The 48,422-nt window shown below is 34.5% G+C and carries 33 protein-coding genes and 1 tRNA gene; 23 read left to right on the forward strand and 11 right to left on the reverse strand.

Annotated features, from left to right (window positions below; all coding sequences use genetic code 11):
• The 10 genes from ABJF52_RS02695 to ABJF52_RS02740 form a co-directional block, all read left to right on the forward strand.
• Nucleotides 1-830 (forward strand): family 43 glycosylhydrolase (locus ABJF52_RS02695; protein WP_348145922.1); only part of this gene is annotated, 830 nt, incomplete at its 5' end.
• A 38-nt stretch (nt 831-868) separates the two neighbouring features.
• Complete coding sequence (locus ABJF52_RS02700; protein ID WP_348146012.1) at nt 869-1,633, forward strand: SDR family NAD(P)-dependent oxidoreductase; 765 nt, start codon at nt 869-871, stop codon at nt 1,631-1,633.
• 75 nt (nt 1,634-1,708) lie between these two features.
• Nucleotides 1,709-3,163 (forward strand): aldehyde dehydrogenase, encoded by a 1,455-nt coding sequence (aldA, locus tag ABJF52_RS02705; protein WP_348145925.1) that lies wholly within the window; start codon nt 1,709-1,711, stop codon nt 3,161-3,163.
• Nucleotides 3,164-4,258, forward strand: a complete 1,095-nt coding sequence (locus ABJF52_RS02710) for a mandelate racemase/muconate lactonizing enzyme family protein (RefSeq protein WP_348145928.1) — start codon at nt 3,164-3,166, stop codon at nt 4,256-4,258. It begins immediately after the preceding gene.
• A gap of 5 nt (nt 4,259-4,263) precedes the next feature.
• The gene (locus ABJF52_RS02715; RefSeq protein ID WP_348145931.1) at nt 4,264-5,307 is read left to right on the forward strand and encodes an aldose epimerase family protein; all 1,044 of its coding nucleotides are present in this window, start codon (nt 4,264-4,266) and stop codon (nt 5,305-5,307) included.
• 63 nt (nt 5,308-5,370) lie between these two features.
• Nucleotides 5,371-6,393: an L-rhamnose/proton symporter RhaT gene (locus tag ABJF52_RS02720; RefSeq protein WP_348145933.1), complete on the forward strand. Its 1,023-nt coding sequence runs from the start codon at nt 5,371-5,373 to the stop codon at nt 6,391-6,393.
• Between the two features lie 8 nt (nt 6,394-6,401).
• Nucleotides 6,402-7,115, forward strand: coding sequence for an SDR family NAD(P)-dependent oxidoreductase (locus ABJF52_RS02725; RefSeq protein WP_348145936.1), 714 nt, complete (start codon nt 6,402-6,404; stop codon nt 7,113-7,115).
• Between the two features lie 113 nt (nt 7,116-7,228).
• Complete coding sequence (locus ABJF52_RS02730) at nt 7,229-9,037, forward strand: DUF5060 domain-containing protein (RefSeq protein ID WP_348145939.1); 1,809 nt, start codon at nt 7,229-7,231, stop codon at nt 9,035-9,037.
• Between the two features lies 1 nt (nt 9,038).
• Nucleotides 9,039-10,349 (forward strand): MFS transporter, encoded by a 1,311-nt coding sequence (locus ABJF52_RS02735; protein ID WP_348145942.1) that lies wholly within the window; start codon nt 9,039-9,041, stop codon nt 10,347-10,349.
• Nucleotides 10,336-11,499 (forward strand): mandelate racemase/muconate lactonizing enzyme family protein, encoded by a 1,164-nt coding sequence (locus tag ABJF52_RS02740; protein ID WP_348145945.1) that lies wholly within the window; start codon nt 10,336-10,338, stop codon nt 11,497-11,499. The genes ABJF52_RS02735 and ABJF52_RS02740 overlap by 14 nt, the downstream gene beginning before the upstream one ends.
• Nucleotides 11,500-11,510: 11 nt before the next feature.
• Here ABJF52_RS02740 and ABJF52_RS02745 read toward each other — a convergent pair whose 3' ends face one another.
• The 5 genes from ABJF52_RS02745 to ABJF52_RS02765 form a co-directional block, all read right to left on the reverse strand.
• A complete protein-coding gene (locus tag ABJF52_RS02745; RefSeq protein ID WP_348145948.1) occupies nt 11,511-12,284 on the reverse strand; it encodes a carbohydrate-binding family 9-like protein in 774 nt (257 codons plus the stop codon).
• Nucleotides 12,285-12,288: 4 nt separating this feature from the next.
• On the reverse strand, nt 12,289-15,600 hold the full coding sequence (locus ABJF52_RS02750) for a DUF5107 domain-containing protein (protein ID WP_348145950.1): 3,312 nt from the start codon (nt 15,598-15,600) through the stop codon (nt 12,289-12,291).
• Between the two features lie 226 nt (nt 15,601-15,826).
• On the reverse strand, nt 15,827-16,759 hold the full coding sequence (locus tag ABJF52_RS02755; RefSeq protein ID WP_348145953.1) for a type IX secretion system membrane protein PorP/SprF: 933 nt from the start codon (nt 16,757-16,759) through the stop codon (nt 15,827-15,829).
• Nucleotides 16,760-16,765: 6 nt separating this feature from the next.
• Complete coding sequence (locus tag ABJF52_RS02760) at nt 16,766-22,840, reverse strand: gliding motility-associated C-terminal domain-containing protein (protein ID WP_348145955.1); 6,075 nt, start codon at nt 22,838-22,840, stop codon at nt 16,766-16,768.
• A 549-nt stretch (nt 22,841-23,389) separates the two neighbouring features.
• Nucleotides 23,390-23,848 (reverse strand): AsnC family transcriptional regulator, encoded by a 459-nt coding sequence (locus ABJF52_RS02765; protein ID WP_348145958.1) that lies wholly within the window; start codon nt 23,846-23,848, stop codon nt 23,390-23,392.
• 553 nt (nt 23,849-24,401) lie between these two features.
• Between ABJF52_RS02765 and ABJF52_RS02770 the strand changes: the two genes are divergently transcribed.
• The 5 genes from ABJF52_RS02770 (at nt 24,402) to ald (ending at nt 31,545) form a co-directional block, all read left to right on the forward strand.
• Entirely contained in the window at nt 24,402-27,350 is a 2,949-nt protein-coding gene (locus ABJF52_RS02770) for a TonB-dependent receptor (RefSeq protein ID WP_348145960.1), read from the forward strand.
• A 29-nt stretch (nt 27,351-27,379) separates the two neighbouring features.
• The gene (locus ABJF52_RS02775; RefSeq protein ID WP_348145963.1) at nt 27,380-27,874 is read left to right on the forward strand and encodes a hypothetical protein; all 495 of its coding nucleotides are present in this window, start codon (nt 27,380-27,382) and stop codon (nt 27,872-27,874) included.
• Between the two features lie 25 nt (nt 27,875-27,899).
• A complete protein-coding gene (locus tag ABJF52_RS02780) occupies nt 27,900-29,093 on the forward strand; it encodes an aminotransferase class I/II-fold pyridoxal phosphate-dependent enzyme (protein WP_348145966.1) in 1,194 nt (397 codons plus the stop codon).
• 113 nt (nt 29,094-29,206) lie between these two features.
• Entirely contained in the window at nt 29,207-30,358 is a 1,152-nt protein-coding gene (locus ABJF52_RS02785; protein ID WP_348145969.1) for a permease, read from the forward strand.
• A gap of 83 nt (nt 30,359-30,441) precedes the next feature.
• Nucleotides 30,442-31,545: an alanine dehydrogenase gene (gene ald / locus ABJF52_RS02790; RefSeq protein ID WP_348145972.1), complete on the forward strand. Its 1,104-nt coding sequence runs from the start codon at nt 30,442-30,444 to the stop codon at nt 31,543-31,545.
• 78 nt (nt 31,546-31,623) lie between these two features.
• Here ald and ABJF52_RS02795 read toward each other — a convergent pair whose 3' ends face one another.
• A complete protein-coding gene (locus ABJF52_RS02795) occupies nt 31,624-31,962 on the reverse strand; it encodes a hypothetical protein (protein ID WP_348145975.1) in 339 nt (112 codons plus the stop codon).
• 351 nt (nt 31,963-32,313) lie between these two features.
• Here ABJF52_RS02795 and ABJF52_RS02800 point away from each other — a divergent pair, with 351 nt between their 5' ends.
• The 3 genes from ABJF52_RS02800 (at nt 32,314) to ABJF52_RS02810 (ending at nt 37,764) form a co-directional block, all read left to right on the forward strand.
• Nucleotides 32,314-33,012, forward strand: a complete 699-nt coding sequence (locus ABJF52_RS02800; protein ID WP_348145978.1) for a DUF2064 domain-containing protein — start codon at nt 32,314-32,316, stop codon at nt 33,010-33,012.
• 83 nt (nt 33,013-33,095) lie between these two features.
• Nucleotides 33,096-36,314, forward strand: a complete 3,219-nt coding sequence (locus ABJF52_RS02805) for a SusC/RagA family TonB-linked outer membrane protein (protein WP_348145981.1) — start codon at nt 33,096-33,098, stop codon at nt 36,312-36,314.
• Nucleotides 36,315-36,318: 4 nt separating this feature from the next.
• The gene (locus ABJF52_RS02810; protein WP_348145984.1) at nt 36,319-37,764 is read left to right on the forward strand and encodes a SusD/RagB family nutrient-binding outer membrane lipoprotein; all 1,446 of its coding nucleotides are present in this window, start codon (nt 36,319-36,321) and stop codon (nt 37,762-37,764) included.
• A 1,054-nt stretch (nt 37,765-38,818) separates the two neighbouring features.
• Here the strand turns inward: ABJF52_RS02810 and ABJF52_RS02815 are convergent.
• From ABJF52_RS02815 to ABJF52_RS02825, 3 genes are all read right to left on the reverse strand, one after another.
• Nucleotides 38,819-39,499, reverse strand: a complete 681-nt coding sequence (locus ABJF52_RS02815; protein WP_348145987.1) for a VOC family protein — start codon at nt 39,497-39,499, stop codon at nt 38,819-38,821.
• Between the two features lie 259 nt (nt 39,500-39,758).
• A complete protein-coding gene (locus ABJF52_RS02820; protein WP_348145990.1) occupies nt 39,759-40,445 on the reverse strand; it encodes a CPBP family intramembrane glutamic endopeptidase in 687 nt (228 codons plus the stop codon).
• 5 nt (nt 40,446-40,450) lie between these two features.
• On the reverse strand, nt 40,451-41,632 hold the full coding sequence (locus ABJF52_RS02825; RefSeq protein WP_348145994.1) for a metallophosphoesterase: 1,182 nt from the start codon (nt 41,630-41,632) through the stop codon (nt 40,451-40,453).
• A gap of 265 nt (nt 41,633-41,897) precedes the next feature.
• On the opposite strand from ABJF52_RS02825, the gene ABJF52_RS02830 reads away from it, so the two are divergent.
• Entirely contained in the window at nt 41,898-42,647 is a 750-nt protein-coding gene (locus ABJF52_RS02830; RefSeq protein ID WP_348145997.1) for a histidine kinase, read from the forward strand.
• On the forward strand, nt 42,644-43,342 hold the full coding sequence (locus ABJF52_RS02835; protein ID WP_348146000.1) for a response regulator transcription factor: 699 nt from the start codon (nt 42,644-42,646) through the stop codon (nt 43,340-43,342). Before ABJF52_RS02830 ends, ABJF52_RS02835 begins: the two co-directional genes overlap by 4 nt.
• A 234-nt stretch (nt 43,343-43,576) precedes the next feature.
• Here the strand turns inward: ABJF52_RS02835 and ABJF52_RS02840 are convergent, their stop codons facing one another.
• Nucleotides 43,577-44,683, reverse strand: coding sequence for a DUF418 domain-containing protein (locus ABJF52_RS02840; protein ID WP_348146002.1), 1,107 nt, complete (start codon nt 44,681-44,683; stop codon nt 43,577-43,579).
• Nucleotides 44,684-44,996: 313 nt separating this feature from the next.
• On the opposite strand from ABJF52_RS02840, the gene ABJF52_RS02845 reads away from it, so the two are divergent.
• The gene (locus ABJF52_RS02845) at nt 44,997-45,128 is read left to right on the forward strand and encodes a hypothetical protein (protein WP_348146005.1); all 132 of its coding nucleotides are present in this window, start codon (nt 44,997-44,999) and stop codon (nt 45,126-45,128) included.
• A gap of 336 nt (nt 45,129-45,464) precedes the next feature.
• Here ABJF52_RS02845 and ABJF52_RS02850 read toward each other — a convergent pair.
• Nucleotides 45,465-45,538: transfer RNA gene (locus tag ABJF52_RS02850), tRNA-Pro, on the reverse strand.
• Between the two features lie 401 nt (nt 45,539-45,939).
• Between ABJF52_RS02850 and ABJF52_RS02855 the strand changes: the two genes are divergently transcribed.
• Together ABJF52_RS02855 and ABJF52_RS02860 are read left to right on the forward strand one after the other, a co-directional pair.
• Nucleotides 45,940-47,277, forward strand: a complete 1,338-nt coding sequence (locus ABJF52_RS02855) for a Gfo/Idh/MocA family oxidoreductase (RefSeq protein ID WP_348146007.1) — start codon at nt 45,940-45,942, stop codon at nt 47,275-47,277.
• A 13-nt stretch (nt 47,278-47,290) separates the two neighbouring features.
• Nucleotides 47,291-48,422: sulfatase-like hydrolase/transferase (locus ABJF52_RS02860; RefSeq protein WP_348146009.1), on the forward strand; the 1,132-nt coding region annotated here is incomplete at its 3' end.

The raw sequence follows: 48,422 nt of genomic DNA on the forward strand, positions 1-48,422 counted from the left end.
ACCCTGAAAAGAAAGTTTTTCCTTGGGATAAATCAGAAGTATGGTGCGCGAGTTCTAAAGACGGATTAACTTGGAAAGATGAAGGCTTAGCTGTCGGACGAGGTCCAACAGGTGCTTATGATGATCGCTCAGTTTTTACACCAGAAGTTTTAGCCCATGAGGGAAAATATTACCTCGTTTATCAAACAGTAAAAGCTCCATATGTTAATCGTGTTAAAAACCAGGTGGGGATGGCAATTGCTGATTCGCCTCTTGGACCTTGGGAAAAATTAAAGGAGCCAATTCTATCTCCTACAGATAATGGAAGATGGCTTGGCGATGAAGACAGCCGTTTTAAGGTAGAAGAAAAAGGTGATTTTGATAGCCAGAAAGTACATGACCCTTGTTTAATGTATTATAAAAATAAGTTCTACCTGTATTATAAAGGTGAGCGCATGGGAGAAGAACATTATTTAGGTGGTAGAGAAATTAAATGGGGCGTGGCAATAGCTGATAAAATTGAAGGTCCATATAAAAAATCAGCTTACAATCCTATTAGTAATAGCGGACATGAAATTTGTGTTTGGCCTTATCAAGGAGGAATGGCTGCTATGTTGACCTCTGATGGACCGGAGAATAATACAATCCAATGGTCACCAGATGGTATTAATTTTGAAATTAAATCGCATATTGGAGGTCGAACAAAACCACCACATGCTGCCGGTATTGTTCGTACGATAGATTCAGATAAAAGCCCATTGGCTGCACTGGAGTGGGGTATATGTTTTGACGCAAAAGAGGGTTGGAATTATATTACTGGCTTTAAAACCTATGTGCAAAAAGCAGAATAAAAAGAATATCAAACTAGAAAATAAAAGAAGTAATGAGCATATTAAATAATTTTAGTCTTAAAGGAAAAACAGCTTTAGTTACAGGTTGTAAACGTGGAATTGGTAAGGCCATGGCTATTGGATTAGCGGAGGCTGGTGCAGATATTATTGGGGTTAGCGCAACTTTAGAAGAATATGGTAGTATGGTTGAGCAGGAAGTTGAAGGATTAGGACGAAAATTCAAAGCATACACATGCGATTTTAGTAATCGCGAATCGCTATATGAGTTTATAAAAAATGTAAAAGATGATTTTCCTAAAATAGACATTTTAGTAAATAATGCAGGAACTATCTTGAGAGCTCCTGCGGTGGAACACTCCGATGAATATTGGGACAAAGTAATTGAAGTGAATCAAACTGCTCAATTTGTTTTGACTCGTGAAATCGGAAAAGAAATGGTCGCTAGAGGCGAAGGTAAAATTGTATTTACTGCATCACTTTTAACTTTTCAAGGAGGAATAACTGTACCCGGTTATGCTGCAAGTAAGGGAGCGATAGGTCAAATGACTATGGCTTTCGCAAACGAATGGGCAGGAAAGGGTGTAAATGTAAATGCTATTGCCCCAGGATACATAAGCACAGATAATACCGAAGCATTACGTAACAATCCAGAGCGTTCAGAATCTATTTTGTCCCGTATTCCTGCAGGTCGTTGGGGTCAACCTGAGGATTTTAAAGGACCTATTGTTTTCCTTTGTTCTGAAGCTTCAGGATATATGAATGGTGGAACTATGCTTGTTGATGGTGGTTGGATGGGAAGATAAAATCTTCATATAGTAACTTCAAATTTTGACGATTGTTAATACCAAAAAAGAATCAACTTCATAATTAAGAACATTATGGCTGAAATAAAAGAGTATAAATTATTTATCAATGGAGAATGGGTGAAATCTACGTCAGGAGAAACCATAGATATTGTTAGTCCTTCTACTGAAGAAATAGTGGCTAAAGTTCAAAATGGAACAGCGGAAGAAGCAGTACAAACATTAGAAGCAGCTGATAAAGCACAGAAAGAATGGAAAAAGTTGCCAGCAAGATCCAGAGCAGATTTATTGTATAAATTGGCAGATGAAATTGATGCTAATACTGAAGAATTGGCTCAGTTATTAGTTAAGGAGCAGGGTAAACTTTTAAAAGTAGCCCGTTTTGAAGTAGCAGTTGGTGCTTCATTTATCAGATATGCTTGCGAAGGTGCAAGAAGAATTGAAGGGGATATAATTCCTTCGGATAATCCCAATGAACAAATTTGGATTCAAAAAGTACCAAGAGGTGTAGTTGTAGCCATTACCGCTTGGAATTTTCCATTTGCATTAGCTGGCCGTAAACTAGGACCTGCCTTAGTTGCTGGTAATACTATCGTTATTAAGCCTACCTCAGAAACTCCTTTGGCAACATTAGAACTTGGTAATTTAGCTAATAAAGTAGGTATACCAGCCGGGGTGATAAATATATTGACTGGACCGGGAAGGGCTATGGGCAATGCCTTAGTGGAAAGTCCAATTTGTAAAATGGTTACCATGACGGGTTCTACGCCAGTAGGGCAACAGATAGCTCGTAATGCAGCACAGAATTTGACGCATGTTCAGTTAGAATTGGGAGGAAAAGCACCTTTTATTGTTTTTGAAGATGCAGAAATTGATGCGGCCGTGGAGGCAGCTTTACATTCTCGTTTTGATAACTGTGGGCAAGTATGTACCTGTAATGAACGTATGTATGTTCATGAGGGAATATATGATACATTCATGGAAAAATTCCTAGTAAAAGTTGCCCAAATAAAGGTGGGTGACCCTATGTTAGAAGATACAGATATGGGGCCAAAAGTAAATGGTTCTGAACTTCAACATATGGAGCATTTAGTGGCTGTTTCTGTAAAGGAAGGCGCTACAATTGCAGCAGGTGGTAATCGTCCTAAAGGCGCGCAATTTGAAAAAGGATTTTGGTTTGAGCCAACAGTGCTAACTAATGTTACACAGGACATGACTATTGTTCATGAAGAATCTTTTGGACCAATTCTGCCGGTATTAAAATTCAAAACTTTTGATGAGGTTATTGGTTACGCCAATGATTGTGAGTATGGTTTGGCTGCAATGGTTTTTACAAATGATATGAACACAATCATGAAATGTAATGATGAATTGGAATACGGTGAAATTTATGTTAATCGTGGTCATGGAGAACAGCATCAAGGTTTTCATAATGGCTATAAACTATCGGGTAGTGGAGGTGAAGATGGTAAATATGGTTTTGAACAGTATATGGAAAAGAAGACTTTTTATATTAGACATAAAGCATAAATGAATATAGGAATAAAGAGCATTGACTGCAGACTATTTAGAGTTCCACTACCTGAAGTAATGAATGATGCTAAGCATGGTGATCATACTCATTTTGAGTTGGTTACATCGACTATTGTTTTAAATGATGGTACTCAAGGAACGGGTTATACTTATACAGGAGGTAAAGGGGGGCATGCTATAAAAGCAATGGTTGATAATGATATTGCACCTGCATTGTTTGGTAAGGATGCTAGTGATATTGATGCGCTTTATGATTTTATGGAATGGCATATGCATTATGTAGGTCGAGGAGGTATAGTTTCATTCGCAGTGTCTACAATAGATATCGCCCTATGGGATATTAAATGTAAAAAAGCAGATTTACCACTTTGGAAAATGGCAGGTGGTTCAGGAAATACTTGTAAGGCGTATTGTGGAGGAATTGATTTGCAATTTCCAATTCCGAAGCTATTGAAAAACATGGAAGCCTATTTAGCATCAGGTTTTAATGCGGTAAAAATAAAGATTGGTAGAGAAAATTTAGATGAAGATATTGAACGCATAAAAGCAGTAAGAGATTTTATTGGTCCGGATGTTACATTCATGGTAGATGCCAATTATTCTATGACTGTTGAAAAAGCTATTGAAGCTATTGAAAAGTTTAGGCAATACGATATCACTTGGTTTGAAGAACCGATTATTCCTGATAATTACAAAGGCTTTGCGGAAATTTCGGATGCTACTGACTTTCCATTAGCTATGGGTGAAAATTTGCATACTATTCATGAATTTGAATACGCTATGGCACAAGCAAAACTTTCATATGTACAACCAGATGCTTCGAATTGTGGAGGAATAACGGGTTGGTTAAAAGCTGCCAGATTGGCTAATGAAAATAATGTCCCAGCCTGTTCACATGGAATGCAGGAATTACATGTAAGTTTAGTAGCTGCGCAACCAAATTCTGGATGGTTAGAGGTACATAGTTTTCCTATTGACCAATACACTACAAGACCATTAGTGGTTAAAAATCATCGTGCAGTAGCACCGGATACTCCAGGTATTGGCGTAGAATTCGATTGGAAAAAATTGAATCCTTATAAACAAGAATAGAAATTATGACAACCCTTGAATCAGATTTTGGAGAATTAGAAGGTAATGCAGTTAAATTGTTTACGCTACAAAATGACAATGGGGTTATTGTGAAAATATCAAATTATGGAGCTACAATTACTTCTATAATGATGCCACAAAAAAATGGAGAACCCGAAGAAGTTGTTTGTGGCTTTGATACTTTTCAAAGTTATTTTTCTGATGCTTATCAAGCAAATGCACCATATTTTGGTGGTACTGTAGGTCGCTATTGTTCTCTAATAAAGGATGCTAAATTTACTTTAAACGGTCAAAATTTTGAACTGGAAAAAATTGTCGGTGATAATAATTTGCACGGTGGTAAAGTAGGTTTCGATAAGAAAATTTGGAATGTAAAATCGTTGTCAAATGATATTTCGAAAGTTGAAATGGAATTGGAAAGTAAAGCGCTTGAAGAAGGATTTCCGGGCAATGTTAAGGTTCGAGTTAGTTTTTTATTAACTAATGACAATGAAATTAGAATAGATTATCATGCTATAACTGATGCCGATACACCTTTTACTATAACCAATCATAGTTATTTTAACCTCTCCGGTTTTAAAGCGAATATTGAAAATCACAGCGTTCAAGTTTTATCGGATAAAAAACAACTATGGGATGAAACTGGTGCTGCCACTGGAAAGAATGCCTTTATAGAAAACCAAGTTGATGATTTAAGAGAAGTAAAAACTATTGGAAATGTACATCGTGCAATGGGCGATGGTTTTGAGCACTATTATCTTTTTAAGAATAAAGGTTTTAAGCTTGAAAAAGTAGCCGAAATAAACGAACCAAATAGTGGACGATCTCTATTAGTTTCAACGACTGAACCAGGCATGCTTTTTTATACAGGCAAATATACTTCGGATGAATTACAAAGAGAGTCGGGAGAAAAGTATGGAAAGTATCGGGGATTTTGTTGTGAAGCACATCGGTATCCAAACGGTCCAAATATTCCCAATTCCCCAAAAAGCATACTTAAAAAAGGGGAGACATATGACAGCACTACCATCTTTAAGTTTGAATGGTAGTATTTGATATAACAGTAATTACACTAGAAGTATTTATATAATCAACCAACTAAAAATAACATTATGACTGAAGGAGTTTTATGGGCAATTTTTGCCGGACTAATGTTAGGGCTTTATGCACTACCAGAAAAATTCACTAAAGGTTTTAAATATGAAAATACCTGGAGTCTCTTTTTTCTGCTAACCATGTTTGTAGTGCCACTTATAGCTTCTGTTGTTTTAATTCAGGGCTTTAGTGAAATCTTCGGAAATATGCCTACTGATATTTGGGTGAAAATGGGACTTTCCAGTTTTCTATGGGGAATTGGCGTTATGATGTGGAGTAAGGCAATAAACCACATTGGACTTTCATTAGGTTTTTCAATCTTTATTGGGACAATTATTTTAGTAGGGTCTTTATTGCCTTTTATAGTTGATGGCCTTCCGCCAACAAATGTATTAACCTATGTGTTAATTGGTATTCTGGTCGTTCTTTTGGGGGTAATATTAAATGGAAAAGCGGGTCTTACTCGTGAAAAAGATGAAGCCAAATTAAATACAGCGGAAAATACTATTTCAGAAAAAGGCTCTATGACTACGGGAATTTTGATTGCAGTTATTGGTGGACTTTTAGCTACTGGTTTTAGTTATGCCAATGCGGTAGGTAGACCCTATTTAAGTGAAGCCGTAAAGCAATATGGAAATGCTGATTGGATTACTGCAGTTGCCGTAATGTTCCCAATTTTTATAAGTGGAGGTATTGTTATGACAGCGTACTTTCTTTGGCAACTAAATGCTAAAAAAGCATGGGGTGATTTTAAAACTTCATCATTCGGCAAGAACTTTTTACTGATTTTAATTATGGCAATTTTCCACTATGCGGCATCAGCACTTTTTGCTTTTGCAGCATCAAAATTAGGAGCTGCTGGTAATACTGTTGGTTATGCAATTTTTAATACGGCATCTGTTGCAACAGCTATTGTAAGTGGTATTGCAACTGCAGAATGGGTGCGAGCTTCTCCTAAAGCACGTAAATTTTTATATATGGGATTGGCCTGTATGGTTATTGGAATAGTAATTATTGCTTACGGCAACGGACAAGTATAATGAAAATTATGAATAGGAATTCTCAGCCTCGTGTGGTATTAATAACGGGTGCGAACAGGGGTATGGGCTTGGGATATGTTAAGCATTATCTGAATAATGGATATAGTGTTATCGCTACATATAAAGATGTTGAGAATACAAAAGAATTACAATTTCTTAAAAAGAATAGTCCTAAATATCTTAAAATAATTAAGATGAATGTTGCTGAAGAAAAATCAATTTTAGCAATGAAAAAAATACTAAAAATTGAAAATATAGCGCTATCACTAGTAATTAATAATGCAGGTATTTCTGAAAACGAAGATTTTGGAAATTGGACGAGTAATGCTTTTTTAAAACATTTTAAAGTAAATACTATTGGTCCGGCATTAGTTTCACAAATGGTCACGCCATTTATGTGTAAGAATTCTAAAATTATTCAAATCACTTCAGGTATGGGATCTTTATACCGGAATATAAATGCCACAAGTGCGTTGGATGCGTATGCCGCTAGTAAATGTGCCTTACATAGTATTACAGTACGATTAGCCGAAAAAGTGAGGCATAAAAATATCGGAGTTTTTCTAATTAATCCAGGTTGGGTGAAGACGGTGATGGGTGGGGAAGAAGCGACTTATGCTATCAGTGAAGCTGTTTCGAATATTACAAAGGTTATTTATAATCTTACTATAAAGCAAACCGGAAGTTTTGTTTCAGAAAATGGTGAATCAATTCCGTGGTAACTAAGATTCTCTGAAATAAAATATATATCTTAAAGACAGACTTTTAATGCTTTATTAAATTTTAAGAATTTTAAAGAAAAGCTGTAAATTCTTAATCTAAAATCAACTAAATAATGAACCGAACAATATTCACTTTATTCCTAATGTATTTTTTTTGTTTAACTACTGTAGTAGCTCAGTCTATTGAAGGAGAATTAAAAAAATGGCATAAAATTACTCTAGCATTTAATGGCCCTGAAACTTCAGAAAATGCCGAGGAAAATCCATTCCTAAATTATCGTTTAAATGTAACATTTACTCACAACATTTCTGATGAGAAATTTGTAGTACCCGGTTATTTTGCGGCAGACGGAAATGCGGGTAATTCTAGTTCAGTATCTGGAAATATTTGGAAAGTTCATTTTTCACCAGATCAAGTAGGAGAGTGGAATTATTCAGTGGACTTTAAAAAAGGGAAGTGGGCTGCTGTTAGAGATTCTGAAAAAATTAAAAGTGCTGATTTTATGGATGGTGCTTCAGGTAATTTTACTATTTCTGATACGGATAAAATTGGAAGAGATTTTCGAGGGAAAGGGCGTTTACAATATGTAGGGGAACGTTATTTAAAATTTCAAAACGGCGAGTACTTCTTAAAATGTGGGTCCGATGCTCCTGAGAACTTTTTAGCCTATGATAAGTTTGATGGTACTTTTCACAATGATAGCCATAAAGATGATTTAGTAAAAAGTTGGTCGGCACATGTACAAGATTGGAAAGAAGGAGACCCTACTTGGCAAAGTGGTAAAGGAAAAGAAATTATAGGTGCAATAAATTACCTTTCGTCTAAAGGAATGAATGCATTTTCTTTTCTTACTATGAATATTGCTGGTGATGATCAAAATGTTTTTCCATATGTAGATTATAATACTTGGGATAGATTCGATATCTCAAAATTAGATCAATGGGAAACTTTATTTGAACATGCCGATAAAATTGGAATGTTCATGCATTTTAAAACTTTAGAACATGAAAATCAAGGTTTATTGGATAATGGTGGAACCGGACTTTACACTAAATTGTATTATCGCGAACTTATTGCTCGTTTTGGACATCACTTAGCTATTAACTGGAACCTTGCAGAAGAGACGGGCGATTGGACGGAAACACCACCTACCTTTCCTTTAGATGCGGTAGAACGAATTCGATTAGCTGAATTTATTTCTTCTATAGATCCATATAAGCATCATTTAGTTATACATAATGGATCTTGGTTTGATCCTCTTTACGGACCAGAAACGAAATTTACAGGGGCATCTTTGCAGACCAATAAGGCTGATTTTAGTCGTGTACATTCGCAAACTTTAAAGGTTTTAAATGAAGCCAAGGATGCAGGTAAAATTTGGGCGGTAGCAGTTGATGAACCAGGTGATGCCCAGCATTCACTAATAACGGATGAAGAAGACCCAGAACATAATAATGCTCGTAAAAACGGACTTTGGGGAGCGATGATGGCAGGGGCTTGGGGAACAGAATGGTACTTTGGCTATAAGCACCCACATTCAGATTTAAGTTGTCAAGATTATCGTTCTCGAGATTTATTTTGGGATCAAGGGAAATTTTGCCTTGATTTTTTTAATGAAAATAAAATACCCGTTTGGGAAATGGAATCGAATGATGATCTTATTTCTTCGGAAGGTGATTATGTTTTAGCTAAGGAAGGTGAAGTTTACGTCATATTTCTAAAAAATGGAGGAGAGTCATTTTTGGATTTAGGTAATTTAAATACAGAATATGACGTTTCGTGGTACAACCCTAGAAAAGGTGGTGGACTTCAAAAAAGTAAAGTAAAATTAGTCGCAGGTTCTGGTAAACAATCTTTGGGTTTGCCTCCTGTACGGAAAGAACGAGAATTGGATTGGGTAGTATTACTTACTAAGAATTAGAATGAACCCATCGAACTCAAAAAAGCGTTACAACATACTCGCGATGATTTTTGTTACGGTAGTAATAAACTACTTAGATCGTACAAATATTTCAATAGCAGCGTCTGCACTAAAAGAAGAACTGGGTATTGATGCCATACAAATGGGTTATATTTTTTCTGCTTTTGGATGGACCTATTCCTTGCTTCAAATACCAGGTGGAATTGTTGCTGATAAGGTGAAATCTAGAATATTATATCCAGTTATAATGGCGTTGTGGTCAATTGCAACTTTGATTCAGGGAATGATAAATTCCTTTGCAATCCTGTTGGGACTTCGTGCAAGTATTGGAATGTTCGAAGCACCCTCATACCCAACTAATAATCTGATTGTTACAAGATGGTTTCCAGAAAATGAAAGAGCATCTGCTATTGCAACTTATACTTCTGGGCAGTTTTTAGGCATGGCACTTTTGCTTCCCATACTAACTTTAATTCAAGACGCTTTAGGTTGGCGTGGGCTTTTTATTGTTTCAGGAATTATTGGTTTAGTTTGGGCTGGCGTTTGGTATATGTTTTATCGCGATCCACAAAATCATAAAAGAGTGAGTGATTCCGAACTAAAGTTGATTAAAGATGGTGGTGGACTGGTTGGTAAGAAAGGTCAAAATTCTATTCCAAAAAAGTTCGATTGGTCAGACCTATCTAAAGCATTTCGCTACCGTAAATTATGGGGCTTATACATAGGTCAATTTTGTTTGGGTGCAACCACGATTTTCTTTCTGACTTGGTTTCCTACATACCTAGTAGATTTTAAGGGATTGGATTTTATAAAATCTGGATTTTATGCATCCATTCCATATTTAGCAGCTTTCTTAGGTGTTTTATTAGCAGGTTTTACGTCAGATTATTTAGTAAAAAAAGGATACTCCCCAGAAGTTTCACGTAAAGCCCCGATTGTTACTGGAATGCTGTTATCTATTGCTATTATAGGAGCAAATTATACTGATGATACCACTTTGATAATCGTTTATTTATCAATAGCTTTCTTTGGAAATGGACTTGCAAGTATTGCTTGGATTTTTATTTCCCTTATTGCACCTAAAAATAATATTGGACTTATTGGAGGCACATTTAATTTTATTGGTGGATTGTCTGCAGTAATCGTTCCTATCGTAATTGGGTATTTGGTTCAGGATGGAGATTTTAGTCCAGCATTATTTTTTATTGGAGCATTGGCCTTATTAGGCTTAATTAGTTACACACTAATTGTTGGCAAAATAGAACGTATTAATCCTGAAAATTATAAACTGAAACGCTATGAAAATTACTGATATTAAAACGTATCCTATAAATATTAAAGGAGGTGGTGTGCAGTTGGTTATTAAAGTAGAAACTGATTCAGAATTGTATGGATGGGGATGTTCTGGCCTTTCTGGTAGAGAACTCGCAGTTGTTGGGCTGATTACACATTTTAAAAGTATTTTAATTGGAAAAGATCCTAGACAGATTGGTGCCATTTGGCAATTGCTTTATCGGGGTCAATACTTTGAAGGTGGACGGGTTTTTACTGCGGCAATTTCAGGAATTGATATTGCCTTGTATGATATTAAAGGTAAAGCGTTGGGAGTGCCAGTTTACGAATTGTTAGGTGGGAAGCAACGCGATTTTGTAGAGTGTTTTGCCTCGGTAAGATTTACAACCAAAGAAGAACTATTAGAGTATTCCAGAATTTGTATTAAAGAGGGTTGGAAAGTATTAAGATTGGCACCTGCTGAATTTGAAACTCAGGATGATAAAAGTAAGTTTGAACCACGAGTATCAATTGCAATACTAGCAGATTGGATTACCAAATTAAGAAAAGAAGTCGGATCTGAAATTACCATTGGTTTGGATTATCATACGCGTTTAAATGTGGCAGAAACATATTCGTTTATGAAGCGAATGCCAGAGGGGACAATTGATTTTCTTGAAGAACCAATAAGAGACCAAAATCCTGGTGCATATCAAGAACTTAGAAGAATGGTCGATGTTCCGTTTGCGCTAGGAGAGGAGTTTTCTAGTAAATGGGATTTTATGCCTTTCATAGAAAATAATATTATGCAATATGCTCGCGTAGATGTTTGCAATGTTGGTGGATTAACAGAAGCGATGAAAGTAGCTGCCATGGCAGAAACGCATTATATTGATCTAATGCCTCATAATCCTTTAGGTCCAATTTGTGCTGCAGCATCCATACATTTGGCAGCGGCATGTTCTAACTTTAGCTATTTGGAGGAAGTTAATACCCCTGTGCAGAATATGGGAACTAAAGCCCCTGATTTTTATCCGGTACAGCACAAATTGGAAGGGCCACGGTATCCAGTAACTGATACTCCTGGATTGGGTGTCGATTTTAACGAAGCGTTGGCGGAAAGTCAAGAATTTAAATTGGTTGACATACCTAGACTTCATAGAAATGATGGGTCACTAACGAACTGGTAATCCTTAATTTTTCATTCAACAAATTCTACTAAACCGAATCTATTTGCTTGATGAACGTTTTTTGAAATGTCGTATATAGGAAAAATCGTAGAAGTTGACCTCCGATTCCCTTCTGCATCATTTCTATCTTGGCGCACCGCCAAAAAAGCCCATCGATTTCCAGTTTTTATAGGTACAATTTCACCTAGTTTCCCAAAATTAGCAATTGGAATGGCTAGCTCCATTGTCCAACCTACATCAATATCACTATTATCATTTATAGTTCCATTGTGGGTTATTTCAATTTTAAAATCTGGGTCGTACTTTTTAAAAGCGATGCTTTTTCCATCATAAAAATCATTGAAATAAATAAAATCGTTTGAGGCCTTATTCAAATTTAGTTCATAACCAAAATGTGTATCTAAACTATCAGGTGCAGTTATAAAAAATATTTCGGCACAGTCATCCAAATAAGGCTCCCCATCTCGTTTGGTTTCTCGTGCTGTTAGATAATGATCTTGCATATCATAAAACAGATAGATGTTATCATCATCCCATAACATTCTAATAGTGGTCTGTTGTTTGTCGTCAGGATTAACAATATTGTAGAAATAGTCAAAGGTTCTAGATTCTGTTTTTTGCCAAATTGTCTCGTTTGATTTTCCGTCGATTTCAATTTTTTCAGAAGCTTTTAAAGCCTTAAAAAGAGGTTGTTCACCCAGCGATAATTTTACATCTGACTGCGCTATTACAAGTATAGAATTTAGAAACATGAATAAGAGTAACACTCTTTTTATTAGCTGCATTTTCTTAATTTGATGCCATTACTTTTGCCCATAAATTATTTTTGTATTCTTTTATAGCTGATTGTAATAGTGTTTTAGCATGTTGATTGTTGCCTAAACCTAAATTGCCTAAGGCTTCCAAATAATATGATTTTGAAACTGCTTTTTTGTTAGTAGCCGTTGCCTCTTCAACAGCAATTAATGTATTATTCGCACCATCTTTTCTTTGCTTTTGTGCCCTCGATATTAAATCAGCATACATTTTTTTAGCTAGGTCTTTGTTGCCTAGATTTTCATTTGATTTTGCTTGAAAGTATAAAAGGTCATACATGCCTCGTCCGTTCTGGGCAGCCGCACTTTTTAGAAAACTTTCTTTTGCTTTATTTTTATTTCCAATTTTAGAAAATGCCTCTCCCATGTAATAGTATATCATAGCATTTTTCTCATCGTGTGTAGGTTTACCGACTTCTAAATTCTCTGGATATAATAATGCTTCTTCCAAATGCGAAATGGCTTCTTCATATTTAGTTGCAGTTATTAATTCTTTTGCTTTTAATGTATGTGAATCAACATAATGCCAATAGGTTTCACGACCGCCTTCCCAGGTTCTAAAATGATGTTCGTTAAGAAACTTTATAGCTTCATCGTATTCACTATTTAAATTTAAAAGTGCGACATAGGTTTTAGGAGCTGCTACATCTTTCTTTACAATTTCTAAATTGTTTTTTAGGATGCTTAAATTTTGCTTGTAATCCGAATCTGATTCATCGTAGTATTTCGATAATTCTGAATACCAAAGAGGATTAGAATTATCCAAACTAATTGCTTTAGTCATATACTCAATTGCCTCTTCTGGATTCTTATTATTGTAGAAAGCTCCAAATGCTAGATTTCTCCAAACCATAGGTATACTATTAGCTATAGCTCCAGCTTTTTGCCATGCAGCCATTCCGTCTTCAGGTCTTTTGTCATACAAAAGATTTCCCAAAAGATAATGTGCGGTTGCATTTTGCGCATTTAATGAAATTGCTTTTTCTAACACTATTTCCGTTTCTACTCGGTATGGAAAAGCATAATCTAATGAAATGTTTTTTGCAGCTGTTAATTCTTCATTAGCTTTTTCGTCATCGCCTAGCATTGAATGAAAATAAGCTTTGTAAAATTGAACAAGAATGTTATCTGTGCTTTCCAAAGAATTTAATAGCGCTAAACCATCATCAAAAAGTCCTGCATTGAAGTAATTCGTTGAAATTTCTAAATAATTATTGGCTGAGTCTTGCATGTTTTTATGCCACGCCTTCATTGAAGTTCTATTTTCTAAAAGTTCTTTCTCATATAAAACAGAGAAATCTATTGGGTCATAGGCTAATTGTTTTTCTACAAGTTCTTTTGCTAGTGTTTCTTGTTTGACTTTTCTCAATAAGGCACTATATAATACTACAATTCGTCCATCGCGGTTATTGGTGGAATATGCTTCTTTAATATAATCCAAGGCTTTGTCATAATTACCTTTTGTGCATTCGATTTGAGCAAGCTGAAAATTTCCTGAAGAAAACCATTGATAATACCAGGTGGCTCTAGCTAAGTCTTTATAGGCATCTTCTAAATTTCCAAGTGCTTTATGTGTTAAACCACGATAATAAAACAATTCTCCTTCCTTTGGCTGGTGATATTTTATTTTTAATTTATCTGCAGCAGTTTGCAAATATTTTAGTGCTTCTGAATATTTAGTCTGATTAAATCTGCGTATACCTAAAGCTATATTTGTACGATAATCTGTAGGCGATAATTTTAAGGCTGATAGATAATAATCATCTGGTTCGAGACCAGGTCTTCTAAATTGCTCAACAAATCTTCCTGTTAAGAACAAATCTTCCACAGTTTTTAATTCTTCAGGTTTTTTGACTCTTTCTTGTTCTTCTGGTAATTCGGGTTTGGTAAGTTCCTTTGGAGCGTATGAAATTAATTCGTTCGATTCGTTGTCTAATAAACTTACTTTTAAGTCAAATTCATTTAATGGTCTACGACTTTTATAGGTTGAAGTATATGGATTTGCTGGATCTATAGATATCGTTTTTTCCTCTAGTACAATATCTCCGTTTGATAAAATTACTTTTGCGCTTGTAAATGATTTGGTAGTATTAAAACCATAAAAAACTGATTTCGAATTCCTCATTTGAAGTGTAGCGGAAGCATTAATATTTGAATTTTTAACAATTTCTAAATCGCGTATAGGGTACCAATAGTTTTTTGCATCCTTTACAGAATGAGGCAGTATCCAACTATAATCTGGTTGGTTATTTGAGAAAGTTCCGGTCATAAGCTCTACATAAGCTTTACCATCATCGGTAAGTTTTCTTCTGGCATTCTGACCTTGCAAACCTGGTCCAAATTGCCATAATTTTGAGGCGTTATTTTTAAATGGATCACCTACATGAACGGTTCCTGCATTTTGTCCATAATCATAACCGCCAATAAAACCTTCTTTAATATCCCACATAAAAAATGATACTGGATTAGGATGATTTTTCCACCAAGTTAAATCTACCCCCTCTTCATAACTGGTTCTACCATAGTCATCTGTTGCATTAGTATATGGCCATTGAATGAAGCTACTATTATTATGATAAACACCAATTTCTTGACTGGGAGGCCAAAAGGTTCTAAAATCGTCATTTGCAGTGATTGCCACATTTGCCCAAAATAAAAATGTAGTTGTTACATCACTCGTATTTGTAATTCTGTAATCTACTTCAATAAAAGATCTTCCTGGTCGTAGGGTCATTCCTATTACGCCCCGCATATCTCTAGTTTTTTCAGTTTCACCAATCCAAATCGTGGCACTGCCATCTTCATTCGTAACCATCCGATAATCGCTTTTTATCATTGTCGTGGTTCTATGATGATGCGGAAAACACCATTCAATTCCTCCAGAAACCCAAGCGCCTAGCGTGCCAATTAAATCTGGCTTTATTACACTATTGGTATGAAAAAGTTCATGGCCATTTGTTTTGTCTATTGCCGAGAATAATCTTCCACCAAATTGAGGAAGCACCTTTACAAGCATGTATTCATTTTCCAGGTAAACCATGTTATAAGAAACATCACTTAAAGTGTTATTTAGTTTTGTTTGAGAAGGGTAGGGGTATACTTTACCTTGTGCACCTTGAACGCCTCTTCCAGTATAAAAAATTGGACTTTTTTCGTCGATTCCTTTTTGATACGTTGGAATAATTTCGGTTCCTTCATAAATTTTAACTTGAGCGAAAGATTGCCCAAAATTGGTGATGTACAAGAGTGTGAAAAACAGAATTTTAGTTGAATAATTAGGTTTCATTTTTAAGTTGTTTAATAAGTATAAATTGCTTGGTCAAAATCTTATTAAATATAACGGAAAATGAGGGTATAAACTAAAAGTGAGTTACCTAAGAATAGTACTATTTTAATGCTGTTCTTTTCTTGGCAGTAAAATAAACAGGAACTTCAGTTTTTAACTTTTTAAAATGTAATTACTGAAGTTTTCAATTTGTGGAATAATGCTGTGTGAATGTCTAAATTGTAATCTAGAAAAACCTTGGAGACTTAATTTTGGTAAGTTTTGGAATTAAATTGAATTTTATAAAAAGCTCGTGACTTCCATCATTGTAATTGGTGAGATTGGTAGTACTATAATCAAAAGAATACCCAATATGTAGTCTAGGAGAAATGTAAAACCCTAAAATAGCACTTATAGAATCATCCCAACGGTAGCTTACTCCTAAATGAAGTTTTTCATTAATTAAAAAATTACCTGATATATCAAATATTAATGGAGCACCATCTACGTACTTTATAAAAGTAGAAGGTTTAAATTTTAATGAATTGTTTAAATCGAATACATAGCCAGCAATTAAATATAAGTGCATTCTGTCAGATGCTACTGCTTCTTGAATAGCGTCATAATGTTCATTCTTTAGAATGTTTGGTGTGGCAAGTCCTAAATATGCATTATCTGTGTAATAATATACTCCAGCACCTACAGATGGTAAGAACCTTCCTTTTATATTTTCTTGAAAAGCTACATCTGGGTCTTTAAATGTTCCTTTGGACCAATCTACAGATAGATATTTGCCACCAGCTTTTAAACCAAAAGCAAGTCGATGACCATATCTGTTTAAAACAATACTATGTGAATAATTGGCATCAAAATATGTTTCATCAGCCGGACCTAATTCATCTTTTACAATGGATAAACCTAGACCACTAAATAATTTAAAAGGTGTGTCAACCCCCAGACTTATGGTTCGCGGAGAACCTTGGATGTTAACCCACTGGTCTCTATAAAGAGCAATTATGGAAGCAAAGCCTTGTGATCCAGCATAACCTGGATTTACCGTCATTGTATTATATTGGTATTGGGTATACTGCGGTTCTTGTTGTGCATGAGAAACAAGACCAATACAGAAAAATGCTAGTATTAAATATAAATTTTTAATATGTGTATATTTAAATTTCATTGCTAATTATCTAGTAATGTATAACCAGCCAGAAGTTGGTTGTGTTTTGTTATCACCTAAATCTAATATGTAGTAATAGGTGCCAACTGGAAGTTTTTCATCTCTGTTCACGGTTGACCTACCCTGTGAAGTACCATCCCAATCATTAGAATACCCCATAGTTTCAAAAACCTTATTTCCCCAACGATTAAATACTTCAAGGTGATTGTTTGGATAATTCTCAATACAATCAATATGGAAGTATTGATTGCTTTGATCTCCATTTGGAGAGAATTCATTGTAAATTTTTAAGCAATCATTATCTACAAGTTGTATGGTAGCCTCATCGCGATCATTCCCGTCAAATTGGTCTAACTGATCCATTGAAATTAGTTCGGCTACATTTGTATATTCGCTACCATCTTGTACTGTTGCTTCTATATTTAATACTGCCGTTTGTTGGATAGGAAGCGAATTAATAATCCATAAACTGGTATCTGTATCATAAGTGCCCATGTCAGATGTTGCAGAAATAAAAGCATAACCATTAGGTAGCTCATCTACAATTTGAACATTGGTAACTTCTGAGTCACCTAAATTCTCAGCAGTAATTGTAAAGACAACTGTATCACCAATTGCCGCTGAACTTGGATATACACTTTTCGAAATTCCAATATCAACAATTTCTACTGTTACATTGGAAACACTGTCTTCATCATCTTCCGATTGATCACCATCATCATTGTTTGGAGTAGAATCTGGATCAACTTGGTCAGAGGCCGTCACCTGTGCTATGTTTTTATATTCATCTATAGTTCCTGTAGGAATGTTTACCGTAACCGTATAAGATAATGTAAGTGTTGTATTATCAAGACTAGCGATAAACCAATCTATAGTATTTGCAGTAAGTACACCACCATTCGAAATAGAACTTAGGTCTACCGTATAACCCTGCGGGATGATATCCTCAATAGTAATATTCGTTGCAGTATTTATTACCGCTACTTCAATTTCAAAAGTTATTTGGTCGCCTGCACTTGGTGTATTACTTGAACCACTGGCTAGTCGTTTATCAATACTTATATCTGCAGAAGTGTCTAAAACAACTATATCGGAAACGGTATCTTCATCATCTTCTGATTGATCACCATCGTCATTATTCGGAGTAGAATCTGGATCAAGTTGATCTGATGCAGTTACCTGAGCTACGTTTATATATTCCCCTGCTGCGCCAGTAGGTGCGTTTACAGATGCACTATATGATAAAACTATTGAAGTATTATCTATACTAGCAATATCCCAATTAATTGTATTTCCAGTTAAGATTCCTCCATGAGATATTGATGCGTTATCTATTGTAAGGCCTATAGGAATAATATCTTCTAAGGAAACATTTGTTGCAGCAGCATCTGATGTTATTTCAATTTCAAAAGTTATATTATCGCCTACATTTGGTGTATTACTCGAACCGTTCGCTAATCTTTTATCAATACTTAAGTCGGCTAAATTACTGGCGGGTTCACTGGAAATTACGATTGAAAGTGGATTGCAAAAACAGTTTGTATTTGAAGGTATAAACTCGACCACCATATTACTATTAACACCACAGAAAGTAGTGCTTGTAAACGAAATTGACTCTTCGATACTCGCACTTGTTGGGATGCCCTGTGTAAGTGAACCAGAATATAATGAAGGTCCTGTTTTAATACCAGCACCATCGGCACAAAATACTTCATAAGAAATACCTGAAGCTAAATCTTCAGTGCCATTATTTTCTAAACCTACCGTAATTGCATAATTAGTATTGGAACCAGACTGTGCATATTCAGCTGTAGCAATGTAACTAGATGCCGTTAAATTACCTTTTGTAACAGCTGCGGTTGTAGACGCTGTACCAGTATTTACTTCAGTAATACCACACGAAACACCTGAACAAGATAAGCCGGAAACAGTTACAAAAGTGCTTAAATCAATAACATAATTTCCTTCACATATTTCACCTGTTCCTTGTACACCAATATTATATGCCAATGTATCGGAACTATCTACACCTGAAGGTAAAGCAATTGTTATTTCCTCATGATCACCTACCGTATCTTTTGATACAAATGTTACAGGTTGTGTTCCTGTTGATATTAAAGATCCATCAACATATATAATTCCTGCTGGTAATATTATTCTAGAAAAATCATTAGTTCCTGTTACTCCATTTTCGACATAAGTTTCTACTGAAACAGTTTCTATAGCACACCCTGTAAAACTTGGTGAATCTAATACTATTGTATTTGTACTATATGGTGGTTCGGCTCCTGTTATAATAATTGGGTTAGCTGAAATTCTACTGCCACTTCCTGTAGCGTCGGTACCAGAAGGATTATTACCAGTCATTGTATAGGCTGTACCTGTATTTGAAAGGTAATTACACTGTGGACTTAAATTAAGATTTACAATTGCAATTTGATCATCTAAGCTTAAAGCATTCAATGATCCTAGTAAGCCATTGTTTACAGCTATACCGGAATGATCTAATAAGTTTATTGAGACGCTGTTGCCAGTTATTGTTGGCGTTATAGATTCTATATTTCCAGAACCTCGCGGATATTCGATAGTAATATCATTAATAATTAGCGAAGACATATCACCGGGAATCTCAAAATTTATTGCAGGAGATATTAAATCTGCTTCGCCTGCATTTCTAGCTTCTAATTCTATATCAAAATCTGTACAAGTAGCTACGCTAGTAGTAGGTTGTTGTAATATTAGAAGTTGAATAGCTGCATCAACAGGTTCTAGAGTTAGTGAAATTTCATTAAAGAAAGGAGCACTTGTAAAATTGCTTGGATAGGCTACGCAATCGTAATTATGCGAAACTCTAATTTCTTGAACCGTATCTTCCGTATATGTACCTTCAAATCTAATTTTTCTACAAATCCATCCACCGGATTCCATTGTTCCAATTTCTATAAATGATAAATCACCGTCGGTTGTAAAATTTAATGCGGTTTCTGTACCTCCGTTAACCAAATAGGCATTGGTAATAGTATAACCGGTACCTGTATCTACACGCAACCAATTATTGTCAATTTGATTAAAATTATCTTTACAGATATCTATTGTAAAACCTTCTATTTGCGAATTACCAATTTCAGTAGGTGCATCTGTATTTAGAAAATAGTTTGGTATGCTGTATTCAAAATCTTTAGTAGCGTTTTCGGTAACTATAGCTGGGCTGTCAGAATACGCATACTCTTGGTAAGTTACAGAAACTGAATGCGAGCTGGTACTAGGTGTTGCGCTTGTTGGCGTTACGGAAATGCTAATACTAGGGTAGTTATTTCCACCTTGATCTAGTTGTATAAATCTTGAGCCAGGAGTAATGGTTACTATATTACCTGAAACAGAAAAATTAAATCCATTATTAGTGCTAGATGGGGCTTCACCTTCTGGTTGAAGATAAGGATAACCACTGCTATTAACTACACCATTAAACACTGTTCCTGTAGGAATTTCAATTTCTACGGATTCTAATATAGCGGGAGGTCTAAATTCATCTGGAAATTTATCATCCAAACCAGATACTTGTGCTAGTCCCACACTAACCCAAGTTTCATCACAACCTATAGTGCTGTTATTGAAATCATCAATTATTTCAACATAGTCTTGAAAGAAATAAGCGCGATCATTATAAGTGTCACATGATAATTCATTACTAGACCCATCTAAACTATAAAATCGTCCCTGAAAAGATTCAAATTCATACAATCTAGATTTTTCTGGAAAATCATCTTTGAATTGAAAATGTAATTCTACCAAAATTTCGTCCTCGGCTGACCCTTCTCCATATTCATACGTTCCCGAAATAAGGGATTGATAACTGGTTAAATCTATAGTGAAGAAATTGTCGTTAGTATTTTGTGTGGTAATTACTGGAGTATTCGTAATTGGAAATGTTTGTGGAGTGCCTGATGATAAATCGTTTATCGTTATACTACCAGTAGTAAAAGATATAATATCTGCCATACTTACCCCATAATCAGTTATGTATCGCATTTCAAAATAAAGATTGTCTTGCGAACCATTTTGCATAAAGGCACTACTAGTTACTACCATTTCATCTTTAGGCATGTAAACTTTAGTGGCATGTATACTTGGATCTAATGTTACTTTTGTACCCATTGTTGCATCTGTCCATCCTTCCGTAACACGGTGAGCATCGAAGCTTGAAGTGTTTGGCCCTATGCATGAATTTGAACAATGTGTTGTAATGTCAAATTGGCCGCAATGCAATTCAGTATTATAGCAAGAACTTTCATATGATGTAGTATAGTCAAGTTGTAGTTCGGCGGGACCAACATAGGTGCTACAATCTATATTTAATGGGAAATTAATGGGTATACGTAATATATAACTGTTATATACAAAATCGGCTAAATTGGTTTCAGTAAATGTTATTTGATTACCAATTTGCGTATATCTAGCATCAGCACTTGAATCTAAAGTAATACCATTAGGTACGTCTATTACGGCTAAATATCGGTTGCTTAAATCATTGGTAAACATTTCTGTAGTTCCGCAATGAGGTGAATCGCTCGAAGCAACAAAATTGCCTATAAAGTTCAAGTTAAAAACAGCCCCATCTTCTGCATCCAAATCATAATCTTCAGGATACTCCCAATTAAAAAGTGCTTCCCTTTGTACATAATGGCGATCTACTTCTTCTCTAGCTGTTCTGTTAGAATTATTACAGGTATTTACCGCCCAAATATCAAAATTTAAACTTTCACTAGAAACATATTCAGAGTTGTATGGGTCACAAGCAGGAGTTGCGGGATCCATAGCCATGGTAAAACTTATTTCTGTTGATGCTCCTGGTAATAAATCGTCATAAAAACCATCACCATCTAAATCATCAAACCCACCTGCACCATCAGGATCTGCGGCAAAAAAGTCTTGCGGAATTAGAAAGGAACCAGGACCAGTTCCACCAGTTGTGGAAGGCCATCTTTGTGGGGTTATCGCTGAACCAGAAGTAAATTCAAAATTGGATAATATTCGGTTGGTGTCTTCATCTCCATGCATTGGATTATAACCAGGATTAGAATGATTGCCAGACCAAGTAAAACCTATATTAATATTTACATTATAGGCATTGTCAGCTCCATTATCATTTTCAACTGCATAAGTATAGGTTACTGGTGCATCCCATCTAGGATGAGGTTCATCTATTGTGGTTATAGAGATATTTCCAAATTCTTGCTCAAAGTTTACCGCACCCGGTATTGGGGCTCCTATTTGACAATAAGTTCCGGCCGTACAACCCCATCTTGGACTATGAGTAATAATTACATCGTTAGAACAATGTTCTAAAACTATCCGCTCACTTAAAGTTATTGACTCATTTTCAAACTGATTGTCGGAGTCACCAACATTGTTTAAAAAAGGAGCGTTATTAAGGTTAATTTCATAGGTGTATAAATTTCCTGAAATACTAGGTATTAGTGGAGTTCCGTTAAAAGATAATTGATAATTTGTTTGTAAACTCGGATGAACATTGACTACATGAGTAAATGATTGGATACTTCCATTACCGGAATTTGTAATGATTATAGGTCTATTATACGTTTGACCAACATAAGCATCCTGTACCGCTATATCTTCTACAGCTAGGTATGCTTTTAATAACGAGTATGCGTTTACTGTGTTGTCATTATCTGTACTTGTACGCGAATTGCCATTATCTAAATACGTAATCGTATGTGCATCCTTAAATAATCCACCACTATAAGAATATTGAACAGCCTCACATTCAGCAGATTTTTCAAAGGTAAATTCGATGGCATCATTCGCTTGCCAATTGGAATTACCTGGTCTTTCAATTTGAAAGATTGGAGCATTTAGATTGGTGACATCAAATTCTGTTAGTATTAAATCTCCTGAACCACTCTGAGAATTCACTGATACGGACCCTAATTCATAGCTTACTCCATCAGGTAGATTGAATGCTATTTTAAAAGTATTTAGTGTTGCTTTTTTTGAACTAATGCTTAAAGTGCTAAAACCATTATTGGCTCCACCACAAGGACGCATATTTGTAGAGCTCAAATTTACTTCGTAAGAACCATTGTTTATTTGCGCGGAACTTATGTTTATGGCAAATAGCACAATGATGAAAGTTGTTAAATTTTTGAAATTTAACAAGCGCTTATTAATAGTAAGTATTTCTATTAAAAAATTTTTAATAATCATAGCATGTGTAGGTCCAATTACAAAGCTATGATGTGCATAGTCAATGGAGAATTTTTTGTTGTAAACCTTTACTAAAGCGACATGGGAGGCCTAAAATTTGTAGTGAGCGTTAAATTGGTATTGATATTTGTAAGTATTTTCCTTCTTTATTTGAAATAAATAAAACGAATAAAGTAGCGCTATAGCTTTGGAACGCCCATAAACAAAGACTTTGTGTATGAAATGAGATATTCAACGTGTGGTATGAAGAATTTAGCTCTTGCTATAGTAGATAGCAAATTATCAATCTATTTATTCTATTATACCATTCAGGGTATGACAAATAGAATACGCCTATAAGAATAAACTTCAGTATGTTGTTGATAGCTTTTCGAGGTTATTGATTATGGGTAATCCTTATCTAAGTCATTCAAAACTGATATGTCTGCTCATACTTTCCTCAATAGACATAAAAGATTCAATACCTTTTATTCCATTTATTGTTAGAATAGAATCTTGATATACTTTGCGATAATGAATACTATCTTTTGCATGCATTTTAATGAAGACATCATATTTACCGGTGCTGTGGTGAATTTTTACCACTTCATTAACCTCCTTTAACTGCTTTATTACTTGTTTATAAAGCATTGTTTCTCGTAAATAGATGCCTAAAAAAATAGTCATTTTCCATCCTATTTTGCTGTAGTCTAAACTTAAAGTTGCTCCTTTAATTACACCTAGGGTTTTCATTTTATTAATACGAGCATGAACAGTACCGGGGGATATAACTAGTTTTTTAGCAATTTCAGTATAAGGCATTTGGGCATTATCGGATAGTAACCCTAGTATTTTGTTGTCAATTTCATCAATCTTATTCTTCATATCCGTTTTATTTAGTAAAACTGCATCTAATTCATAATTCAATTGTGCTCAAGATGATTATGATAAAATCAGTTATTCTCATGTAAATACTGTATTCGGTAAATTTAATTTATCAATTACGTAAAATCGTAAAATTTGTGATAATAAAATCCCTTTTTTGTTGAAATATTAATAATTTTTTTCTTGTAGTTATGGGAATATCATAAAAGTGACTTTTTTAATGTTTTTGATCATATTACCAGTTTACAAGAAATTATTTATACGTTTTCTGATCTATTGACATATTTTCTTTTCATTTTTTTTTATATGTCAATTAACATCAAATTAACACCTTTAAAAACAAGGGTTTGCGAGATGTTTCAATTTTCGTGTTTCTAATTGAATCCCTAACATTGCAGAAATAACTAACAATAAATAATCGTTTTTTTTTGAATAGTTAAGTCTCCGGAGCTTTTCTTTTTCATGTGCGATGAACCATCATCCAAACTTTATTTGGTAGCGTTCTCAACTCATGCGCATGGAGTATTATTTAGTTTAACATAAACTAGTTCTGATGAAGAATTCTCTCCTATTTATCCTAATAATTTTTAGTTCCCTAGGTTTCTTGCATGCTCAAGAAATTGAAGTAACAGGTAAAACTACCGACTTAAGTGGTGAAATATTACCCGGAGTCAATTTATTAATAAAAGGTACCACTAAAGGTGCTGTTTCAGATTTTGATGGTAATTATACCATTGATGTACCAGCGGATGGTACATTAGTATTCTCTTATTTAGGTTATGCAGATTTAGAAGTAGCCGTAAATAGTAGAAATACAATTGACATTGCTCTTGAAGAAGCTGCAGAAATGCTAACCGAAACAATTGTAATTGGTTCACGTGGTGCTTCACGTACAAAATTGAATACCCCCGTACCCGTTGATGTCATTAATATTAAGCAAGATGCAATCAATATGCCGCAACAAGATTTATCGCAAATGTTGGCGGCCTCTGCACCATCATTTACCGCTTTTACTAGTGGTGGAGGCGATTTGTCATCTTTTGTAAGTCAACCTAGTCTTAGAGGTTTGGCTGCGAGTCAAATGCTAGTACTAGTTAATGGTAAACGTAGGCATACTTCGGCTATTTTGGCCGCTAACCAAACAGGTACTGCCGGACCTGGTGTTGATATGAAGTTCATACCATCTGTAGGTGTAGATCGTATAGAAATACTTAGAGATGGTGCTTCTGCACAATATGGTTCCGATGCAATTGCTGGGGTTATAAATATGGTTATGAAAAAAGGTACAGGTGAATTTACCGGTAGTTTAACAGCTGGTGCTTACACTAATAAACCTGGATATGATGATTCTTCTCTTACAGCAGATGAGCGTGACTTAACACGTTCATTAGATGGTTGGGATGGTCAGAATTTTCAATTTGATGGAAATTATGGCGTTGGTTTTGAAAATGGAGGATACTTCAATGCCTCCATTATGGTGGCACAGTCAGAACGTACTGTAAGACCAACTGTTTTGTCATTAGATAGAGCTCCTTTATATGATAATCTATATCTAACAAATGGAAGAACAGAAACCAATGGTGCACCAATAATTACTAATCCTGAACTTATTGCGGCGCAGGCTAGTGGTGATGCCGGACTTATCAGTTCTTTACAAACTGTGGAAGGGCTTATGGCTGCTAGAGATATAGAACAAATTGATGTTTCTACTTACTCAGGTTTACCTGCTAAAACGAATATGAGTTTTGCATTTAATATGGAAACTCCTTTAACGGAAACTTCTAACTTTTATGCTTTTGGTGATGTAGGTTATCAGTATTCTGATGCCTATAGCTGTTTTTATAGAAGGGCAGCACAAGCTGATAGAACAAGCTATGATTTATATCCAAACGGATTTAGACCACAAATTTATAATGATCAATATAATATTTCTTTAGCTACTGGAATTACTGGTATGATAGGAGATTACGAATTTGATTTGAGTAATACGTTTGGTACTAACTCCACACAATATGGTATGTTCAATACTTGGAATGCTAGTATTGGTACTGGATCACCTACCGATATGGATCTCGGTACACATAGTTTTTTGCAAAACACAGTAAATTTAGACGCCTCTCATTTTTATGAAGATATATTATCTGGTTTGAATGTTGCCTTTGGTGGTGAACTTCGTTTTGAAAACTACATTATTCAAGCAGGTCAGGAAGAAAGTTGGACCGCTGGTGATGCTGGTATTATTACCGCTACCGAAGATAATCAAGCATTGGTTGGACCTGACGGTTTTCCTTTGGAAGATTTAAGCGGTACGCCATATGTAGATGATTTAGGAAATCCTTTAGTTCTTGAGTATGCTGGTGCAAGCCAACAGTTAGTTAAGAATTATGCACTAAACTGTCAGTGCTTTAGAGGTTTTGCTCCTGAAAATGAAGGGAACAGCTGGCGGTCTGTAATGGCGGCATATTTGGATATGGAATTAGATGTGACAGAAGATTTTCTTATATCTGGTGCCGTTCGTGTAGAAAACTATTCTGATTTTGGTAATGTTATGACTGGTAAATTAGCAGGACGCTATGCTATTGGTGATAATTTCTCACTTAGAGGTTCTTTTAGTAGTGGTTTTAGAGCACCGTCATTACAAGAATTAAACTACTCCCATAGTTTCACATTTTTTGTTGATTTAGTTCCTTTTGATGGAACCTTATATCCTAATAGTAGTTCAGCAGCAAAAGCAATTGGTGTTGGAGCTTTGACAGAAGAAAGATCAAGAAACTACAGTCTAGGGTTTACTTCAAAAATTGGTGATTTTGATATTACAGTTGATGCTTATAAAATTGACATTTTTGATCGAATTTTTACAACAGGAAATTTTGATTCTTCGCAAGCACCTGTTTTAGATCCAATTATTGGAAGTGGATTAGCAAGCTTTAGAATTAACGGTGGTGATATTAGCACGCAAGGTGTTGAAGCTGTTGTTAATTACAATACAAGACTTGGTGACGGTAAATTAGGAGTTATTCTTGCTGGAACTTTTAGAGAAAATAAGTTTGAGGGTGTTAATCTGCCAGATTTAAATACTGAGTTATCAGATGAAGAATTAGCTGATAATTATGTAAGCAGAAGTTTAATTGGTCAGTTCGAAACTGGTACACCAAGTGCTAAAGTAATTGGAACAGTTAATTATTCAATAGGTAAATTTTCTGCAATGCTAAGAGGTACTCGATTCGGTTCGGTACAAACCAGAGATAATACTATTAGAACTTTAGTACCAGAAGGAACTCAAGGTTATGCTGATCAATGGTTTTCTCCTGAATTTACAACAGACATTGGTCTTACTTATAAGTTTAATGATACGGTTAGCTTAACTGTAGGTGGTAATAATGTTTTCAATGAATATCCTGAAATTTTAAGATATGAGTTACGAGGATTTAACTTGTATTCGCAATACCAACAAGGTTCTGCAGGAGCATATTACTTTGGAAGATTAACATTTACACTGTAATTATTTTAATAACAATTAAGAAGAAGATTATGAAAACATATAAAACTATTATCTTAATTATCAGTATTTCACTCGGAATTTTATCCTGTGAACAAGAGAGACTAGACCCAGTTTTAACTACAGCAGAAGGCGGTGGTACACTTAATACTTATTATGCATATACTTTAGATTCTACAGACCCTATGGGTGATAATGTATATGGAAGAGTAGTATTTTATAAAACTACATTAGATCAAACACTGGTACAAATATCATTATATAATACCGATGAAGCAGTTTCATATCCAGCGCTAGTAATTGATGGTGCTGTAGGTACTGAAATGACGACATCAATGACCTTCGATAATATTGACGGAGCGACCGGCGAATTCACAGAAAGTAAATTCTATGTAATTGCCGATACTGCATTCTATGATTCAATTATGGACTTAGATGCTCATGTTAATATCTATATGCCTAGTGACGATAGTATTGTTGCTAGTGGAAATATTGGAATGAATGCAGATCCAGTAGAAACTAATTAACACTTATACTTAAAATTAGAATATTATGAAAACTTTGAACAGAAGAGACTGGCTTAAAAGAGGAACGCTAACCGCCGCGAGTGTGGTGGCAGCACCGTATCTAAGTTTCGGCGCAAATGCTGATCAACCGATTAAATTGGATGCACAAGGAAATGTGCCTTATACGCCATTTTTTAAAGAGTATTTACCTTACGAGGTAGACAAACCTGTTGAGCTTTTAGCTAAACTTAATGCAAACGAAAACCCTTATGGTCCATCAACAAAAGCTATTGAAGCAATTGCTAAAAATGGTGTAAAGGGTAATCGATATGCATGGAGAGAGCTTTTTGATTTAATGGACAAAATAGCCGTAAGTGAAGGTGAAGGCATCACTAAAGAAAATATAATGATGGGGCCTGGATCTTCAGATTTATTAGAGAAAACAGCGATGGTATTCTTTCAAAAAGGAGGTAATATTGTTTCTGCTGATCCGGCTTACATGTCTTTGATTAAGGTTGCCGAAGCATCAGGTGCAACTTGGAAACCTATTCCATTAAAAAAAGATTGGTCTCATGATTTAGCTGCGATGGAAGCTGCAATAGATGAAGATACAAAATTAGTATATATCTGTAACCCTAATAACCCAACAGGGAGTATGACAGATCATGCAGAACTATTAGATTTTTGTTCTAGAGTGTCTGAAAAAGTGCCAATTTTTGTTGATGAAGCTTATTTAGGATTTTTAGAAGATGCTGATAAAAAGAGTATGGTGTCTTTAGTTAAAGAGGGTAAAAATGTTATCATAGCCCGTACTTTTTCTAAAATACATGGAATGGCTGGCTTAAGGGTTGGTTATATTGTTGCTCCTACAGAAACTTTAGGTGTAATATCAAAAATTACTAGAGGAGGAATGGGCATCTCTTTTCCTTCAATATATGCTGCTATGGCAAGTATGGATGATGTTGAATTCCAAGACAAATCCAGAACGCTTAACAAAGCATGTCGCGAATATGTTTATGAAAGCTTAGATAAGATGGGCTTTGAATATATTCCATCTTCTACAAGTTTTATAATATTTCCAATAGAAATGGAAGGTAAAGCATTTTTAGAGAAAATGACGGAGCAAAAAGTTGGAGTTCGCGCTTTTGATATTATGGGAAAAAATTGGTGTCGTGTAAGTATGGGAACCATGGAAGAGATGAAGCTGTTTACTGCCGCCTTAGAAAAGGTATTGGTTTAAGTGTTGACCCTAGAGTTGGGTGATTTTAGAACACGTTGTGTTATAAACATCCAACTCATATTGGGTTAGTTTTAAAATAACTGAATAATTAATCCCTCAAAAGTTATACTCAAATGAATTTTGCACTTCAAAAAACCCTAGAATTAGCATTGATAATTGGTTTGGGACTTTTATTACAGAAAAAAGTTGCTAAACAAGATTTAAAAGGATTAAAAACTTTAATTCTTAGTGTTGCACTTCCTGCAACAATTTTCGTTGCACTTTTAAAAATAGAGCTTAAAAGTTCACTATTAATTTTTCCGCTCTTAGCTCTTGCCTTTAATTTTATAATGGCCTTTGCTACAAAATATGTTTTGAATTCTACCTTGCCCGCCAATGAAGAATCAAAAAAACGAACACTAATGATGTTATTACCTTCATTAGCTCCAGGTCTTTCTTGTTTCCCTTTTATAATCGTTTATCTCAGCGATGAATATTTGGCACTTGCGGCCTTGGCAGATGTTGGAAACAAAATCTTTGTTTTAATATTATTATATATGTTGGCGATGCAATGGTATCATGCAAGGTCTATTAGTAAAGTAAAAGTTACCATGTCTGGTAAAATTAAAAACTTACTTATTTCCATGCTAAACGAACCAATTAATCTGGTAATTATTATTGCTTTAGTATTATTAGGATTTGGACTTACATTAAGTTCTTTTCCTGGATTTTTGGAAAATACAATTACGAAAATGAGCTTGATAATGACGCCTTTGGTCTTATTGTTTATAGGAATGGCAGTTCGAATAAAATCAAAAGAATTTGGAATGATTCTTTCCCTGTTAGTAAGAAGGGCTGGTATTACTTTTTTATTATCATCTATTTTTGTTTTTCTATTTCCAGCTTTAGGTGCATCAATGATTCTATTGCTTATAGTTTTTCCTCAAAGCGCATGTAGCTTTTGGCCCTTTGCACACATGAGTGCAGTTACTGCAATGGAAGAAAAAGACGAGCAAAAAGAACCTACGTTTGATGTTGATTTTGGCGTGAATATTCTTGCTTGTTCTTTACCTTTTTCTACTGTTTTAATAATGGCGATTTTTTCGTTTAGTGAATTTATTATAAGCCCTTATGTACTTTTAACAGTAGCATTAATTTTTATCGGCCTTTCATTTATGCCGTATTTAATTAAGAAAATTAAGCGCGTTAAGCAGTCAAAAGCTTCACTAAATTATAATACATACGCAGGTATAAATACCAATACTCAAATTTCAGATGAACAATAAATTTTCTTGCTTTATTGAATATAACTGAGATTGTAAAGTAGTTTTTTCGACTTTTAACTAACATTAATTTATATCGATACTAAATGATTATTGGTGTTCCAAAAGAGATTAAAAATAACGAGAGTAGGGTAGGATTGACTCCCGCAGGGGTGTTTGAATTGGTTAAGAATAATCATAAAGTATATGTGCAGTCTGATGCTGGTGTAGGTAGTGGATTTTTAGATGACGATTATAAAGATGTTGGCGCTTTCATCTTAGACGCAATAGGTCAGGTTTATGCTATTTGCGAGATGATTGTAAAAGTTAAAGAGCCAATAGAGGAGGAGTATAGTTTAATTCAACCGAATCAAATAATATTCGCTTACTTTCATTTTGCTTCTAGCGAGACTTTAACTAAGGCGATGATAGCTAGTAATGCAATATGCATTGCTTACGAAACTGTTGAGGATAGCGATGGAACACTTCCATTATTAACGCCAATGTCTGAAGTTGCCGGTAGAATGGCGATACAACAAGGAGCAAAATACTTAGAAAGACCAGCAAAAGGTAGAGGCGTACTACTTGGCGGAGTACCTGGGGTGGCACCAGGAAAAGTTTTAGTTCTCGGAGCTGGTGTAGTGGGTATACAAGCTGCGAAAATGGCTGCAGGATTAGGAGCTCATGTTACTATCTTGGATATTAATATGAAACGTTTGCGATATGTAAACGATGTTATGCCACCGCATGTAATTACCGAATTTTCGAGTGAATTTAATATTAGAAAACATATAAAAACCCACGATTTAATTATTGGGGGAGTTTTAATTAAAGGTGCCAAAGCACCAAACCTTATTACACGCGAAATGTTGAAATTAATGAAACCAGGAACTGTAATTGTAGACGTAGCAGTCGATCAAGGTGGATGTGTAGAAACCACGCGGCCAACAACACATGAAGATCCTATTTATATTATTGATGATGTTTTACATTATTCAGTAGCAAATATGCCTGGTGCCGTGCCACATACATCTACAGTGGCATTAACGAACGTTACCTTACCGTATGCTATAAACTTGGCAAATTTAGGTTGGAAAAGAGCTACCACCAGGGATGAAACGCTTAGAAAGGGGTTAAATATAATTAATGGAAAAGTTGTTTATAGCGAAATTATTGAAGCTTTTGATTGGAGTTCAAAACATGTAAATTAAGTTGTTGTTTGTTTATATCAAAAAAAAAGATTCTAAACTAGGTTTAGAATCTTTTTCGCTAATTAAATGTTATAAATATTATTCTCTAACTTCTAGAGGAATTCGGTAAACGATACCTTTTTCATAAGTTCCACTAGTAAGTTTTTGAAAATCTATATTAGACTTAATAAACTTTTTCAAAGCTTCATTTTCCGTTTCAACAGAAAGAATTCTTAGAAAGTTACCGCGATCTACAGCTACACGAACTTCTGCTTTAGAACCTCTAATTTCCGATGGAATTTCATTAGTTCCTAGCATACTATATATTTGCGTAACTATAGCTTTTACTGGTTTTGGTTTTATGGCTTCTGGCGTTGAAGCTATCATATTTGCAACGCTAAAGCACATTGCCATCATTATTACAATTGATTTTTTCATAACTAGCACATTATTGATGTTAAACAATAAATTAAATATACTGTAATTTAAAAGGTTTATATTAATAATTTAATAATTATTAACACTTCAAAATAGGAATAGTTAATATTTTAGAAAAAAGCTGAGGAATCGTCAGTTTTTTTTACTCGATTTTTATGAAAGTGTTCCGTTAATCAGATTTTGCTCTATTTTAATTTTCTAATCAACCTAATTTGTAGAAGTTATCTAATTTAGCTTCTATTACGAATTTTTATATACTGGTATAGTAAGCTTTTATTTTATATTACGTACTAATTTAGAAGTTTGATGATACATTATACTTTTGTATAATTTTGGCGTACAACGAAATAAATGAATTCAAACCAAAAAAATACCGCGTTACTTGTTTTTTCCCTTTCTGCAGAACAGGAAGTACGTAGGAAATCTATTTTTGGTCATAACGCTAAAAAAGAGAATTCAGCTTTTTTTAACCTTCTTATTAAGCAGACTAAGGAACTTGCTGCTAACAGTGGTGTAGATGTCTTCTGGGTTGATGAACATCAACAACAAGGGGTAGATTTTGGTACAAGATTTAGTAACGCATTTCAAAATATATTTGATGCTGGCTATGAAAATGTGGTTTCCATAGGAAATGATTGTCCTGATCTTTCAGTTGAGGTGCTAAATGATGCTATTCAAAAACTGGAAAGAAATAATTTAGTTTTTGGTCCTACCCAAGATGGAGGAGTTTATCTCTTAGGAATTAATAAAATAGCTTTTGAACAGCAACAATTAGTAAACTTATTATGGCAAACATCTAAACTACGTAGTAGCATTGAGTGTTATGCTGATTCTAATAATTTCACGTTTGACGCATTAAGCACTTTTATAGATTTAGATACTGAACAAGATGTGCAGTACTATGCTAAATACAATAGTTCATCTCTTCTAAGTCGTTTTTACAAGGCTGTAATAGCCTTATTAAAAAGGACCTTTAAAAATTTCATTCCTACTATTCCTTGTACTCCAAAATATTCACATGTTGGATTAAGGGCACCACCAACTGTTTAATTATAAATATTAGCATTTATCGCAAACCGTAAAGGTTGCTAAAGGCAAACTTTAGGTGTTTCTATAATTAAACTAAATATATCATGAAATTGACTTTAATTGCTGTATTTCAGCTATTTGCGTTTTTTCAATATGCACAAGAGTATACTTATAATTCTATATTAATTGATGAGCAGGGACAACCAATACCTTATGCCGCAATTAGTGAAGTTGGAACTCAGGTTTATACAACTTCTGACGAAAATGGAAACTTTTCATTAGCCACTAATTCATTAAATTTTACCCTTCAAATTTCTTCAATAGGATATGAAACTTTGGATGTTAAAGTTGATAATGGGCAATTACCGCTTACAATAGAGATGACTACCTCTCAAGAGCAATTAAATGAAGTAGTAGTTACGGCACTGGGTATTGCTAGAGAAAAGCAATCTTTAGTTTCTGCAGTGTCTACCGTAAAACCCGCGCAACTAATTAACGTTTCACAATCCAATTTGGTTAACTCCTTAGCAGGTCAAGTAGCAGGAGTGCAAATTACTAATGGATCTAGTGGAGTAGGGTCGTCTTCTCGAATAATAATTAGAGGTGAAAATTCATTAAGTGGTAGTAATCAACCACTTTTTGTTGTGGACGGTGTTCCTATTAGTAACGAGCAAATTACTAGTGATTTAGTTAATAATGGGGCGCTACAAGAAGTAGATTTTGGTAATGGTAGTTCTGAATTTAGTCTGGACGATGTTGCCTCTATTTCTATATTAAAAGGTGCTGGTTCTGCTGCGTTATATGGTGCTAGGGCTGCAAATGGAGTGGTTTTGATTACTACAAAACGAGGCAATCGAACAAAAGGATTAGGCGTAAGTATTAATAGTAATTTTACTATTGAAACACTGTTGACACTTCCAGATTATCAAAATAGTTATGGTGGAGGCTCTAATGGGGAATATGCTTTTCAAAACGGCATTGGAGCAGGTACTAATGATGGCGGTATTAGTAGTTATGGACCACGCCTGGATACTGGTTTATTAATTCCCCAATTCGATAGTCCTTCTATAGATATTAGCGGAAACCCAGTAAGGGCAGGAGATGTTATTTCAAGAACATTTTCTGATGGTACATTTACGCCTATCACTGCCACCCCCTGGGTATCTCAACCCAATAATGTTAGAGATTTTTTTAATACAGGAATAACATATCAAAACAATATTGCCATAAGTAATACAGGCGATTTTGGGAGCACTAGACTGTCTTATAGCAATTTAAGAAATGAAGGTATTGTGCCAAATACTGGATTAAAACGCGATGGAATAGCACTAAGTCTTGATCAAAATTTAAATGAAAAATTACGGGTAAATACTTTTGTAAATTATATTAATTCGCGTAGTAATAATCGCCCTAACCTAGGCTATGGATATGAAAATGTTTTGTATGGATTCAATTGGACAAGCAGACAAACAAATATTGAATCTTTGAAAAACTATTGGCAAGCAGGACAAATTGGAAGACAACACTTCGACTTCAATTATTTATGGTTATCTAATCCGTATCTTACTTTGTTTGAAAACACCAATAGTTTTGAGAAAAACAGAATATTGGGGAATGTTTCTGCTACCTATGATTTTTCTAAAAATCTAAGCTTAAAAATTAGAACAGGACTAGATCGCTACAATGAGGATAGAGCGTTTAAACGAGCGGTAAGTACCAATCAAAATCCGTTTGGATCTTTTCGAGAAGATAATATTCGTTTTTCTGAAGTGAATACTGATTTCCTTCTTTCTTATACCAATGAGTTAGGTAATCGTTGGAAATATGATATAACAGCTGGGGCCAATCGTTTTGATCAAAAAATCAACTATTCGTATTCGGAAGCTTCACAATTGGCTTTACCTGAAATATATACCTTAGCAAATTCTCGTTCTCCCTTAATAGGTAATAGTGAAAGTTTTAATAAGCGAATTAATAGCATTTTTGGTACGGCAAATTTCAGTTATGAAAATGAAATTTATTTTGACTTAACGTATCGAAATGATTGGAGTAGTACCCTTCCAGAAGAAAATAATTCATTTGGATATTACTCCGCTGGTCTGGCCTATGTTGCCTCTAATAGTTTTGATTTGCCTGATTCTATTTCCTATTTAAAATTAAGATTAAGTGCGGCATCTGTAGGAAACGATACTGACCCATTTCAGAATACACAAACATTTCAATTTAACAGTAATTACGGTGCTAATTTTAGAGTTACAAATGAAACTGTTTTAAAAAATACTGACCTTAGACCAGAACGTTTGGATGCCTATGAGGGTGGAATAGCTGCATGGTTTATCGATGGAAGAATTCAACTTGATGCATCGGTATATCAAAACGTAAGTAAAGATCAAATTATCTCAAGACCAATTTCTAATTCGAGCGGATTCTCTAGTTTTAATGAAAATGGTGGTAAAATAAGAACCCGTGGTATTGAGTTGCTATTGAGTGCTTCCCCACTGAAATTTACAGATTTTAAATGGAATACTGCTGTAAATTTTAGTTCTTTTAGAAGTGTTGTAACTGAGCTTCCGCAAGGTGTAGATCAATTTGTTACAGCAACGGCAAATGTATTTAGTGGTAGTGGTGGCTCAAACTCGGTGTTTTATATAGCGCGTGAAGGTGGGCGTGTTGGTGATATGTATGGAACTGGATTTATTCAGGTAGATGGTAAAGATTTATATGGTAGTAATGGCCTGCCCGTACAAGATGGTAACTTACGCTTATTAGGTAATTATAACCCTGATTTTTCTATGGGATTCAGTAATAATTTTTCATATAAAAATGTGGACCTTACTATTTTATTCGATTGGAGAAAAGGCGGTACCATTGTGTCGCGAATAAAGGCATTGGGCAGTACATCCGGAGTTTTGCAAGAAACACTTGTTGGTAGGGAAAATGGTGTTGTTGGTGATGGTGTAGTAAATGTTGGAACTACAGAAAGTCCGCAATACGTACCCAATACCACAGCTGTACCAGCAGGTCAATTTTACAACAATTACTTTGATCGGGGCAATGAAGCTAGTGCTCTTTACGATGCATCTTACATTAAATTACGACAAGTAAGTTTGTACTATACTTTTCCAAAAACCCTAAGTACAAAACTGGGAGTAGAAAACCTAAAAATAGGTGTCATGGGTAATAACCTTTTACTTATTACGGAAAACCCACATTTCGACCCAGAACTTAATGCACTTCAAGAACGCAATATTGTTTATGGAGTAGAAGATTTCTCATACCCTTCAACAAGAAGTTTTGGTGTTAGTTTAAAAACTAATTTTTAAGAAAATGAAAAATATACAATACTTTATTTTATTAATCGTACCACTATTTGTAATAGGCTGTACAACTGATTTTGAAACTATAAATGAAAACCCGAATTCACCAGAATCTGTGAGCCCAGAGTTTTTGTTGACTAATGTAATTGTTTCAGAAATTGAAGAACATACCTACAACCAAGGTCTTCTGTTAAATAATTATATGGCACAATTTGTAGCCAGTGTTGAATTTGAACGTATTGATCGTTATGAATTAGGGGGAAATAGTGGTTATTGGAACCTAATTTATGGCTTGTTAGCGGACTTGGAATCTATGAAAAGTCTAGACGGATATAATGATGCCTATGATGGTGTTGCCATAATTATGAGAAGCTATTTATATTCACAACTAACGGATCTCTGGGGAGATATTCCCTATAATGAAGCAGTAAAGTTTGGAGAGTTAAACTTCACCCCAATATACGATACGCAAGAAAGTATTTATACCGACTCTGAAACAGGAATTTTAGCACAATTGGAAAAGGCTGTGTCAAAATTGCAGAACACTTCAGAAAGTATTAGTGGTGATGTTATGTTTAATAATAATCTTGAAAAATGGATTCGTTTTGCAAATTCGTTACAAGTTCGATACCATTTGCGAATTAGTAAACGAACTACTGATTTTAGTAAATTACAAGCGCTTGCAGATTCAGCATGGTTAATGCAATCCAATGAAGATAATGCAGTTTTACCCTACCTTTCTTCAGCGCCAAATCAATTTCCGCTATTCAATGCCGCATTAGGTATTTACCAAGAATTGCGAATGTCTACTCAAGTTGAATCAATTCTTAAGACGTGGGATGACCCTCGTATTGCTGTTTTTTATAAACCTACGAGTGCAAGTGTAAGCGCTGGAATTGCTGAATTCAAAGGGCTTGCAAATGGACAGAGTAGAGAAACTATTAGGACAAATAATATCGATCTGAATGATATTTCGTTATTGTCAGACCAATTTAGAACCGTGGCTGATGGTGTAGATGCTCAAATTATGCTCTATTCCGAAATTCAATTTGCCTTAGCCGAAGCGGTTGAACAAGGCTTCATAACAGGTGATGCTGAAAGTTATTATCAGCAAGGTATCCAAGCTCATTTTGAATATTGTAATACTGAAATTCCTTCCGATTATTTTACCAGAGCTGCTATTGCCTTAAATGGAACTAAAGAAGAAAACTTAGAAAAAATTCTTACTCAAAAATGGTTGAGCCTTTTTATGATAGGGCACGAAGCATGGTTTAATATACGCCGTACAGGAATACCTGCTTTAACTCCAGGACCCGATAATTTAAATAATAATCAATACCCATCGCGTTATTTGTATCCAGAATCTGAACAAGCGGCCAACAAGGAAAATTACGAAGCAGCTGTTGCTCGTATTGGGGGAAATAATATAAATGTGAAAAGTTGGTGGGAAAATTGATTATTAAATGATGAAAGTTGGCCTTTTAAATTTTGTGTTGAGATTTAAGAAATTACCTTTAGAGAACTGGACTAGGGCTTTTCATAGGAGGCTTTGTTAGCTGTAGTTATTTTTTTCATTCCTAATACGGTTATCAAAACACCAAAAATAACCAAACCCCAATATGTGAAATTATATTTCATACTGCACAACCAATTGAAGTACGGTTCTCCAAAAGAAGTATTAAATAAACTAATATAAAAGTTACTTATAAAATAAAGGGCTATTGAATAGCTGATTTTTTTTGTTTTAACATAGATTATACAACTGATTACACCAAATCCAAATGATGGTATAAGATTGCCTGGAGTCTCAAAATGTATTGTAGAAAAACATATATTTGATATTAATATTGCCACAATCAACTGATAGTTTTCCTTAAGTTTTGAGAACAAAATTTTCTAAAGAAAAGTTCCTCAAATATTGGTGCAATGATTAAAGCCTTTAGAAGTCTATAAAATGACCTACAAATCCATATCCAATTGCAACTAGTAATAAATAAGGGGTTAGTCAAAAATTTAGACCATTTGTATCCAGCATAGTGGAATAATTAGGCTTTGATTTCCAAAACAAACGAAAAATCAAAACGTAAGCAAAGATGGAAGATAAAATCCAAACTATATCAAATGTTGGATTATGCAATTTAATATTCCAATCTGTATTCTTGGCTAGAAGCACCAATATCGCTTGAGGAATATAATAGACAACTGTTACCAATAAGGTTAATAAAATGGCTTTGTTTATTTTCAATAAAATGTTTTTTTATAATTACAGCTAACGCCTGAGCTATACGTAGGGCGGAGGTACGCCGACTGCGAGAGCAGCGGGCGAGTTGGTGCGGCTGCTTCGTTTCCGTCTGCGCACGAAGCTAAAGCTTATTGCCAGCCCGAACGTGCCTTTTCGGTACGGGCGGGTTTTGTTTTTTCTTTTTTTGTCAAAGCGAAATCCCAAAGATTTAGCGACATCATAAATATACACAGACCTTAATTTAAAACTTTAAAACAGGAATTAATTATTACAATTTTATGACTGTAGTTTTTATAACACCTTCTTTGAATTCTAAGTGGTATTCATTTCCGTTATTCTCTAGTAAAGTTTCAAAAGGTTGAGGTTTAATTTTTAATGAAGTTGGAAACCAAGTTTCTTTAATCTCATAGTTTGGCAAAAGAAACTTAGCTTCAATTGTTCCGTTTGTTCCGAATCTCTCGAAATCACCTTTCCAAAATTTCGAATTAATGGCAGCATTAAGTTGCGTATCGACTTTTTGAATATTGGTTGTTGGCATTCCTATTTCACATAAGCCTAATATGGACAAAGCATTAAATTCATTTTTAGCATTCTTTAAATCATAGTGAACAATGATTTCAGCTAAATTGCCGCTCGCATCATAAAAATAAAATGATTCCGCATTCCAAAATTCGAATTTTATTATCGCACTATTATTCTCAATTTTAATAATTTCAACTCTATTTTCGAACCATTTAAGAGCTTGATTAAGATGGTTCCATGGAATTAAAAAACAGTAGTGGTATTTATGTTCGGTCACTGATTTTTGGAATTCTAAGTGCGTCCAACCCGCTTTTACTATAAAAGAATTATCAGTACGTTCAATTATTTTAAAACCTAACTTTTTTGAATAAAAGTCAAACTCAGACTCCAGTTTATTAGTGTATAATTTTAGTTTCTTAAATCGCATTAAAAAAATCGTTTATTTTAAGAGTAAATTTCAGCAATAAAAGTTTAAATGAAGGTTAACACCTTCTCATTTTTTGTTTCCAACCGCTAACATAAACCTTGTTTATGACGCTTTTGAAAACAAAAAATGAACTGCTTTTTAATGCACATATTTTATGTTTTTGAAATTGTTATCGAAGACTGAGCTTTGGACAGTACAGGAGCAAACCAGCGTTTGTTTTCCACCTCGGACTTAAGGAGATTTTTGGTTTAATTTTCTTTTACAACCCATATAATGTCTTGAAAAATAAACTAATATAATCAATTTTATCAAAATAAATGAGGGTGATTCCTACAGTATCAAACAATCCATGAATGAGTATTAATAGCCACAGGTTCTTACGATTTTTAATAAATATTAATGAAATCAATATTGACCAAATAAAGACACCTACAGCACCTCTAACACCTTGATAAATATGTCCGGCAGCAAAATAGGCAGACGTTATAATGGAAGAAATTATCCAGGAATTTTTGCTGTTACCCATAAATTCTGCAAGCCATTTTAAATAAAACCCCCGGTTTAATAACTCCTCTCCAAAGGCAGCAAAAACCCACATAACCAGCATTAGTCCTATATAGCTTCCCAGATCACCCTTAACGTCATCAAATGAGGACAAATCTGTCATGCCTAATATTGCATCTAAAAGTGGCCCTATTAAAACGTATTCAATCAAACATAAAATAATAGTATATACTATACTTTTAAAAAAGGTATTCCAATTGAGTTTGAAATCTAGTCCAAATTTGGACTTGTCATACCCACTTTTCCAGAAAATAAAAAGTACTATGCTTAGACCAAAAAAGAACACAAAATTCCGGTCTATAAATCCAAATAAAGGTGCTAGTAACATAATAAGAATTACGATGTAGCGTTTGTTGAGTGCGTTATAAATTTTGGTTTTCATAAGTTCTATTTGGTTTTTAGTTCAAATGTTTTTTGATTATTTAAAAGCCTGATATAGTTATCATCCATAATTAAAAGTCCCTCAGATTTTTTACTAGGCCAATTATCTCTATAGTCCTTTGGATGTTTTACATCTATGGCGAATACTTTATTATTGTATAATGATTTCACCGTCCATTGTGGTGTATGACCAACTATCACAGCTTTGGCATTGAACTTTTTTAAAGTTCTATCTATTTCTTCTTGAGTCAATTCATCATCGAAGTAGCCTCTATACCAGCTCAAGCCTATTTTGCTTGACAGGATAAGTTGTTCAGCCGAATCTTCTGGTTTTGGAAACCAAGGTTTTCTATAATTTTCTCTTGAAATCCTATTAATATCATCAAGAGTGATATCATAATCTACTATGTTGGGATGTATTCCTCCATGGGTAAATAGATTTCCATTAATTATTTCAATCGTATTCTTAGAAACCAGCCATTTTCCTATAAATGAATTATTATCATATAAGTTATGTTGCTGCTTACCTAAAATTGAGGCTACTCCAGAATACTTATAGGAAGCAGATTTATACTTTCCTTGAAGGTTGTAGAGTTCATGATTTCCTATAATGAAATGTACATGCCCTCCTTGCTCAGATGCTTCTTGTTCTAGTTTGTAAATGAACCAAATTACTTGAGTTGTTGACATACCGCGGTCAACAAAATCACCTACTAAAACGAGATGCCCTTTACCGAATGTCCATTTAAGGTTTTCATTAATAACTTTATTGTTGATTAAGTAATCACGAAAGGTTTTGTAGCCACTTTCGATATCTGAAATTGCCAAAATTGCTTCTCCATCATTATAAGTTGACTTAGGGATTTCAATATTACTATTGAAATTAATATCGAAATTTGTATGGTCTAGTGGAAAGTAACAATTGATATTGGCGGGTTCATTAATTTGATAATTATTGCTTTCCAGATAGAACCCCGCTTCCTTGTTTCCTCTAATGTAGTCTACAGTGTAAATACTATCAGATTTAAAAAATACATAGGGCCCTTCTTTATCTAGGTTTAAGCCGTTATCATTATGGTTATAATCGAAAGTGCCATTCATGGCAACAATTACTATTATTCCTATGATTATTAGGCTCAAAATGGTTCCGATAATGTGCTTTAGGTATCTCAAAATTTTCTTTTTCATTGTTTTTTATATTACTTATGGTGCAAACATATTTCAGGAGTTTTGAGAGGGAAAATTAATGTGACGTACTACTTTAAGGTGAGTTTAATTTGATTGATTAATGGGATATATCATGAACATCACTAGTACATTCTAATTCATCCCTGAAATAGCATACTTCGTCACTATTTAATGCTAGTGCTTAATACTAGTTATATATTTGAACATGGTTAAATCTTATAAAAACAGTATTAAGCAGCTTATTAAGGTATTAGTAATCATAACTTTGATAATACCATTAATAGTAGTTGGGTATTTAGCAGTGTCAGGTTCTGATTCTATAAAAATGAGCCTTTCGGCAGAAAGTTTGGTTGTTATATTACTCTATTACGCTGTACTTTTTGTAGTAGGAGTTGCTTGGTTAATCAAACAATTAAGGTTGACATTAAGCATTAAAAGCGAAATGCGTAAAAATGAAATACAGCATTTACAAAGCCAGGTAAATCCTCACTTTTTCTTTAATATGCTTAATAATATTTACGGTACCATAGATAAAGATGCTGAGCTTGCAAAACAGATTGTATTGAAGTTGTCCGATTTGATGAGATATAGTATTTATGAAGGCTGCAAGGAGAACGTTTTATTAAAGGACGAGGTTGCGTTTCTAAAAAAATATATTTATTTACATTCAATTAGATATCAAAAAGCTATAGATGTAAACGTTGATGTTGAAATTGAAAATGACAAGCTTGAGATAATGCCATTATTATTAATTATACTAGTAGAGAATGCATTTAAGCACGGGGTTGAGAAATTACGGGAGAATGCATACATCCATTTGTATTTGAAAGCAATTGATAAGGAGATACATTTTGAATTGGAGAATAACTTTGATGAAACAGAAGTTTTTGAAGGTAATGGAATAGGGATCTCAAATTTAAGACGAAGATTAGACTTAGTGTATCCTGATAATTATAAACTTAGTATTGACAAGTCAATATCAACTTACCGAGCTACCCTAAACATAAACTTATGATTAAGTATATAATTATTGATGATGAACATATAGCACATGATATAATAAAGTCTTATTGTGAAGTATTAGGCGACATGCAATTAATGAACCGTTGTTATGATGCCATTGAAGCATTAGAATATCTAAGAAATCATCCAATAGATTTAATCTTTTTAGATATTAACATGCCTAAGCTAAAAGGATTCGATTTTTTAAATGTACTACCTAATCAACCAAAAGTGATTGTAACAACCGCTTATGCAGAGTTTGCGCTACAGGGCTACGAGCACAATGTATTAGATTACCTTTTAAAACCATTTAGTTTTGAAAGGTTTGTGATTGCAGTTAACAAATGCTTTAAAATTAATGATGAATCAAAAAAGCCAATAGATGTAAAGATTTCAGATGATGAGCATTTTTTCTTATATAGCGATAAAAAACATATACAAGTAAAAATAAATGATATTTTCTACGTTGAAGCGGCCGGAAACTACTGTAAAATAGTTTTAACAGATAGACACTTTCTTATTCGTGAAAAAATATCTGATGTTTCTGAAAAGCTTCCATATAATGCGTTTGTCAGAACACATAAATCTTTCATAGTTTCTAAACGAAATATTGATACTGTTGAAGGGAATCAAATACGAATTAAGGATTATTCTATCCCAATAGGCCAGCTTTATAAAGTAAAAGTTCTTGATTTTTTAAAATTGTAGCTAACGCTTGGACTCGAGCATATTGTTTGCTTATTCTTTTTTTTGCCCAAAGTCCGTATTAGGTTCAGGCTTTGTGCTTGTTGCACAGGCACTTGTTAAAGATATTGAATATGCTATACTTTAGTTATGCAGGGTAAAAAAGATTATCAAGAGAAGCTTATATTGACAAGTTCTGTTGTGAATTAATGACTTGCGCAACGGTTACCATTGTTACCATGCGTAAATTTCATCTGTTTAGTTATTTTGATAACGGATATTTATTCTTTTTTTATAAGTCAAGCTACGCCAGATCCATTCCAAAGGTCCAAATTTGAAATGTCTTAACCAGATATTGCTAAGAATAATTTGCGATACTAATATAAGAATCGCAATACCTGATGTATGTAATAAACCGATTTTACCAATCAAATTAAATCCAAAATTGTAAAAAATAATAATCATAATAATAGTCTGAAACAAGTAATTGCTCAGCGCCATTCTTCCCAAAGGAATTAAATATCTAAATGCTCTTCTACCTATCGAAGTTTGAACAATTTTAAATATGGATGTTACATAGAAAATGCACATAAATATTTGGCCGGCTAATACTAAGAACTTAAAAAGTATATTTAATAGCGTTGGTGGGAACATATAGGAACTTCCACCAATTATTTTTGCTGAAAAAGTAGCCAGAAGACCTATTGTTAAACTGGTTATTAATAATAAGGTTGATTTTGATTTTTTTGTAAAAAATTCAATTGAGGCTAAATAGTAGCCAAGAAGAAAAATCCCAAGAAACTTAAAATATCCCCCTGATGGAATATAACCTAAGTATTTCCAGACAAGGTTATGAATGTTTAAAAAGAATATGTCTGCAATTGAACCATTCTGGAATGTACTTATAACTGCTTCAACTGTCATGTCGGGATATTGAACATGTGCAATGGCAGTTGTTTTTTCAGGACTAGCAGAACTCAAAGCCTCAGAAAATGGCAAGAGACATAAATCGATTAAAAGTGGAACTAGCAGGAAAAATAACGACCAGCGAATAAGATTTTTTGATTTGACATTCCGGAATAAAATAAGGATAAAACCAAATATTGAATAGGCAAGTAAAATGTCTCCAAACCAAATTAAACTGTGCAAGAGTCCTATCAATAATAAAAAAAGCAGTCTTCTTCGATATGTTTTTAAAAAATTAAAAGAATTTTCTTTGTTCTTTTCATATTGAATATAGAACCCAACAGCGAAAAGAATTGAAAAGAGGGTGTAAAACTTTCCTGTGACTATGATGTTTAATAACGAATATAATTTTTCATCTAACTGAAAGTTAGTTATTTGTTTAAGGTCATCATAGGGCATAAAAACGTATCCACTAAAAAAGCCCATGTTCATGAAAATGATTCCAAGTAAAGCGAAACCTCGCAGGATATCTAGAATTTCAATTCTTTGTTTAGGTTCTATTGGTTCATTAGATGTCATTAGTTCAATATTTATTTTGAAAGAGAAATTATATTCATAATAAAAATTTTAATAAAGTAGTTTTAACTTACGCATGGTAAAGTTTTGGCTAAAAAGTGTGGCTTGTGTTGCTCCTGCGGCGAGCCATGATTTTTTAGCATCCATGAAAAAGCAGTAAGTCGCGTATCTTTAAAATGAACTAAAAATTAAAGAGTTGATTACTCAAATTACTGCTGTACCGAATTTATACATTGGCATTGAGATTCACAAGGGAAGTTGGAAAATACATTGTGCTACAGATTTGTTTGGTGGAAAGTCATTTTCAATGAATCCTGAGCCAAAATAACTCAGAGCTTATATCGCAAATAGTAAAATGAAGGTTATCACCTTCTCATTTTTTGTTTCCAACCGCTTACATAAAGTGAAGATAGGATTTATAGAATCCTAATGAACCCTTATTGCAAATAGTAAATGAAGGTTGTCACCTTCTCATTTTTTGTTTCGAAGAGCTTACAAAAAGCGAAGAGAGGATTTATAGAATCCTAATGAACCCTTATTGCAAATAGTAAAATGAAGGTTATCACCTTCTCATTTTTTGTTTCCAACCGCTTACATAAACGTTGTTTATGACGCTTTTGGAAACAAAAAATGAACTGCTTTAGCAGTTCATTTTCCTATTCAGTCGGGATGACAGGATTTGAACCTGCGACCACTCGACCCCCAGCCGAGTGCGCTACCGGACTGCGCTACATCCCGAAAATTTATTTTTATTCTAATTTTTCCTTACCAAATAGTTTATCGACAACCTCCATGATAACTGTAACGTATTTTATCTTGAGCTTGTCGCAGGACTACATCTTTTTTGTTCCCGTCATATAGAATTAAGCAGCCACCAAATTCCAAAATTGGATTGCAAAAATAGAAAAGTAAGGTTTAAATCATACTTTTTTTAGAAATTAAATCATACTGCTATAGTATCGGTAGTATAAATAGTGACTATCTATTTAAAAGTCAGATATCTTTCTACAATATATTGGGTAGCACAGTAATGCGAATAAATGTTATATCATCTTAAAGTGTTATTCTTTCTTTACTTTTTGTCGTATATTCATGCCACTTTACTAGTTTTTATTAAATTACATAGAAAACCTCTTAAGATGAATGACCAAAACACTAATAGCCCTAAAGGGACTAATTCAAGACGTACTTTTGTTAAAAATTCGGCACTATTTTCTGGTGCTGTAATGATGCCTTCAATGCAATTTGATTCCATTTTCAATTCTGCAAATAATAAAAAATTAAAAATTGCACTAGTAGGCTGCGGGGGTAGAGGCACTGGTGCAGCAATACAAGCTTTAACAGCAGATGATAATGTTGAATTGGTTGCAATGGCCGATGCTTTTGAAGATCGTTTGCAAAGCAGTTTAGCTAACATCACCAAAGAAATGGGTGAAAGCAAAAAAGTTAATGTTCAAAAGAAAAACCAATTTGTTGGTTTTGATGCCGCACAAAAAGCAATGGATTTAGGCGATGTAGTTATACTCGCAACACCTCCTGGATTTCGTCCACAACATTTTGAATATGCAGTAAATAATGGGAAGCACGTATTTATGGAAAAACCGGTGGCAACTGATGTGCCAGGGGTTAGAAAAGTACTTGCTGCTGCTAAAAAAGCAAAAGAAAATAAATTGAATGTTGTAGTGGGTTTACAACGTCATTATCAAGATAGTTATTTGGCTGCAATTGATCAGTTAAAACAAGATAAAATTGGTAAAATAGTTTCTGGTCAGGTATACTGGAATAGTGCAGGGGTTTGGGTACGTGAAAGACAACCAGGTCAAACAGAACTTGAATATCAAATGCGTAACTGGTACTATTTCAATTGGTTATGTGGAGACCATATTTTAGAACAACATATTCATAATATTGATGTAGCTAACTGGTTTATAGGTGAATATCCTATCTCTGCTCAAGGAATGGGTGGAAGACAAGTACGTACCGGTAAAGATCATGGTGAAATTTATGACCATCATTTTGTTGAATATACTTATCCAAGTGGGGCAGTAGTTGCTAGTCAATGTAGACACCAACCAGACACGATGCGTCGTGTATCAGAATTTTTTCAAGGTAGCAAAGGAACTGTTTCAACCGCTGGTGACAGAGCTGAATTGAAAGATTGGAATGGGAATACAATTTTTGAACATCGTGGTAAGGATGATCCCAATCCATATCAAGTAGAGCATATTAAGTTGTTTGAATCCATAAGAAATGGTGGTGTAATTGCAAATGCGGAGAATGGCGCTAAGAGTACTATGAGCGCAATTATTGGTCGAATGGCTACTTATTCTGGAAAAGTGATTAATTGGGAAGAGGCAATGAATTCTGAATTGAAACTTGTCCCTGATGCCTTAACTTGGGAGTCACCGGCGCCTGTTCAGCCCAATGCTGATGGATGGTATGAAATTCCTACCCCAGGAAAATCTGTGGTAATGTAAATTTTAGGTAACAATGAAGATTGCAAAATTAATATTGTCCCTGCTTTTAGCAGGGACATTTCTTTTGGGTTGTAAAGGCGATCAGAAGAAAGAAGAAATTAACTCAAAATTTCAAAAGCCTAATATCATTTATATATTGGCAGATGATTTGGGTTACGCCGAAATTGGTGCCTACGGACAGGAGAAAATTGAGACTCCAAATATTGATGCATTAGCAAAAACTGGAATGCTCTTTTCTCAGCATTACACCAGTGCTCCAGTTTGTGCCCCTGCAAGGCATATGCTCTTAACAGGCAAGCATGCCGGCCATGCATATATTCGAAGTAATTCAGAATGGAAAGAACGTGGTGATGTGTGGAGCTATATCGCAATGGCAAACGATTCCACCCTTGAAGGTCAAGGACCAATGCCAGCATCAACAATTACCATTGCAGACCGTTTAAAAGAGGTAGGCTATACTACAGGAATAGTAGGTAAATGGGGTTTAGGTGCGCCACATACACATTCTGTTCCAAACGATATGGGTTTTGATTTTTTCTACGGTTATAATTGTCAACGACAAGCGCATACCTATTACCCATTGCATTTGTATAAAAACCGAAACCGCGTTCACTTAGCAAACGATACAGTAGCACCACATGGCGTTTTGCCAAAAGGGGCTGATCCTTATGATTTGGATAATTACTCCGATTATACTTTAACGGATTACGCACCAGATTTAATGTTTAAAGAAATAACGCAATTTGTTGAAACTAATAAAGAAAAACCTTTTTTTATGTATTGGGCAACCCCAATACCACATGTTGCTTTGCAAGCCCCTCAGCGCTGGGTAGATTATTATATTAAAAAATTCGGCGACGAAGAGCCTTATACTGCTGGCGGTGGCGTTGGTTATTTGCCGAATCGAAATCCTCATGCTGCTTATGCTGCCATGGTTTCTTATTTAGATGAGAATATTGGTAAATTAGTTGAGCAATTAAAAGATCATGGTATTTATGAAAATACTTTACTAGTTTTTACTTCTGATAACGGCCCAAGTTATGCTGGCGGTGCAGATCCTAAATATTTTGATAGCGCAAAACCTTTTGATGGAGAATATGGCAGGGGTAAAGGGTTTTTATATGAAGGTGGAATTCGAGTACCTA

Origin of the sequence: Aurantibacter sp. (assembly GCF_039941195.1) — a bacterium.
In the GTDB taxonomy this organism is placed as follows: Bacteria; Bacteroidota; Bacteroidia; order Flavobacteriales; family Flavobacteriaceae; genus Aurantibacter_A.

Coding starts and splice junctions, on each gene's coding strand:
- ABJF52_RS02720 (WP_348145933.1), top strand. CDS start 5,371: ATGACTGAAGGAGTTTTATGGGCAATTTTTGCCGGACTAATGTTAGGG.
- ABJF52_RS02770 (WP_348145960.1), top strand. CDS start 24,402: ATGAAGAATTCTCTCCTATTTATCCTAATAATTTTTAGTTCCCTAGGT.
- ABJF52_RS02715 (WP_348145931.1), top strand. CDS start 4,264: ATGACAACCCTTGAATCAGATTTTGGAGAATTAGAAGGTAATGCAGTT.
- ABJF52_RS02810 (WP_348145984.1), top strand. CDS start 36,319: ATGAAAAATATACAATACTTTATTTTATTAATCGTACCACTATTTGTA.
- ABJF52_RS02745 (WP_348145948.1), bottom strand. CDS start 12,284: ATGCAGCTAATAAAAAGAGTGTTACTCTTATTCATGTTTCTAAATTCT.
- ABJF52_RS02835 (WP_348146000.1), top strand. CDS start 42,644: ATGATTAAGTATATAATTATTGATGATGAACATATAGCACATGATATA.
- ABJF52_RS02805 (WP_348145981.1), top strand. CDS start 33,096: ATGAAATTGACTTTAATTGCTGTATTTCAGCTATTTGCGTTTTTTCAA.
- ABJF52_RS02840 (WP_348146002.1), bottom strand. CDS start 44,683: ATGCCCTATGATGACCTTAAACAAATAACTAACTTTCAGTTAGATGAA.
- ABJF52_RS02725 (WP_348145936.1), top strand. CDS start 6,402: ATGAATAGGAATTCTCAGCCTCGTGTGGTATTAATAACGGGTGCGAAC.
- ABJF52_RS02795 (WP_348145975.1), bottom strand. CDS start 31,962: ATGAAAAAATCAATTGTAATAATGATGGCAATGTGCTTTAGCGTTGCA.
- ABJF52_RS02765 (WP_348145958.1), bottom strand. CDS start 23,848: ATGAAGAATAAGATTGATGAAATTGACAACAAAATACTAGGGTTACTA.
- ald (WP_348145972.1), top strand. CDS start 30,442: ATGATTATTGGTGTTCCAAAAGAGATTAAAAATAACGAGAGTAGGGTA.
- ABJF52_RS02710 (WP_348145928.1), top strand. CDS start 3,164: ATGAATATAGGAATAAAGAGCATTGACTGCAGACTATTTAGAGTTCCA.
- ABJF52_RS02740 (WP_348145945.1), top strand. CDS start 10,336: ATGAAAATTACTGATATTAAAACGTATCCTATAAATATTAAAGGAGGT.
- ABJF52_RS02775 (WP_348145963.1), top strand. CDS start 27,380: ATGAAAACATATAAAACTATTATCTTAATTATCAGTATTTCACTCGGA.
- ABJF52_RS02815 (WP_348145987.1), bottom strand. CDS start 39,499: ATGCGATTTAAGAAACTAAAATTATACACTAATAAACTGGAGTCTGAG.
- aldA (WP_348145925.1), top strand. CDS start 1,709: ATGGCTGAAATAAAAGAGTATAAATTATTTATCAATGGAGAATGGGTG.
- ABJF52_RS02785 (WP_348145969.1), top strand. CDS start 29,207: ATGAATTTTGCACTTCAAAAAACCCTAGAATTAGCATTGATAATTGGT.
- ABJF52_RS02750 (WP_348145950.1), bottom strand. CDS start 15,600: ATGAAACCTAATTATTCAACTAAAATTCTGTTTTTCACACTCTTGTAC.
- ABJF52_RS02855 (WP_348146007.1), top strand. CDS start 45,940: ATGAATGACCAAAACACTAATAGCCCTAAAGGGACTAATTCAAGACGT.
- ABJF52_RS02780 (WP_348145966.1), top strand. CDS start 27,900: ATGAAAACTTTGAACAGAAGAGACTGGCTTAAAAGAGGAACGCTAACC.
- ABJF52_RS02730 (WP_348145939.1), top strand. CDS start 7,229: ATGAACCGAACAATATTCACTTTATTCCTAATGTATTTTTTTTGTTTA.
- ABJF52_RS02735 (WP_348145942.1), top strand. CDS start 9,039: ATGAACCCATCGAACTCAAAAAAGCGTTACAACATACTCGCGATGATT.
- ABJF52_RS02825 (WP_348145994.1), bottom strand. CDS start 41,632: ATGAAAAAGAAAATTTTGAGATACCTAAAGCACATTATCGGAACCATT.
- ABJF52_RS02800 (WP_348145978.1), top strand. CDS start 32,314: ATGAATTCAAACCAAAAAAATACCGCGTTACTTGTTTTTTCCCTTTCT.
- ABJF52_RS02820 (WP_348145990.1), bottom strand. CDS start 40,445: ATGAAAACCAAAATTTATAACGCACTCAACAAACGCTACATCGTAATT.
- ABJF52_RS02755 (WP_348145953.1), bottom strand. CDS start 16,759: ATGAAATTTAAATATACACATATTAAAAATTTATATTTAATACTAGCA.